At 70.2% G+C, this 55,381-nt stretch carries 54 protein-coding genes and 1 riboswitch (2 of these 55 cut by a window edge); of the genes, 28 read left to right on the forward strand and 26 right to left on the reverse strand.

Annotation, left to right across the window (positions count from 1 at the left end; translation table 11 throughout):
• The 4 genes in view from cobW to ASG51_RS13275 are tightly spaced (at most 27 nt apart) and all read right to left on the reverse strand, a layout consistent with a single transcriptional unit that may run on beyond the window.
• Window positions 1–131 carry the 5' portion of a cobalamin biosynthesis protein CobW gene (gene cobW / locus ASG51_RS13260; RefSeq protein ID WP_056214751.1) on the reverse strand. The gene continues 904 nt to the left of window position 1, outside the view, so the window shows 131 of its 1,035 coding nt (coding positions 1–131); its start codon is at window positions 129–131; its stop codon lies off the left edge, out of view.
• Window positions 128–568, reverse strand: coding sequence for a DUF1636 domain-containing protein (locus ASG51_RS13265; protein ID WP_244479857.1), 441 nt, complete (start codon window positions 566–568; stop codon window positions 128–130). Before ASG51_RS13265 ends, cobW begins: the two co-directional genes overlap by 4 nt.
• Window positions 561–1,331: a CbtA family protein gene (locus tag ASG51_RS13270; protein WP_056381277.1), complete on the reverse strand. Its 771-nt coding sequence runs from the start codon at window positions 1,329–1,331 to the stop codon at window positions 561–563. Before ASG51_RS13270 ends, ASG51_RS13265 begins: the two co-directional genes overlap by 8 nt.
• A 27-nt stretch (window positions 1,332–1,358) precedes the next feature.
• Window positions 1,359–1,535 (reverse strand): CbtB-domain containing protein, encoded by a 177-nt coding sequence (locus tag ASG51_RS13275; protein ID WP_055947494.1) that lies wholly within the window; start codon window positions 1,533–1,535, stop codon window positions 1,359–1,361.
• Window positions 1,536–1,572: 37 nt separating this feature from the next.
• A riboswitch (cobalamin riboswitch) is annotated at window positions 1,573–1,766 on the reverse strand.
• Between the two features lie 85 nt (window positions 1,767–1,851).
• Here ASG51_RS13275 and cobU point away from each other — a divergent pair.
• The 5 genes from cobU (at window position 1,852) to ASG51_RS24210 (ending at window position 5,353) form a co-directional block, all read left to right on the forward strand.
• Entirely contained in the window at window positions 1,852–2,385 is a 534-nt protein-coding gene (gene cobU, locus ASG51_RS13280; RefSeq protein ID WP_200941346.1) for a bifunctional adenosylcobinamide kinase/adenosylcobinamide-phosphate guanylyltransferase, read from the forward strand.
• The gene (gene cobO, locus ASG51_RS13285; RefSeq protein ID WP_056275327.1) at window positions 2,382–2,981 is read left to right on the forward strand and encodes a cob(I)yrinic acid a,c-diamide adenosyltransferase; all 600 of its coding nucleotides are present in this window, start codon (window positions 2,382–2,384) and stop codon (window positions 2,979–2,981) included. Before cobU ends, cobO begins: the two co-directional genes overlap by 4 nt.
• On the forward strand, window positions 2,981–3,697 hold the full coding sequence (locus ASG51_RS13290) for a hypothetical protein (protein WP_056381278.1): 717 nt from the start codon (window positions 2,981–2,983) through the stop codon (window positions 3,695–3,697). The genes cobO and ASG51_RS13290 overlap by 1 nt, the downstream gene beginning before the upstream one ends.
• Window positions 3,694–5,148: a cobyric acid synthase gene (locus tag ASG51_RS13295; protein ID WP_200941347.1), complete on the forward strand. Its 1,455-nt coding sequence runs from the start codon at window positions 3,694–3,696 to the stop codon at window positions 5,146–5,148. Before ASG51_RS13290 ends, ASG51_RS13295 begins: the two co-directional genes overlap by 4 nt.
• A 67-nt stretch (window positions 5,149–5,215) precedes the next feature.
• Window positions 5,216–5,353, forward strand: coding sequence for a hypothetical protein (locus tag ASG51_RS24210; RefSeq protein ID WP_156389707.1), 138 nt, complete (start codon window positions 5,216–5,218; stop codon window positions 5,351–5,353).
• On the opposite strand, the gene ASG51_RS13300 is transcribed toward ASG51_RS24210, so the two are convergent.
• Together ASG51_RS13300 and cbiB are read right to left on the reverse strand one after the other, a co-directional pair.
• The gene (locus ASG51_RS13300; RefSeq protein ID WP_056381281.1) at window positions 5,340–6,482 is read right to left on the reverse strand and encodes a DUF3616 domain-containing protein; all 1,143 of its coding nucleotides are present in this window, start codon (window positions 6,480–6,482) and stop codon (window positions 5,340–5,342) included. The two genes, ASG51_RS24210 and ASG51_RS13300, sit on opposite strands and share 14 nt — an antisense overlap.
• Window positions 6,479–7,480 (reverse strand): adenosylcobinamide-phosphate synthase CbiB, encoded by a 1,002-nt coding sequence (cbiB, locus tag ASG51_RS13305; RefSeq protein ID WP_056381583.1) that lies wholly within the window; start codon window positions 7,478–7,480, stop codon window positions 6,479–6,481. The genes ASG51_RS13300 and cbiB overlap by 4 nt, the downstream gene beginning before the upstream one ends.
• Window positions 7,481–7,492: 12 nt before the next feature.
• Here cbiB and cobD point away from each other — a divergent pair, with 12 nt between their 5' ends.
• Window positions 7,493–8,497 (forward strand): threonine-phosphate decarboxylase CobD, encoded by a 1,005-nt coding sequence (gene cobD / locus ASG51_RS13310; protein WP_056381282.1) that lies wholly within the window; start codon window positions 7,493–7,495, stop codon window positions 8,495–8,497.
• A 7-nt stretch (window positions 8,498–8,504) separates the two neighbouring features.
• Here cobD and ASG51_RS13315 read toward each other — a convergent pair whose 3' ends face one another.
• Window positions 8,505–9,695, reverse strand: coding sequence for an MFS transporter (locus ASG51_RS13315; protein WP_056381284.1), 1,191 nt, complete (start codon window positions 9,693–9,695; stop codon window positions 8,505–8,507).
• A 494-nt stretch (window positions 9,696–10,189) separates the two neighbouring features.
• Here ASG51_RS13315 and ASG51_RS13320 point away from each other — a divergent pair, with 494 nt between their 5' ends.
• From ASG51_RS13320 to ASG51_RS13330, 3 genes are all read left to right on the forward strand, one after another.
• The gene (locus ASG51_RS13320) at window positions 10,190–10,390 is read left to right on the forward strand and encodes a hypothetical protein (RefSeq protein ID WP_056214779.1); all 201 of its coding nucleotides are present in this window, start codon (window positions 10,190–10,192) and stop codon (window positions 10,388–10,390) included.
• A 152-nt stretch (window positions 10,391–10,542) separates the two neighbouring features.
• Window positions 10,543–11,949 (forward strand): malonyl-CoA decarboxylase, encoded by a 1,407-nt coding sequence (locus ASG51_RS13325; RefSeq protein ID WP_056352535.1) that lies wholly within the window; start codon window positions 10,543–10,545, stop codon window positions 11,947–11,949.
• A gap of 136 nt (window positions 11,950–12,085) precedes the next feature.
• Window positions 12,086–13,615, forward strand: coding sequence for a malonyl-CoA synthase (locus tag ASG51_RS13330; protein ID WP_244480146.1), 1,530 nt, complete (start codon window positions 12,086–12,088; stop codon window positions 13,613–13,615).
• Between the two features lie 53 nt (window positions 13,616–13,668).
• On the opposite strand, the gene ASG51_RS13335 is transcribed toward ASG51_RS13330, so the two are convergent.
• On the reverse strand, window positions 13,669–15,366 hold the full coding sequence (locus ASG51_RS13335; protein ID WP_056381290.1) for a methyl-accepting chemotaxis protein: 1,698 nt from the start codon (window positions 15,364–15,366) through the stop codon (window positions 13,669–13,671).
• A gap of 465 nt (window positions 15,367–15,831) precedes the next feature.
• Between ASG51_RS13335 and ASG51_RS13340 the strand changes: the two genes are divergently transcribed.
• The 9 genes from ASG51_RS13340 (at window position 15,832) to ASG51_RS13380 (ending at window position 28,035) form a co-directional block, all read left to right on the forward strand.
• Window positions 15,832–16,986 (forward strand): YihY/virulence factor BrkB family protein, encoded by a 1,155-nt coding sequence (locus ASG51_RS13340; protein ID WP_056381292.1) that lies wholly within the window; start codon window positions 15,832–15,834, stop codon window positions 16,984–16,986.
• A gap of 119 nt (window positions 16,987–17,105) precedes the next feature.
• Window positions 17,106–17,516 (forward strand): peptide-methionine (R)-S-oxide reductase MsrB, encoded by a 411-nt coding sequence (msrB, locus tag ASG51_RS13345; RefSeq protein ID WP_056214794.1) that lies wholly within the window; start codon window positions 17,106–17,108, stop codon window positions 17,514–17,516.
• Between the two features lie 324 nt (window positions 17,517–17,840).
• Window positions 17,841–18,764: a hypothetical protein gene (locus ASG51_RS13350; protein WP_056352871.1), complete on the forward strand. Its 924-nt coding sequence runs from the start codon at window positions 17,841–17,843 to the stop codon at window positions 18,762–18,764.
• A 368-nt stretch (window positions 18,765–19,132) separates the two neighbouring features.
• Complete coding sequence (locus ASG51_RS13355) at window positions 19,133–20,536, forward strand: dicarboxylate/amino acid:cation symporter (protein WP_056381294.1); 1,404 nt, start codon at window positions 19,133–19,135, stop codon at window positions 20,534–20,536.
• Between the two features lie 24 nt (window positions 20,537–20,560).
• Complete coding sequence (locus tag ASG51_RS13360) at window positions 20,561–21,460, forward strand: ROK family protein (protein ID WP_056381295.1); 900 nt, start codon at window positions 20,561–20,563, stop codon at window positions 21,458–21,460.
• A gap of 75 nt (window positions 21,461–21,535) precedes the next feature.
• On the forward strand, window positions 21,536–22,561 hold the full coding sequence (locus tag ASG51_RS13365) for a metalloregulator ArsR/SmtB family transcription factor (protein ID WP_056381297.1): 1,026 nt from the start codon (window positions 21,536–21,538) through the stop codon (window positions 22,559–22,561).
• 76 nt (window positions 22,562–22,637) lie between these two features.
• The gene (gene metF / locus ASG51_RS13370) at window positions 22,638–23,555 is read left to right on the forward strand and encodes a methylenetetrahydrofolate reductase [NAD(P)H] (protein WP_056214808.1); all 918 of its coding nucleotides are present in this window, start codon (window positions 22,638–22,640) and stop codon (window positions 23,553–23,555) included.
• 137 nt (window positions 23,556–23,692) lie between these two features.
• Window positions 23,693–27,445: a methionine synthase gene (metH, locus tag ASG51_RS13375; protein WP_056381300.1), complete on the forward strand. Its 3,753-nt coding sequence runs from the start codon at window positions 23,693–23,695 to the stop codon at window positions 27,443–27,445.
• A gap of 143 nt (window positions 27,446–27,588) precedes the next feature.
• Window positions 27,589–28,035: a hypothetical protein gene (locus ASG51_RS13380; RefSeq protein ID WP_056275367.1), complete on the forward strand. Its 447-nt coding sequence runs from the start codon at window positions 27,589–27,591 to the stop codon at window positions 28,033–28,035.
• On the opposite strand, the gene ASG51_RS13385 is transcribed toward ASG51_RS13380, so the two are convergent.
• Complete coding sequence (locus ASG51_RS13385) at window positions 28,032–28,247, reverse strand: hypothetical protein (protein WP_056381302.1); 216 nt, start codon at window positions 28,245–28,247, stop codon at window positions 28,032–28,034. The two genes, ASG51_RS13380 and ASG51_RS13385, sit on opposite strands and share 4 nt — an antisense overlap.
• A gap of 218 nt (window positions 28,248–28,465) precedes the next feature.
• Here ASG51_RS13385 and fae point away from each other — a divergent pair, with 218 nt between their 5' ends.
• A complete protein-coding gene (gene fae, locus ASG51_RS13390; protein WP_056214816.1) occupies window positions 28,466–29,005 on the forward strand; it encodes a formaldehyde-activating enzyme in 540 nt (179 codons plus the stop codon).
• A 63-nt stretch (window positions 29,006–29,068) separates the two neighbouring features.
• On the opposite strand, the gene ASG51_RS13395 is transcribed toward fae, so the two are convergent.
• The 3 genes from ASG51_RS13395 to ASG51_RS13405 form a co-directional block, all read right to left on the reverse strand.
• On the reverse strand, window positions 29,069–29,524 hold the full coding sequence (locus ASG51_RS13395) for a hypothetical protein (protein ID WP_056275370.1): 456 nt from the start codon (window positions 29,522–29,524) through the stop codon (window positions 29,069–29,071).
• 29 nt (window positions 29,525–29,553) lie between these two features.
• Window positions 29,554–30,540, reverse strand: a complete 987-nt coding sequence (locus tag ASG51_RS13400) for a histidine kinase dimerization/phosphoacceptor domain -containing protein (protein WP_056214823.1) — start codon at window positions 30,538–30,540, stop codon at window positions 29,554–29,556.
• Between the two features lie 136 nt (window positions 30,541–30,676).
• A complete protein-coding gene (locus ASG51_RS13405) occupies window positions 30,677–34,000 on the reverse strand; it encodes an error-prone DNA polymerase (protein ID WP_056381304.1) in 3,324 nt (1,107 codons plus the stop codon).
• Between the two features lie 160 nt (window positions 34,001–34,160).
• Between ASG51_RS13405 and ASG51_RS13410 the strand changes: the two genes are divergently transcribed.
• Complete coding sequence (locus ASG51_RS13410; protein WP_056381306.1) at window positions 34,161–35,117, forward strand: D-2-hydroxyacid dehydrogenase family protein; 957 nt, start codon at window positions 34,161–34,163, stop codon at window positions 35,115–35,117.
• 18 nt (window positions 35,118–35,135) lie between these two features.
• Here the strand turns inward: ASG51_RS13410 and nudC are convergent, their stop codons facing one another.
• The 7 genes from nudC to ASG51_RS13445 all read right to left on the reverse strand — a co-directional run bounded on the left by nudC (window position 35,136) and on the right by ASG51_RS13445 (window position 40,241).
• Window positions 35,136–36,041 (reverse strand): NAD(+) diphosphatase, encoded by a 906-nt coding sequence (nudC, locus tag ASG51_RS13415; RefSeq protein ID WP_056381308.1) that lies wholly within the window; start codon window positions 36,039–36,041, stop codon window positions 35,136–35,138.
• A gap of 4 nt (window positions 36,042–36,045) precedes the next feature.
• Window positions 36,046–36,462: an HIT domain-containing protein gene (locus ASG51_RS13420; RefSeq protein WP_056352557.1), complete on the reverse strand. Its 417-nt coding sequence runs from the start codon at window positions 36,460–36,462 to the stop codon at window positions 36,046–36,048.
• Between the two features lie 46 nt (window positions 36,463–36,508).
• Window positions 36,509–37,288, reverse strand: coding sequence for a molybdopterin-dependent oxidoreductase (locus tag ASG51_RS13425; protein WP_056381310.1), 780 nt, complete (start codon window positions 37,286–37,288; stop codon window positions 36,509–36,511).
• On the reverse strand, window positions 37,288–37,926 hold the full coding sequence (locus ASG51_RS13430) for a cytochrome b/b6 domain-containing protein (RefSeq protein ID WP_244479858.1): 639 nt from the start codon (window positions 37,924–37,926) through the stop codon (window positions 37,288–37,290). The genes ASG51_RS13425 and ASG51_RS13430 overlap by 1 nt, the downstream gene beginning before the upstream one ends.
• Before the next feature lie 68 nt (window positions 37,927–37,994).
• Window positions 37,995–38,594: a hypothetical protein gene (locus ASG51_RS13435; RefSeq protein ID WP_056214846.1), complete on the reverse strand. Its 600-nt coding sequence runs from the start codon at window positions 38,592–38,594 to the stop codon at window positions 37,995–37,997.
• Between the two features lie 96 nt (window positions 38,595–38,690).
• Window positions 38,691–39,290, reverse strand: a complete 600-nt coding sequence (locus ASG51_RS13440) for a hypothetical protein (protein WP_056381311.1) — start codon at window positions 39,288–39,290, stop codon at window positions 38,691–38,693.
• A 93-nt stretch (window positions 39,291–39,383) separates the two neighbouring features.
• Complete coding sequence (locus ASG51_RS13445; protein WP_056214854.1) at window positions 39,384–40,241, reverse strand: universal stress protein; 858 nt, start codon at window positions 40,239–40,241, stop codon at window positions 39,384–39,386.
• 328 nt (window positions 40,242–40,569) lie between these two features.
• On the opposite strand from ASG51_RS13445, the gene ASG51_RS13450 reads away from it, so the two are divergent.
• Entirely contained in the window at window positions 40,570–41,277 is a 708-nt protein-coding gene (locus ASG51_RS13450; protein ID WP_056381313.1) for a DUF4142 domain-containing protein, read from the forward strand.
• A 103-nt stretch (window positions 41,278–41,380) separates the two neighbouring features.
• On the opposite strand, the gene ASG51_RS13455 is transcribed toward ASG51_RS13450, so the two are convergent.
• The 3 genes from ASG51_RS13455 to ASG51_RS25080 are packed head-to-tail and all read right to left on the reverse strand — an operon-like array spanning window position 41,381 to window position 43,432.
• Window positions 41,381–42,052: a carbonic anhydrase gene (locus tag ASG51_RS13455; RefSeq protein ID WP_056214861.1), complete on the reverse strand. Its 672-nt coding sequence runs from the start codon at window positions 42,050–42,052 to the stop codon at window positions 41,381–41,383.
• A gap of 60 nt (window positions 42,053–42,112) precedes the next feature.
• The gene (locus tag ASG51_RS25075; protein WP_244480147.1) at window positions 42,113–42,628 is read right to left on the reverse strand and encodes an NUDIX domain-containing protein; all 516 of its coding nucleotides are present in this window, start codon (window positions 42,626–42,628) and stop codon (window positions 42,113–42,115) included.
• Between the two features lie 21 nt (window positions 42,629–42,649).
• On the reverse strand, window positions 42,650–43,432 hold the full coding sequence (locus tag ASG51_RS25080; protein ID WP_056381317.1) for a DUF429 domain-containing protein: 783 nt from the start codon (window positions 43,430–43,432) through the stop codon (window positions 42,650–42,652).
• Between the two features lie 102 nt (window positions 43,433–43,534).
• Here ASG51_RS25080 and ASG51_RS13470 point away from each other — a divergent pair, with 102 nt between their 5' ends.
• Entirely contained in the window at window positions 43,535–43,933 is a 399-nt protein-coding gene (locus ASG51_RS13470; protein WP_056214871.1) for a DUF3775 domain-containing protein, read from the forward strand.
• 45 nt (window positions 43,934–43,978) lie between these two features.
• On the opposite strand, the gene ASG51_RS13475 is transcribed toward ASG51_RS13470, so the two are convergent.
• On the reverse strand, window positions 43,979–44,365 hold the full coding sequence (locus ASG51_RS13475) for a hypothetical protein (RefSeq protein ID WP_056214874.1): 387 nt from the start codon (window positions 44,363–44,365) through the stop codon (window positions 43,979–43,981).
• A 129-nt stretch (window positions 44,366–44,494) separates the two neighbouring features.
• Here ASG51_RS13475 and ASG51_RS24215 point away from each other — a divergent pair, with 129 nt between their 5' ends.
• From ASG51_RS24215 to ASG51_RS13485, 3 genes are all read left to right on the forward strand, one after another.
• Window positions 44,495–44,701, forward strand: a complete 207-nt coding sequence (locus tag ASG51_RS24215) for a hypothetical protein (RefSeq protein ID WP_156389709.1) — start codon at window positions 44,495–44,497, stop codon at window positions 44,699–44,701.
• Window positions 44,702–44,783: 82 nt separating this feature from the next.
• Entirely contained in the window at window positions 44,784–45,443 is a 660-nt protein-coding gene (locus tag ASG51_RS13480) for a transglutaminase-like cysteine peptidase (protein ID WP_056214877.1), read from the forward strand.
• Window positions 45,444–45,537: 94 nt separating this feature from the next.
• Window positions 45,538–45,876 carry a hypothetical protein gene (locus ASG51_RS13485; protein WP_056381319.1) on the forward strand — a complete coding sequence of 113 codons (339 nt, stop codon included), beginning with the start codon at window positions 45,538–45,540 and terminating at the stop codon, window positions 45,874–45,876.
• Between the two features lie 41 nt (window positions 45,877–45,917).
• Here ASG51_RS13485 and ASG51_RS13490 read toward each other — a convergent pair whose 3' ends face one another.
• The 3 genes from ASG51_RS13490 to ASG51_RS13500 form a co-directional block, all read right to left on the reverse strand.
• Window positions 45,918–47,051 (reverse strand): ABC transporter permease, encoded by a 1,134-nt coding sequence (locus tag ASG51_RS13490; RefSeq protein ID WP_056381322.1) that lies wholly within the window; start codon window positions 47,049–47,051, stop codon window positions 45,918–45,920.
• Window positions 47,052–47,076: 25 nt separating this feature from the next.
• On the reverse strand, window positions 47,077–47,517 hold the full coding sequence (locus ASG51_RS13495) for a DUF4112 domain-containing protein (protein ID WP_056214886.1): 441 nt from the start codon (window positions 47,515–47,517) through the stop codon (window positions 47,077–47,079).
• 111 nt (window positions 47,518–47,628) lie between these two features.
• Window positions 47,629–48,783, reverse strand: a complete 1,155-nt coding sequence (locus ASG51_RS13500) for an aminotransferase (protein ID WP_056381324.1) — start codon at window positions 48,781–48,783, stop codon at window positions 47,629–47,631.
• Window positions 48,784–49,536: 753 nt separating this feature from the next.
• On the opposite strand from ASG51_RS13500, the gene ASG51_RS13505 reads away from it, so the two are divergent.
• The 3 genes in view from ASG51_RS13505 to ASG51_RS13515 are tightly spaced (at most 4 nt apart) and all read left to right on the forward strand, a layout consistent with a single transcriptional unit that may run on beyond the window.
• Window positions 49,537–51,033 carry an MdtA/MuxA family multidrug efflux RND transporter periplasmic adaptor subunit gene (locus tag ASG51_RS13505; protein ID WP_056381325.1) on the forward strand — a complete coding sequence of 499 codons (1,497 nt, stop codon included), beginning with the start codon at window positions 49,537–49,539 and terminating at the stop codon, window positions 51,031–51,033.
• A gap of 4 nt (window positions 51,034–51,037) precedes the next feature.
• Entirely contained in the window at window positions 51,038–54,163 is a 3,126-nt protein-coding gene (locus ASG51_RS13510) for an MdtB/MuxB family multidrug efflux RND transporter permease subunit (RefSeq protein ID WP_056381327.1), read from the forward strand.
• A protein-coding gene (locus ASG51_RS13515; protein ID WP_056381329.1) for an efflux RND transporter permease subunit crosses the window boundary here: on the forward strand, window positions 54,160–55,381 show its 5' end (the start). 2,084 nt of this gene lie beyond the right edge of the window; the window shows 1,222 of its 3,306 coding nt (coding positions 1–1,222); its start codon is at window positions 54,160–54,162; its stop codon lies off the right edge, out of view. The genes ASG51_RS13510 and ASG51_RS13515 overlap by 4 nt, the downstream gene beginning before the upstream one ends.

Raw genomic sequence — 55,381 nt, forward strand, 5'->3', positions numbered from 1 at the left:
CCGAACTCGTTGACGATGATGGCGAGGCGCCGGCCGTTCGCGTTCTCCACGAGGTGGCGCACCAGGGTGGTCTTGCCGGCCCCGAGGAAGCCCGTGACGATGGTGCAGGGGATCTTGGCGACGAGGGTCATTCGGCGGCGTCCGGAAGGGGGGGCGCCGCGACGGGCGGCGGGAATGGGGGAAGGCGGGCGACGACGCCCTTGCGGAATTCCTGCGGCCGGGCCTTCCACGGCACGATGCCGTCCGGCGTCTCGGCATAGAGCGCCACGCCGTCCAGGATGGTGCCGGCCGACGCGACCGGGTCGAGATCGCCGTAGACGTAGGTCCAGCGGCCTTGCGAGGCCACCGCCACCGTGCAGGGGCGCTTGCAAACCGAGAGGCATTCGACGCTCTCGACCGTGATGCCCGGGTGGCCGCCGGCGCTCACGGCGTCCTGAAGCGCGGCGAGCAGGCGGGCGCCCGCCCGCGGCTCCGAGGCGTCGCCGGCCGTCCGGCAGGTGGCGCAGACGTAGAGGGTGACGGCGGCGTGGTCCGTGTCAGGCCGCGGGTCGGGCATGTGGTCAGGCATGGGTCGGCCGCGCGTGGGTCGGCCGGGTCTTGCCGAACAGCCCCCAGGCCCAGCCATAGGCCAACCCGATCACCGCCCAGAACACGAAGGCGATGCCCAGCGAGCGCGCCGCGAACTGCGCGGCGTAGGAGGCCGGCAGGTTCGAGGCGGCGTGGCTCGCCTCCGGCGCACCCGCGAGATGGGGCGCGACGAGGAGCACAATGCCGCCCGCGATGGTGATCGGCGCCCGCCGGATCGCGATAAGGTAGAGCCCCATGGCGGTGGCCGTGGCGGTCATCACCCACCAGAACTGGCGGTCGGCCAGCGGCGCGGCCTCCATTCCGGGGAGTTCCGGCGCGAGGCCGAGGGCGGGGGCCAGCGCCACCGCGAGGAAGCCGCCGATGGCGAAGCGCAGGCCGGTCTCGGGGTTGGGCTCGCGGTTGCAGGCCAGGAGCACGGCACCGAGCAGGAACGCGTAGCCGACGCCGCCCACCAGGGTGGCGAGCGCGGTGAAGGCCATGCGCGGCAGGCCGGGGCCAGGCTGCCAGTCGGGCGCGACCTCGCCGCCCGCCACCGAGGGATCCTTGGTGCCGTGATCGTGACCGCCATGGACGCGGACGATCAGCGAGGCGGGGGTCGGCCGAACGGGGGCGGCGGAGGCCTGCGTCTCGTAGCGCTCGGCCGCGATGATGAGCGGCGAGGTGAGTGCGAGCTGCAGGCCCGTCGCGACGACGGCCGCGAGGAGGCCGGCGACCAGGGCCGCCGACACGAGCCGGATGATCATGGGATTGTCTGCCTTAAGCGGAGACGCTCAGTGGCAGGGGAAGTTCTGGCTGTGGCGGAAGTCGTGCGCCGCGTTGTGCAGCGCCATCGCGGGGGCGAAGCCTGCCATGAATACGAGGCCGAGGCCAAGGAAGGCGGCCACGAGCACGGCGCCGAGGCGCTCGTTGGTGCGGGTGCCGGTCAGGACGAGGGTGTTGGTCGACATCGGGTTCATCTCCTGGCCGCCCCGCCGGCGGCCGTCAAGCATCGAGCGGGAGGACGGCAGGTCTCCTGGCTCGCGGGTCGCTGGTCCTGCCGCCTTCCCGGATCGCTCCAGTGGCTGATGGCAGTTCCGTCTCCGCTCACAGTTGCGGGGGCAGCTGCGGTTTCGAGGTCGCCCCCTCACCGCATTCCCTTTTCACCCCGTCGCCGGGGCACCGTCCGATCCACGCTTCTACGCGGTTGCCGATCCGCTGACAACGCGGCCCGGATCGGATTCCCGCCTTTGACCCGGGACCTCGATTTCGGGCACAGCAGGCCGCATGCCGCATCCTCCACCCAGACTGACCCTCGTGCTCGGCGGCGCGCGCTCCGGCAAGAGCGCCCATGCCGAGGGGCTGATCGAGGCGCAGCCTCGGCCCTGGCTCTACCTCGCCACCGCCCAGGCCTGGGACGACGAGATGCGCGAGCGCATCGCGCTCCACCGCGCCCGCCGCCCGGACGGCTGGATCACGCAGGACGTGCCGCTCGCCCTGCCCGAGGCGGTCGCCGCCGCGACCGGGCCGGTGCTGGTCGATTGCCTCACCCTCTGGCTCACCAACCTGATCCTGGCGGAGGCCGACGTGGACGCCGCCACCGCCGCGCTGCTCGCGGCCTGCGCGGCGGCCCCCGGCCCGGTGGTCCTGGTGGGCAACGAGGTCGGCCTCGGGATCGTGCCGGACAACGCGCTGGCCCGCCGTTTCCGCGATGCGGCGGGGCGCCTGCACCAGCGCCTCGCGGCCCAGGCGGACCGCGTCGTCCTCACGGTGGCGGGCCTGCCCCTGATCGTGAAACCCCAACCCGGAGCCACCCCATGACCGACGCCGACCGCCATCGCGAAAAGATGGAGAAGCGCAAGGCCGTCCAGGATGCCGAGGTGGCGGAGAAGACGATCGAGAAGGGGCTCCTCATCGTCAACACCGGGCCCGGGAAGGGCAAGACCACGGCGGCCCTCGGGCTGATGCTGCGGGCGCTGGGCCACGGCTGGCGCGTCGGCGTGGTGCAGTTCATCAAGGGTGCCTGGGACACCGGCGAGAAGCACGCCCTCACGGCCTTCGGCGACCGGATCGACTGGCACACCCTCGGCGAGGGCTTCACCTGGGAAACCCAGGACAAGGCCCGCGACATCGCCGCCGCCGAGCACGCCTGGGCCAAGGCCCTCGACCTCATGGCCGATCCGACGATCCGCCTCGTGGTGCTGGACGAGCTCAACATCGCCCTGCGCTACGACTACCTGGACCTCGAGGCCGTGGTGGCGGCCTTCCGGGCGCGCCGACCGGACCTCCACGTCGTGGTCACCGGCCGCAACGCCAAGCCGGCCCTGATCGAGGCCGCCGACCTCGTCACCGAGATGGCGGTCGTGAAGCATCACTTCGCCGCCGGGGTGAAGGCGCAGGTGGGCATCGAATTCTGATGCGCTTCGTCCTCGGCCCGGTCGGGCTCCTTGTCCTGTCGGGCATCCATCCGGCCTGCGCTGAAACCGCGCCGGCCTGGCCGGCCAGCTATCTCGGCCGCGTCGAGGCCCTGGCGGTGGTGGAGGGCCTGAACGCCCGGCTGCTCGCCAGCCGCTCCGCCACCGCGACCCTCGAAGGCTGGTGCGCCGAGCACGGCATGGCCGCGACGCCGCGGCTCGCGGCGAATCGGCAGCGCGGCGCGGACAAGCCCGCCTCGGAGGAGACGCGCCGGCGCCTGAATGCCGTCCCCGACACCGTCCTCCGCTACCGTCAGGTGCGGCTCGCCTGCGGCGACCACGTCCTGTCGGAGGCGGACAACTGGTACGTGCCCGAGCGCCTGACCCCGGAGATGAACCGCCTGCTCGAGACCACCGACACGCCGTTCGGCCGGGCGGTCCAGGCCCTCGGCACGACGCGGCAGACCATCGGGGCGGAACTCCTGTGGCAGCCCCTGCCGCAAGGGTGGGAGCAGGCGCCGCCCCCGGCGTCGACCTGCGGCGACCTCGCGATTCCCGACCATCTGTTCCGGCACCGGGCCGTGCTGTTCACGGCGGAGCGCGTGCCGTTCTCGGAGGTGGTCGAGACCTACGGGGCCGCCATCCTGGCCTTTCGTCGCGCCGCGCGGCCCGCCGATCCGGCCTGCGCCGCATCCCCGTCGGACGGGCCGCAGCCATGACCCGCGCCCTCATGATCCAGGGCACCGGCTCGGATGTCGGCAAGTCGCTGATCGTGGCCGGGCTGTGCCGGGTCTTCTCGCGGCGCGGGCTCGCCGTGCGGCCCTTCAAGCCGCAGAACATGTCGAACAATGCCGCCGTCACCGCCGATGGCGGCGAGATCGGGCGGGCCCAGGCGTTGCAGGCGCGGGCGGCGGGGGTGGCGCTCTCGGTGCACATGAACCCGGTGCTGCTGAAGCCCCAGAGCGAGACCGGCAGCCAGGTCGTGGTCCAGGGCCGCATGGTCGGCACCGCCAGGGCGCGGGACTATCAGGCCTGGAAGCCGCGTCTCCTCGCCTCCGTGCTGGAGAGCTTCTCGTACCTGAAGGCGCAAGCCGACCTCGTGGTGGTGGAGGGGGCGGGCTCGGCGTCCGAGGTCAACCTGCGGGCCGGCGACATCGCGAATATGGGATTCGCCCGCGCCACCGGCACGCCGGTGATCCTGCTCGGCGACATCGACCGGGGCGGCGTCATCGCCAGCCTCGTGGGCACCAAGGCGGTGATCGACCCGGAGGACGCCGCGATGATCCGGGGCTTCCTCGTCAACCGCTTCCGCGGCGATCCCAGCCTGTTCGCCGACGGCATGGCCACCATCGCGCAGGCGACCGGCTGGCCGAGCTTCGGGCTGATCCCGCACTTTCCCGACGCGGCGCGCCTGCCGGCGGAGGACGCCCTCGGCCTCGCGGGCTCGGACACCGGATCGGCCCGGCGCAGGGTCGTTGCCGTGCCGGTGCTGCCGCGCATCGCCAATTTCGACGACCTCGACCCGCTTCGGGCCGAGCCCGACGTGGCGGTGGTGCTGGTGCGCCCGGGCGAGCCGATCCCGGTGGCCGACCTCGTGCTCCTGCCGGGCTCGAAGACCACCATCGACGACCTCGACGCCTTTCGCTCGGAGGGCTGGGACATCGACCTGCGCGCCCATGTCCGGCGCGGCGGGCGGGTGCTCGGGCTGTGCGGCGGCTACCAGATGCTCGGCCGGCGCATCGACGACCCGCACGGCATCGAGGGTGCGCCCCGCTCCGTGCCGGGTCTCGGGCTCCTCGACGTCGAGACCGTGATGACGCCGGTGAAGCATCTGGCCGCCGTGACCGGCACGAGCCAGCCGGACGGCGTGCCGTTCTCGGGCTACGAGATGCATGTGGGCGACACCACCGGGCCGGACACCGCGCGTCCGGCGATCCGGCTCGCGGACGGGCGCCTCGACGGCGCGGTCTCGGCCGACGGCCGCGTCACCGGCACCTACGTGCACGGCCTGTTCGCCGACGACCGCCAGCGGGGCGCCTGGCTCGGCCGCCTGGGGGCGGCCCCGAGCGGGCTGGCCTACGAGGCCGGCATCGAGGCGGTACTCGACCGGCTCGCGGATCATTGCGAGGCGCATGTCGCCTGCGACGCGCTGCTCGCCCTGGCCTCGTAGCGTCCCGACGGTTTTAGGCTTGGCGCCGGAACGCCTGCCTCACGACGGGTGCGGCGAGGAAGCCTCCATGATCCCGTCCCCGCCCCGGATCGACCCCTGCCTCGGCCTCGGCGCGAGCCTGATGTTCGTCGTGCTCTCGGCGCTCCGCCGCGACGCCGCGCGCCGGGGCGCGGCGGAAGCCGGCCCGAGCCTCAGGGGGGCGTAGGCGCGCCCCTCTCCGGGATCGGCACCGCGTAGGCGTGCGGCGCCCCGTTCCGAAGGCTGTCGAACAGGACGAGGACCCGGCCCGATCCGAGCGGGACCACGGCCTCGGCCTTGCCGTCGATGACCTTGCCCTTCTCGTTCTCGCCGCGGACCGGCGCGAGGGTGGCGACGGGGGTCAGGGCGCCGGAGGGCAGGTCGACGAGGGACAGCCGAAAGGGAACGGGCAGGCCGTTGCGGGACGAGCCCGTGAGCACCAGCATCCGTCCGTCGGGCAGGATCGTGAGGTCGCGGACGCCCGCATCGGGTCCGGCCTCCAGGGGGATCGTGCCGATTTCGGCCGACAGGGCGGCGTTTCCATCCGCGAACAGCGCCTCGACCGGTACGGAGACGAGGAAGGCCTTGCCCGCGAGGCTCGGTGCCCGCAGGCCCGCGTAGAGGCGCCCGCCCACGACCGCGAGCCCTTCGACGTTCAGGCCGTTCGGCTGCGGCGTGCCCTCCGGCGGCAAGGCATTCCAATCGAATTCCAGGTCGCGCAGCACGGAGTCGCGCACGGGCGCGGAGGCCATCAGGGCGTCGAACAGGCGGTAGGTGCTCACCGTCTCCGCGGCGGCGGTGCCGTCGGCGTTCGGCCGCAGGCGCGTGAGGATCATCGACGACAGTTTGTACCTGCGCTTGCCCCGGGTGCAGCCGTGCGACCCGGTGACGTAGAAGAAGGGCTCGGCATAGGCCACGGCCTCGCCGTCGAGCTGATCGAACCTGCCCGGACCGCCGCTGCATCGGGACTGCGCGGGGGGCGTGCCCCGGATGGCCGGCGAGGGCGCCGTGCCGAGGTCGTAGGCGGTGGCGCCGGGCGTCAGCGTGGTCCCGGCGAGGCGGGCGAACTGCGCGCCGCGGTTCTCGTCGTTGACCACGACGCAGAGGCGGCTGCCGTCCGCGTCGGTCGGGCGGCAGGCCATGCCGCTGAGGTCGTAGGCCCCGTCGCCCTTCGTCTCGCCGTCGAAATCGCGGGTGACGGTGTAGGGCGTCGGCAGGCCCTCGGCGGTGCGGCCGGGGGTCGGAGCGGCGAGGCCGAGGGCGGCCAGCGCCAGGGCTCCCCGTCGCCCGAGGCGTGTCGTCTTCGACCGGATCATGCGAGGGCGACCTTGAGGAGGACCAGGAGGAGGAGGGCGAGCCCGAACAGGAATCCGCACGCCGTGCGGTAGAGCGCAAGCGCCCGTTCCACGTCGGCCGGGGTCGCCTCCGTGCGCCCGTCGCCCATCCAGCCATCCGCGACGCGGGTGGTGCCGTAGGTTCGGGGGCCGGCGAGCGCCAAGCCGAGAGCCCCCGCCATGGCGGCCTCCGGCCAGCCGGCATTGGGCGAGCGGTGGCGGCCGGCATCCCGCCGCACCGCCCGCCAGGCTTGGCCGGGCGAAGCGCCGGCATGGACGGCCGCGGCCGCGACGAGGAGCAGGGCGGTCAGCCGCGAGGCCGGAAGGTTCACAAGATCGTCGAGGCGGGCGGCGGCCCAGCCATAGGCCTCGTGGCGCGGGGTGCGGTGGCCGATCATGCTGTCGGCGGTGTTGATCGCCTTGTAGAGCGCGCCGCCGGGCAGGCCGCCGACCCCGATCCAGAAGGCCGGCGCCACGATGCCGTCGGAGAAGTTCTCGGAGAGGCTCTCGATGGCCGCCCGGCAGATGCCGGCCTCGTCCAGGGTCTCGGGATCGCGCCCGACGATCATCGACACCGCGCGGCGTCCGCCCGCGAGGCCCTCGCACCGCAGATCGGCCGCCACGCGGGCGACGTGGCTGTGCAGACTGCGCTGGGCCGGCAGGCTCGCCGCCAGCAGGGCGAGGACGAGGAGCGCGGGCAGGAGGCCGGCGGCGCCGGCCAGGGCGGTGAGGGCCAGGGCGAGGCTGCCGACGACCCCCAGAAGCACGAGGAGCCCGGCCACGCCCGCGAGCCGGCGGCGAACCGGCGCCCCCCGGTTCCAGTGGCGGTCGAGGGTCGCGATCAGCGCGCCGATCCAGGTGACAGGATGGCCGAGCGCCCTGTAGAGCCGGTCCGGATAGCCGGCTGTCGCCTCGACGGCGAGGGCGAGCACCAGGACGATGAGCGTATCGGGCGGATGGGTGAGGGCGGTCCAGGACATGCGGTCTCGGTGATGGCGCGCGGCCCGGGGATGGGTGACGGAATCGCCCATGGCGGCGATCTCGATGCCGCTCGACGCCTCTTCCCGCAAGCGCTCGAGCCCTGGCTGGATCTCTCCACGGGGATCAATCCGGTGCCCTATCCGTGTCCGGCCCTCGACGCCAGCGCCTTCCGGCGCCTGCCTTCGGCCGCCGACCTCGGCGCCCTGCGCGCGGCCGCCGCCGACGCCTACGGGGTGGCCGATCCGGACCGGATCGTCGCCGCGCCCGGAACCCAGATCCTGATCGAGACCCTGCCGCGCCTCGTGACACGCGCCCGCGTTGCCGTGGTGGGGCCCACCTATGCCGAGCACGCCGCCGCCTGGGCCCGGGCCGGCCACGCCGTCGTGACCGTACCGGGGCTCGGGGCGGCCCGGGACACGGACGTGGTCGTCGTCGTGAACCCCAACAATCCGGACGGACGGACCTGGGAGGCCGGAACGCTGCGGGCGCTCGCCAACGACCTGGCGGGCCGCGGGGGCCTGCTCGTCGTCGACGAGGCCTTCGCCGACCTGGAGCCGATCGAGACCCTGGGGGCCTCCCTCGGCCCGGGCCTCGTGGTCCTGCGCTCTTTCGGAAAGACCTACGGTCTCGCCGGCATCCGGCTCGGCTTCGCCCTCGGCGAACCGGGCCTCGCCGCCGCCCTCGCGGAGGCGCTCGGGCCCTGGGCGGTCTCGGGCCCGGCGCTGGCCATCGGGCGCGCCGCCCTGTCCGACGCGCCCTGGCGGCGGGAGGCCGCCACCGCCCGGGCCGCGGATGCCGCGCGCCTCGATCGGATGATCCTGCGGGCCGGCGGGACGCCCATCGGCGGCACTTGCCTGTTCCGCACCGCCGACTTTCCCGACGCGCCCGGCCTGTTCGACCGCCTCGGCGCGGCCGGGATCTATGTCCGGCGCTTCGCCGGGACCCCCGCGCGCCTGCGCTTCGGCTTGCCGCCGGACAAGGCGGCCTGGTGCCGGCTGTCGCGGATCCTCCGGTAAGGGACGATCAGGCGCCCCTCGGCTCCAGCACGTTCACGAGGAAGCCCGCGCCCGCCAGGAGGATGCCGACGGCGCAGACGCCGGACCAGCCGGCCATGAGGAAGGCCTGGGAACCGGCGAAGGCCCCGAACGCCCCGAACACGAACATCACCGTGAACAGCACGGTGTTGATCCGCCCGCGGGCGCTCGGAACGAGGGCGTAGACCCGGGTCTGGTTGGCGATGAGGGCGGCGTTGAGGCCGATGTCGATCAGGAGGACCCCGAGGCCCACCGCGATCAGGGACCAGGCGCCGCCCGCCCACAGCACCGCGAAGGCCGCGACCACGAAGAGGGCGCCGGCCACCACCATCGGGCGCGGGCCGCGCCGGTCCGTGAAGCGGCCCGAGAGCGGGGCCACGAAGGCGCCCGCGACGCCGATGACGCCGAACATCCCCGCCCCGGCCGCCGTCAGGTTGAAGGGCGGCGCCTCGACCAGCAGGGCCAGGGTCGCCCAGAAGGCGTTGAAGCTGGCGAAGAGCAGCCCCTGCGACAGGCTCGACCGGCGCAGCACCGGCTGGCTGCGCACGAGGTGGAGGATCGACAGCATCAGGGCGCGGTAGCGCAGGGGCCGGGTCTGCGGAATCTTCGGCAGCGTGGCGGCGGCGATGCCGGTCATCCCCAGCGCCACGACCGCCGCGGCGAAGAACACCGCCCGCCAGCCGTACTGCGCGCCCACGAGGCCGCTGGCCGTGCGCGCCAGCAGGATGCCGGTGAGGAGGCCGGTCATCACCTGGCCCACCACGCTGCCGCGGGTGGCGTCCGGCGCCAGCTCGGCGGCGAAGGGCACCGCCTGCTGCGCCGCCGAGGCGAGGATGCCGATGACGAGGCTGGACAGGGCCAGGCAGGCGAGGTTCGGGCTCAGCGCCGCGGCCAGGAGCGCCACGGCGAGGCCGAGGGTCTGGCCGATGATCAGGCGCCGGCGGGACAGGCTGTCCCCCAGCGGCACCAGGCCGAGGATGCCGAGCCCATAGCCGACGAGGGAGGCGGTCGGGACCCAGAGGGCGGCACGCTCGCCGAACTCCCCGACGAGGAGCCCGAGGAGGGGCTGGTTGTAGTAGATGTTGGCGACGGCCCCGCCCGCGATCAGGGTCAGCCCGAGCCGGGCCCGCGGCGTGAACCCGTGGCGTCCGCCCGTATCGGCCTGCGCTCCGCCGCTCATGCGGGGCGGCCCCCGGCGACTCCGCGCGCGGACAGGCAGGGGGGCGGACAGGCTTGGAGGGTCATGCGCGGGATCTCGGGGGGCGGCGGAGCCGGGGCCGCGATGGGATCCGGGCGCCGACGGGGGCATCCGCTGCCCGGTTAGGCCTGCGCACTGGCTTCGGCAACCCGGAACGGTCGGACGAGGGATGGGAATCGGTCTTCGTCGCCCCTGATCGTCCGGCCCGACCTGGACCCTACTCTTTCGCGCACGGAGGCTTTGTCTTGCCGCCACCCGCTCGGCCACGTCGTCGCGGGGTATGTGCGCGGAATTTCAGTCGTCCCATATACCGAATGTTATGGGCGACCTGTGTTGCGGCTTTCATTCCTGCACCCTGCACTTGGAATTCTGCGCAACTTGCGCTCTGATTGAAATCGGACCCGGTGAGTCGCGGCGTTCGCGGAGGTCAAGTCGGCGCTCCTGCAAGGCCGCGCTCATCGTCCAGGGAGTTTCGAATGGCGACCTACCGCGTCAACTTTGCCAAGCAGATCCTGGGTGTGCCGTTCACGGTCGGCTCGGTGGACATCACCCGCGCCCGGGATCCGATGCGCGCGCTGCGCGCCGCCGAACTGCGCTTCGCCCGGCAGCACGGGGTCGTGGATTGGCGCGAGCGGGCGGACCAGGCGGAGATCGCCCCGGCTTCCGGTCAGGATTAGGGCCGCGCCCCCGCCCTGCGCGTCTTTACGGCCACGGTCTCTGGTCCTGCGCGTGGAGCCGCCCTAAGGTAGCGGCCAAGCCGGGACCCCACGATGCGTGGGGCCGCCGGTGCGCCCAGGTCGGGCGCCAGTGAGGGGGCAGGCGGCGTGCCATGGCGGCGATCTCTTTCTTCGGCGATCTGCTCCAGACCATCAGCGACCGGGGCCGGGATCTCATCGGCATCGGGCGGGGTGACCTGGCGGCCCGTGCCACCGCCCAGGAACTGGTCAAGCTCTGCGAGGATCTGATCTCCCGGCGCGGCGAGGCCTCCGGGGTGGCCCTGGCCCGGCTGATCCTCGAACGCTACGCCACCCTGGCCCGGCCCGAGCGTACCGGTTTCCTGCGCCTCGTCGCCACCGAGTTCGCCGCCGACCATGCCGCCGTGGACGAGGCGATCGCGGCCTACCGGGCCGATCCGACCCGGGCGGCCCTGGGCGCTCTCCACGATGCGGCCGAGCCGCGGAGCCAGGAACTCATCCGCCGCCTGAACCTCGCCAAGGACGGGACCCGCGCCCTGGTGCGGATGCGCGAGGACCTGTTCGGGCTGCGCCGCGAGCTCCGTCAGGAGGAGGCCGACCCCGACCTCATCGACGCCGCCGACAGCCTCGACAGCGATTTCGAGCACCTGTTCGCCTCGTGGTTCAACCGCGGCTTCCTGGTCCTGCGCCACATCGACTGGACGACCCCGGCCCACATCCTCGAGAAGATCATCCGCTACGAGGCGGTGCACGAGATCACCGGGTGGGACGACCTGCGCCGACGGATCGAACCGACGGATCGGCGCTGCTTCGCGTTCTTCCATCCCGCCCTGGTCGACGAGCCGCTGATCTTCGTCGAGGTCGCGCTCACCGCCGGCATCGCCCCCGCCATCGCGCCGATCCTGGCCCATGAGCGCGAGCCCCTGCCGCTGAAGGCCGCCACCACGGCGATCTTCTACTCGATCTCGAACTGCCAGAAGGGGCTGGCCGGCGTCACCTTCGGCAACTTCCTGATCAAGCAGGTGGTCGAGGACCTCGCCCGGGAGATCCCGAGCCTGAAGACCTTCGTCACCCTCTCACCGGTCCCGGGCTTCTCCGCCTGGCTCGACCGCGAGCGCCGCTCCGACGCGCCGCAGGGGCTGACCCGCGACGACGTCGAGGCCCTGCGCATCATCGACGAACCGGACTGGCAGACCGACAAGGCCAAGTGCGAGGCCGTGCGCAAGGCGATGATCCCGGCGGCGGCCGCCTATTTCCTGCGCGCCAAGAACGAGCGCGGGCGGCCCCTCGACCCCGTCGCCCGGTTCCATCTCGGCAATGGCGCCCGGCTGGAGCGGCTGAACTTCCTCGGTGACGTCTCCCCCAAGGGGCTCGCCCAATCGCGCGGCCTGATGGTCAACTACCTCTACGATCTCTCGGCCATCGAGAAGAACCACGAGACCTACGCCAATCTCGGCACCGTCGCCGCCTCCAGCGCGGTGAGCCGCGAGCTCCGGAGCAACCTGCCGCCGATGCGGGCGGTGGCCCTGGCCGAGGCCTGAGCCCTCCACCCACGCCGCCCTCGGGCGACATCGCATTTCCCGCCACCTCGATGGAGCGAAGCGAAGATCGTAGGAAACCGACGATCGACAGCGTATCCGTCCCTGCCATCTTCGCCCCGTCATGTCCGAAACGCCGATGACCAATCACCTCTTCGATCTCGTCCGCCAGAGAATGCCGGCCGATCCTGCCGCCAAGCTGTTCCTGGAGACCGGCGAGGGCGCCCGCTACTCCTACGCGGACCTCATCGTGCGCTCGGGCGCCTACGCCGCGGCCCTGGCGGCCGCGGGGGTGAAGCCCGGGGACCGGGTGGCGGTGCAGGCGGAGAAGAGCCCGGAATTCCTGTTCCTGTATCTTGGCGCGGTTCGGGCCGGGGCGGTGTTCCTGCCCCTGAACACCGCCTACACCCCCACCGAGATCGCCTACTTCCTGGGCGACGCCGAGCCGGCCCTGTTCGTCTGCGATCCGGCCAAGCACGAGGCCCTCGCGCCCGTGGCGCGGGATGCCGGCGTGCCGGTGGTGCACACCCTCGACGCGCGGGGCCACGGCACCCTGGCCGAGGCCGCCGATGCCGAGACGGAAGCCTTCTCCGACGTGGCGCGCGGCCCGGACGACCTCGCGGCCATCCTGTACACCTCGGGCACCACGGGGCGCTCCAAGGGCGCCATGCTGAGCCACGAGAACCTCGCCTCGAACGCCCGCACCCTCGTCCAGGCCTGGCGCTTCACGGCGGAGGACGTGCTGCTCCACGCGCTGCCGGTATTCCACACCCACGGCCTGTTCGTCGCCACCAACACGGTGCTGGCCAGCGGCGGAACGATGCTGTTCCTGGGGCGGTTCGATCCGACCCAGGTCCTCGCCCTTCTCCCGCGCGCCACCGCCATGATGGGCGTGCCGACCTTCTACACCCGCCTGCTGAAGGAGGCCGGCCTGACGCCGGACGCCACCGCCGGAATCCGTCTGTTCGTGTCGGGGTCGGCGCCGCTGCTGGCCGAGACGCACCGCGACTGGCAGGCCCGCACGGGCCACGCCATCCTCGAGCGCTACGGCATGACCGAGACCAACATGAACACCTCGAACCCCTACGCGGGCGCGCGGGTGGCGGGCACCGTCGGCCCGGCCCTGCCGGGCGTGGCCGTGCGGGTGGTCGACCCGGAGACCGGGGCGGTCCTGGCGGCCGATGCCGTCGGCATGATCGAGGTCAAGGGTCCGAACGTCTTCCAGGGCTACTGGCGGATGCCGGAGAAGACGGCGGCCGAGTTCAAGGCCGACGGCTTCTTCATCACCGGCGACCTCGGCAAGATCGACCCGGACGGCTACGTCCACATCGTCGGGCGCGGCAAGGACCTCATCATCACGGGGGGCTACAACGTCTACCCGAAGGAGATCGAGAACGAGATCGACGCCCTCCCGGGCGTGGTCGAGTCCGCGGTGATCGGCCTGCCCCATGCCGATTTCGGCGAGGGCGTCACGGCGGTGGTGGTCGGCCGGGCCGACGTGCCAGACGAGGCCGCGATCCTGCGCACGCTCGAAGGCCGGCTCGCCCGCTACAAGTGCCCCAAGCGCGTCCTCTTCGTCGAGGAATTGCCGCGCAACACCATGGGCAAGGTCCAGAAGAACCTGCTGCGGGACGCCCATGCGGGCCTCTACGCGCCCGGCGGCGCCTGAGGCGGCACCGCCGGCGGGCCCCAGCGCGGGACGGCCTTCGCTGGGTCCGTCCGCTACGCCGCCCGGACGGTGCTGAGGAAGTTCTGGACCTCGGCGCTGAGGTGCTCCGACTGACGCGACAATTCCCCGGCGGCCCCGAGCACCTGGGCGGCGGCGGCGCCGGTCTCCTCGGCCGCCTGGGCGACGCCCGTGATGGTGCTGGTGACGTCCGTGGTCCCCACCGAGGCCTGGGCCACGTTGCGGACGATCTCCTGCGTCGCAGCGCTCTGCTGTTCCACCGCCGCCGCGATCGTCGTCGCCACCGTGTTGATGTCGCGGATGCGCGTCGTGATCGAGCCGATCGCCGTGACCGCGTGGCCCGTGGCACCCTGAATATGCCCGATCTGGCTTCCGATTTCGTCGGTGGCCCGGGCGGTCTGGTTGGCGAGTTCCTTCACTTCCGCCGCCACCACGGCGAAGCCGCGTCCCGCCTCCCCGGCGCGGGCCGCCTCGATGGTGGCGTTGAGGGCCAGCAGATTGGTCTGGCCGGCGATCGTCGAGATCAGGCTCACCACGTCGCCGATCCGGGACACGGCGGCGCTCAGCTCCTGGACCAGGGCCGAGGTGGTGTCGGCCTCGGTCACGGCCGACTGCGCCATCTGGGAGGAGTTCGAGACCTGGCGGCCGATCTCCTGCACAGAGTTGCCGAGTTCCTCGGCGGCCGCCGCCACGGTGCTCACGTTGACGGAGGCTTCCTCGGCGGCCGTCGCCACGGTGATGGATTGCGATGCGGTCTCGCGGGCGGTGGTGGTCAGGGTCCCCGCCGTCGCCTGCAGTTCGGTCGACGACGCGGAGACCATGCCGATGATGCCGCCCACGGCACCCTCGAAGCTGTCCGCGAGTTCGATCATCGTTGCGCGGCGTGCGGCCACTGCGGCCTCGTCGGCAATGCGGCGGATCTGCGCTTCCTCGGCACTCTTCCGGGCGACCATCGCCTTGATGCCGTCCACCGCCTTGCCGACGGCGCCGATCTCGTCGCCGCGCCGGGCCTCCGGAATGTCTGCATCGATCTCGCCCTGGGCCATGCGGTTCAGGATCACCACCAGACGGCCCAGCGGCCGGGTGATTCCGAAGACCACGATGGTGCCGCACAGGAGGGCAGCCAGAACGAGACCGATGGCGGTGACGGTGATCAGCCGTTCGATCGCGATCGACATGTCCGCTTCGAGCGCCTGCTTGCCGGCCTTCATCTCCTCGGCGACCCGCTGCGCACGCTGCTCCACCAGCCTGTTCAGATTGAGCCGGGCGGGTTGCGCATCGTGCTGGACGATCTGGGCTGCGACCGCATTCTCATTCCGGAGCCCGTGCTCGATGGACCGCGCCAGGACCGCGAAATAGGCCTCAGCCAAGCTTCGCAGATCCTTGCCGATCTTGCGGCGTTCCGGCGTTTCGGCCAGTGCGATCAGCGTATCGATGACTTCAAGCGCCCCGGCCGTGGCCGACGCATACTGCGCCTTGTATTGCGCCATCGGGACTTCTTCGGTTTCCAGGATGATGTTCCGGGTCAACAGGGCCGCTTCCGCGATCTTCAGCTGCGCCTTGAGGTAAGCTTCCTGCCGCGCGCTGAGAACTTCGATCACTTGCCGCGACTGGTCGGCGATGTTGTTCAGCGACGCGCGGGCGTAGAGGACGAGCCCGATGCTGAGGGCGCCCAGGGCGAACAGGGGAAGGGCGATCTTTGCCAGGACGCTGGCTTGATTGACGAAACGCACGTGCTTGGCTCCGCGGGTTGAAAAGCCATCGAATATGAGAGCTTCCGTGATGCGGGAGACTGGTATTGTTTGGTTAAAATACCCTTTATGAGCTTCTAATATTTGACGAAAATAATAGATATGCGCGGTATAGCAATCATTGATCTAGAAATGTTCTATTTCAAGGTTTTGTTCGATTGGTTGTGCGAGATCTGAGGCGTGCCTGCGTCCGGTCGAGATGTCTTTAAGGTTCAAGGCGGTGTGCTGACGCGGTCGGGGAAGCGCACCGCTTGTTTCGGTCATGTCCGCCGTCGCTTTATCTGCGCCGAGATTGGGCCGTGAGACGATCAACTTGCGAAATCGGGCGCGATGCGGAAGCCCGAGGAGGCGTGGCCGGAGCCGGAACGGTCAAGCCTGCGTCACGTTGATCCCGGGCGCCGAGACGACGCGGCGCCGAAGCACCGTCCATCCCGTTCCGGTCCTGCCATGCCATCTCCCTTCCGCCGCAGTCCCGTACCCGATGGTGAGGCGGCGAATTCCATCCTGTGGACGCTGCTGCTCGGGACTGCGCTGATCGCGCTCGCCGCCGCACCCCGGCGCACGACCCGGACGCGTCCCGCCGCCGAGCCCGCCCAGCCCTCCACGGAGCCGGGCGCCCGCTCCCACGAGGGGGCGGCGGCGGCCTACGTCGCGGCGACGCAGGTCGCGCGCGGGCGCGCCGCGGGCTCGCCCACCGAGATCACCGCCTCGGGCTGGAAGGACATCCTCTACCGGGTCTATCTCGAGTTCAATCAGGACCGGGTCCTGTCGGTGGCGGCGGGCGTGACCTTCTACTCGCTGCTCTCGCTGTTCCCCGCCATCGCCGCGCTCGTCTCCTGCTACGGCCTCGTGGCGGATGTCGGCTCGATCAACGAGCATCTCGCGAGCATGCAGGGCGTGCTGCCCTCCGGCGCCATCGAGATCATCGGCGACCAGGTCAAGCGCATCGCCGCCAAGGGCAACGGCACCCTCGGCCTGACCTTCTTCACCAGCCTTCTGCTCTCCCTCTGGAGCGCCAATGCCGCCATGAAGGCGATGTTCGACGCCCTGAACGTGGTCTACGAGGAGGAGGAGAAGCGCTCCTTCATCATGCTGAACCTGCGCTCGCTCACCTTCACCATCGGGGCGCTGGTCTTCACCATCCTGGCCCTCACGGGCATCGTCGTGTTGCCGGTGGTGTTCACGTTCGTGGGCCTGAGCGACACCGCCTGGCTCGTCGCCCTGCTGCGTTGGCCCGCGCTCCTGGTCGTCCTCCTCGGAGGCCTGTCCCTGCTCTATCGCTACGGTCCGAGCCGCCAGCGGCCGCGCTGGCGCTGGGTCGGGGTCGGCGGCGCGGTGGCGGGCCTGCTGTGGCTCCTCGCGTCGATCCTGTTCTCCTGGTACGTCTCCAGCTTCGGCAACTACAACGAGACCTACGGCTCCCTCGGCGCCGCGATCGGCTTCATGACCTGGATCTGGATCTCCACGACGATCGTCCTCCTGGGTGGCGAGATCAACGCCGAGATGGAGCACCAGACCGCGCGCGACACCACCACCGGCCCCGAGCGGCCCATGGGCGCCCGCCGGGCGCGCATGGCCGACACCCTCGGCGCCGTCGCCTGAGGGCGGCCTCCCCACGGGGGCGTCGGGGGCCTATCTAAGTGGCATCGTCCCCGCCTCTGAGGAGCACAGGCCCGATGTCTTCGCCTCCCACGTCCTCTTCCCCCACGTCCTCTTCCTCCATGTCTTCGGCCACCGCGGACGAGATCCAGACCCGCAGCGAGGCCGAATGGCGCGAGATCCTCACGCCGGACCAGTATCGCGTGCTGCGCGAGCACGGCACCGAGCGGGCCGGGACCAGCTGCCTCAACGCCGAGAAGCGTCCGGGCGTGTTCCACTGCGCCGGCTGCGACGCCCCGCTCTTCGTCACCGGTACCAAGTTCGAGAGCGGGACCGGCTGGCCGAGCTTCTTCGATCCCCTCGACGACGCGGTGGAGACGACCGTCGACCGCAGCCACTGGATGACCCGCACCGAGGTGCATTGTGCCCACTGCAAGGGCCATCTCGGCCACGTCTTCGATGACGGTCCGCCGCCCACCGGACTGCGCTACTGCATGAACGGCCTCTCCCTGCGCTTCGAGCCGGAGGCCTGACGGGCATCGGCACGAGGGACGGATCGGGTTTCGATGGGGACGGATCGACGGATGAGGGGGAGCGACGGCGGGGATGGTCTTGATTTCGCCGTCGTTTTGCTTAGTCCGGAACGAGAATTATTAACCGATCTGCCCCGGCTACGCGGGGAATGAACGCAGATCATATCCTATGTCATTGTTCCACGTGGAGGGCCGCCGGGCTCGGCGCGGGGAACCACCTGAAAGCCGGTCTGTCCACCTCGCGTCGCGGGAGGTCGGCGGCCCTGACGTCAGTGTCCGCCCGGACCTCTATCGCCGGGTCGACCGACATCGCGGAGAATGTCGATGAGCCTCGTACGCCGGTTTCTCGTGGCCCCCGCCCTGGTCCGCCTCATCCGCAAGGAGCGCGGAGGCTCCCGGATCACAGAGGGCTACTTCGCCCCCCAGGCCGGCCGCGTCTCGTACGTCCGGGTCGACGGGCAGGCCTGCCACCTCGTCCTGGTGACCACCGCACCGGACGGAACGTCCAGCGAAGAGCGCACCGATGTGCCGCGCGCGCACGGCGATGCGCTGATGGATGTCTGCTCGGGCAAGGCCGCCTATGACCGCACGGCGCTCGCCCTCGGCGGCGGCCGCGAGGCGCTGATCGACCGCTACGTGGCGCCCGGCGAGTTCGACCTCGTGAGCGTGTCCTTCGACGGCGCCGACGAGGGCCAGGGTTTCCCGGTGCCGGCCTGGTTCGGTCCCGAGGTCACCGGCGATCCGAGCTACGACCGGCACGCGGTGGCCCTTCAGGGCGTGCCGCATCCCGGCGAGATCGGCCTGTCCAATGCCGCCCTCGACGCCGTTCTCGACCTGATCGAGCCGCGCTTCGGCTTCGGGCGCTACGGCGCCCCGAAGACCAATGCCGGTGACGGCGACGGGATGATGAAGGCGCTGCGCCGGGTCGCGGGCGGAAGCGCGGCGGCGGCACCGGTCGCCGCCGAGGCCGCACCCGCGCCCGCTCCTCCGGCCGAGGAGCCTGCTCCGGTCGAGGCGCAGGCGGCCGCGGTCCCCGAGGCGGGGGATGCGCACGCACAGCCGGAGCCCGCGAGCGAGCCTGCCGCCGAGGGCGCGCCCGCCATCGACTCCCGCATCGACGACGTGATCGAGAGCCTGTCGCAGGCGCTCGGCAACCCGCAGCCGAAGGGCGCCGCGCGCGGCGAGGACGACATCGCCGCCGAGTTCGAGCGCTGGACCGTTCGTCCCCGTCGCACGCAGCAGACCTGAGCGACCGTCGCCGGACAGGGCGGTTCGCCCCGCACTCCGGGTGATCCGGGCCGGAACGGGCGCCGGCGCGGTGCGATGGGCGCGAGCGGCCGGCGACGCGTGGGGCGAGGCCTGTCCCACCCGGCCGGCCCTCGCGCGAGCGCCGGCAGGCACCCGTGCCGAAGATCCGCATCCGCGCCGAGAGCCGAAACTGGCGATCTCCCGGCGCCAGTCTGCCTGCCCGCCGCCGGGACTTTTTCCCGCGAAGGGCATGTAAGCGCTCGTGGTTTGTCATTGCAGCCCACCGCCCGCGATTGAGCGACGCGAATAAACTGGCTAGCGTCGGGATTAACAATCGGTGGGTTGCGCAGAGCGCAGCGGGAGGGATCATGGCCCAGGCGACGACGTACGGAACGGCACCGGCCGCGGTCCCACGTCCGGTCAAGGAGCCCTGGTACAAGGTGCTCTACATCCAGGTGCTGATCGCGATCGCCCTCGGCGTGCTCCTCGGCTGGCTGCAGCCCGAATGGGGCAAGTCGGTCAAGTGGCTCGGGGATGCCTTCATCGCCCTGATCAAGATGATGATCGCGCCGATCATCTTCTGTACCATCGTGCACGGCATCGCCTCGATCGGCGACCTGAAGAAGGTCGGCCGCGTCGGGTTGAAGGCGCTCGTCTACTTCGAGGTGGTCTCCACCATCGCGCTGCTCATCGGCGTTCTCGTGGGCGAGGTCGTCAGGCCGGGTGCCGGCTTCAATGCCGACGTCACCAAGCTCGATGCCAAGGCCGTGGAGAAATACGCCAAGATGGCCGCCGACGATTCGGTGACCGGCCACGTCATGGCGCTGATCCCGAAGAGCTTCTTCGACGCCTTCGCCACCGGCGACCTGCTGCAGGTGCTGCTGATTTCGATCCTCACCGGCGTCGTCGTCACCGGGATGGGCCAGCGCGGCGAGGCCATCACCCACGCCATCGACACGGCCGGGCAGATTTTCTTCCGCATCATCGGCCTGGTGGTGAAGCTCGCCCCCATCGGGGCCTTCGGCGCCATGGCCTTTACCATCGGCCAGTACGGCATCGGCAAGGTGATCGACCTCGCCTGGCTCGTCGGCACCTTCTACGTCACCGCCTTCTTGTTCGTGATCCTGGTGCTCGGCGGCATCGCCCGGGTCGCCGGATTCTCGATCTTCAAGTTCCTCGCCTACATCAAGGACGAGCTCCTGATCGTCCTCGGCACGTCGTCTTCCGAGACCGTGCTGCCGCACATGATGACGAAGATGCGCCGCCTCGGCGCGTCGGACTCGGTGGTGGGCCTCGTGATCCCGACGGGCTACTCGTTCAACCTCGACGGCACCAACATCTACATGACCCTGGCCTCGCTGTTCCTGGCCCAGGCCGTGGGGGCCGACCTGTCCTTCGGCCAGTACGCCACGATCATCCTGGTGGCGATGCTGACCTCCAAGGGCGCGTCCGGCGTCACCGGCGCGGGCTTCATCACCCTGGCGGCCACGCTCAGCGCCATCCCCAACAACCCCGTGCCGGTGGCGGCCATGACCCTGATCCTCGGCGTCGACAAGTTCATGTCGGAGTGCCGCGCCATTACGAACCTCATCGGCAACGGCGTCGCCACCGTGGTGGTCAGCCGCTGGGAGGGCGAGCTCGACACGGAGAAGCTGCGCCAGGTCATGGCGCACCCGGTTTCCATCGGCACCGACATCTCCGACCACGCACCCGAGATGGAGTCGAGCGCCACCGCCGCGGCGGCGTCCCCGATCCCGGCCGCGGCGCGCTGACGGGACCCGGTCCTGTCCGAACCTCTGCGCATCGGCATCGATCTCGGCGGCACCAAGATCGCCGGGATCGCCCTCGCGTCCGATGGCACGACGCGGGCCGAGCAGCGGATCGCCACGCCGCGAGACGATTACGCCGCGACGCTGACGGCCATCGCGGGACTGGTCTGCGACCTGGAGGCGCGAGCGGGAGCCCCCGGCACGGTCGGCATCGGCATGCCCGGCGCGATCTCGCCGCGGACCGGACTCGTCAAGAACGCGAACTCGGTCTGGCTGAACGGCCGGCCCTTCGCGCAGGATCTCGAGCGAGGTCTCGCCCGCCCGGTGCGTCTCGAGAACGATGCCAACTGCCTCGCGGTCTCCGAGGCCGTGGACGGCGCCGGCGCCGGCCTGCCCGTCGTCTGGGCCATCATCCTGGGGACCGGCGTCGGCTCCGGGATGGCCCTTCGGGGCCGTGCCCTCTCGGGACGTGACCGGATCGCCGGCGAGTGGGGCCACAACCCGCTGCCATCCCCCCGCGACGACGAGCGTCCCGGCCCCGCCTGCTATTGCGGCCGGCACGGATGCCTCGAGACCTGGGTCTCCGGTCCGGCGCTGGCCGCCGACCACGCCCGCCGCACCGGTACGGCGACCCGGGGCGAGGGCGTGATCGCGGCCCTGCGGGCGGGCGACGCGGAGGCCCGGGCGACCGTCGACCGCTACCTGGATCGCCTCGGGCGCGGCATCGCCCACGGGGTCAACCTGATCGACCCGGACGTCATCGTCATCGGCGGCGGCCTCTCGCGGGTGCCGGAGATCCTCGCGGGCCTCCCCGAACGCGTGGCGCCGCACGTCTTCTCGGATGCGTTCGACACGCCGATCCGCCCGAGCCGGCACGGCGACGCCTCCGGTGTCCGCGGGGCGGCCTGGCTCTGGAACGGGCCCTGAACGACCGCGCGATCGATCCCAATGGGGTGCCCGAGGCGCTTGTCAGGGCTTTCGTTTTCACATAAAGATATCTTTATGTCTAACGCGGGACCTTCCTCGGCCACGGCCATACCGTTTCCGGACGCCCTCGCCATCCTGCGGGCGGCGGCCGAGGAGACGCGCCTGCGCATCCTCGCACTTCTGGCCGCCGGAGAGCTCTCGGTTTCCGATTTGACCGACATTCTGGGCCAGTCGCAGCCGCGCATCTCGCGCCATCTCAAGCTGCTCGTGGAGGCGGGTCTGGTGGAGCGGCACCGCGAGGGGGCCTGGGCCTTCTTCCGCCTTGTGGAGGATCGGGCCTCCCTGGTCGAGCCGCTGGTGGCCGGGCTCGATGCCGCCCGGGCGCCGCTCTCGGAGGATTTCGCCCGCCTGGAGGCCGTGCGCACCCAGCGGGCCGAGGCCGCCCAGGCCTTCTTCGCCCGTCTCGCCCCCAAATGGGACCATCTGCGCTCGCTGCACGTGCCGGAGGCCATCGTCGAGGCCGCGGTCCTGGACGTGCTCGGCGACCGGCCGATCCAGAACCTCGTCGATCTCGGCACCGGCACCGGGCGCATGCTCGGGCTCCTGGCGGGCCGCGCCGCCCGGGCGGTCGGGCTCGATTCCAACCACGCGATGCTCTCGGTGGCGCGGGCGAACCTGGAACGCCTCGGCCTGTCGCGGGTCGACCTGCGCCAGGGCGACATTCACGCGCCGCCCTTCGGGCGCGGCGGGTTCGACCTCGTCGTCGTCCATCAGGTGCTGCACTACCTCGACGATCCGACCCGGGCCCTGCGCGAGGCCGCGCGTCTCGTCGCCCCCGGCGGGCGCCTGCTGGTGGTGGACTTCGCCCCCCACGACCTCGAGTTCCTGCGCGAGGCCCAGGCCCATCGCCGTCTCGGCTTCGCGCCCGAGCAGGTGACGGGCTGGCTCAACGATGCGGGCCTGCCCACCGTCACCACCCGGGACCTCGCCCCCACCGGCGAGGTCGAGGACCAGTTGACCGTGACCCTCTGGCTGGCCACCGATGCGGCCGAGAGGGCGGCCCCCGCGCCCGAGATGATCCCGGAGCGGGCCGTCGCCTGAGGGCGACGGCCCGTTTCCACCTGCACCCGAACCTGATCGACGACCGTCTGAACCGATCGACAGAGAGGACGACCCGATGCCTTCCGCCTCCCACCATCGCGCCAGCCGCGACAGCTATCGTCCGATCCGTGTCTCCATCGAGTTCTTCCCCCCGAAGACCGAGGAGATGGAGAAGATCCTCTGGTCCTCGATCGAGCGCCTCGCGCCGCTGCAGCCGAAATTCGTCTCGGTGACCTACGGTGCGGGCGGCTCCACCCGCGAGCGCACCCACAACACCGTCGCGCGGATGGTCAAGGAGACGAGCCTCCAGCCGGCCGCCCACCTCACCTGCGTCGACGCCACCCGCGAGGAGATCGACGCCGTCGTGCAATCCTACTGGGATGCCGGCGTACGCCACATCGTGGCCCTGCGCGGCGACCCGCAGGACGGGATCGGAACGGCCTACCGGCCGCATCCGGGCGGCTACGCCCAGACCTCCGATCTCGTCGCCGGCATCAAGCGCATCGGCGACTTCAAGGTCTCGGTCTCGGCCTATCCGGAGAAGCACCCGGAGGCCTCCTCCCTCGACGCCGACATCGACGCCCTGAAGGCCAAGGTCGATGCCGGCGCCGACCAGGCGATCACGCAGTTCTTCTTCGAGAACGACATCTACCTGCGCTACGTCGACAAGGTGCGCGCCGCCGGCATCGACATCCCGATCATCCCCGGCATCCTGCCGGTGCAGAACTTCAAGCAGGCGGCGAACTTCGCCCGCCGGACCGGCGCCTCGGTGCCGTACTGGCTCGCGGCCCGGTTCGAGGGGCTGGACAACGACGTCGAGACCCGGCGCCTCGTGGCGGCGGCGGTGGCGGCCGAGCAGGTGCTCGACCTCGTCGACCACGGCGTCAACGACTTTCACTTCTACTCGATGAACCGGTCCGACCTCGTCTACGCCATCTGTCACGTGCTCGGCCTGCGGGCGCAGGCACCCAAGGTCGCCGCCAAGGCGGCATAAGCAAACGTCATCCCGGGGCGCCGAAGGCGAGTCCGGGATCCGACACGCCGACCCTGTCGAACTTCACTGTCCGGACCCGTCGCGGTTCCGGGTTCCGGGTGCCGCGCCGCGGTCCCGGAACGACGCGTGAGAAACCCATGACCGACCTGCGCCCCGTCGACGGAAAAGAGATCGAAGCCGCCCTGCGCCAGCGCGCGGGCGAGAAAATCCTCGTCCTCGACGGGGCGATGGGAACTGTGATCCAGCGCCTGGGCTACGGCGAGGCGGACTTCCGCGGTGACCGCTTCGGCGACCATGCGCACGACCAGAAGGGCAACAACGACCTCCTGATCCTGACCCAGCCCGACGCGATCCGGCAGATCCACCTCGATTACTTCCTGGCCGGGGCCGACGTCTGCGAGACCAACACCTTCTCGGGCACCACGATCGCCCAGGCCGATTACGGCATGGAATCGATCATCCACGAGCTGAACGCGCAAGGCGCGCGCCTTGCCCGCGAGGCCGCCCAGCTCGCCGAGCGCCAAGACGGCCGCCGCCGCTTCGTGGCCGGCGCCATCGGCCCGACCAACCGCACCCTGTCGATCTCGCCGGACGTCAACAATCCCGGCTACCGGGCCGTGACCTTCGACCAGGTCAAACAGGCCTACGAGGAGCAGGTGCGCGGCCTGATGGATGGCGGCGCCGAGCTCATCCTGATCGAGACCATCTTCGACACGCTGAACGCCAAAGCGGCGGTCGCCGCCGCCTGGGCGGTGTTCGAGGAACGGGGCATGGTTCTGCCGATCATGATCTCGGGTACGATCACCGACCTCTCCGGCCGCACCCTCTCGGGCCAGACCCCGGAGGCATTCTGGAACGCGCTCCGCCACGCCGGCCCGCTCACCATCGGGCTGAACTGCGCGCTGGGCGCCAAGGAGATGCGCGGACACATCTCGGAGCTGTCGCGCATCGCCGACACCCTGGTCTGCGCCTACCCGAATGCCGGCCTGCCCAACGAGTTCGGCCTCTACGACGAGAGCCCCGAGGCCATGGGCAAGCTGGTGGGCGAGTTCGCCACCGCCGGCCTCGTCAACATGGTCGGCGGCTGCTGCGGCACCACGCCGGACCACATCCGCGCCATCGCGCGGGCCGTAGAGGGCGTGAAGCCCCGCGCCATTCCCGAAGTGCCGCGCCTGATGCGCCTGTCGGGCCTGGAGCCGTTCACGCTGACGAAGGAGATCCCCTTCGTGAACGTCGGCGAGCGCACCAACGTCACCGGCTCGGCCAAGTTCAGGAAGCTCATCACCGCCGGCGACTACGCCGCCGCTCTCGACGTCGCCCGCGACCAGGTGGCGGCGGGCGCCAGCATCATCGACGTCAACATGGACGAGGGTCTGCTGGACTCCGAGAAGGCGATGGTGGAGTTTCTCAACCTCGTCGCCGCCGAGCCCGACATCGCCCGCGTGCCGGTGATGATCGATTCCTCGAAGTTCCACGTCATCGAGGCCGGGCTCAAGTGCGTCCAGGGCAAGGCGATCGTGAACTCGATCTCCATGAAGGAGGGCGTCGAGAAGTTCGTCCACGACGCCCGGGTGTGCCGCTCCTACGGCGCGGCGATCGTGGTGATGGCCTTCGACGAGCAGGGCCAGGCCGACACGCTGGAGCGCAAGGTCGAGATCTGCACCAAGGCCTACAGGGTCCTGACCGAAGAGGTCGGCTTCCCGCCGGAAGACATCATCTTCGACCCGAACGTGTTCGCCGTCGCCACCGGCATCGAGGAGCACAACGGCTACGGCGTCGCCTTCATCGAGGCGACCAAGACCATCCGCGAGACCCTACCCCACGCCCACATCTCGGGCGGCATCTCGAACCTCAGCTTCGCCTTCCGCGGCAACGAGCCGGTGCGCGAGGCCATGCACGCGGTGTTCCTTTACCATGCGATCCAGGTCGGCATGGACATGGGCATCGTGAATGCCGGCCAGCTCGCGATCTACGACGAGCTGCCGCCCGAGCTGCGCGAACTCTGCGAGGACGTCGTCCTCAACCGGCGCGACGACGCCACCGATCGCCTGCTGGAGGCGGCCGAACGCTTCAAGTCCGGCGGCGGCGTCCAGGCCAAGACCGCCGACCTGTCCTGGCGCGAGGCGCCTGTCGAGAAGCGCATTGAGCACGCGCTCGTCAACGGGATCACCGAATACATCGTCGCCGACACGGAGGAGGCCCGCCTCGGGGTGGAGCGTCCGCTCCACGTCATCGAGGGCCCGCTCATGGCCGGCATGAACGTGGTGGGCGACCTGTTCGGCTCGGGCAAGATGTTCCTGCCGCAGGTGGTGAAGTCGGCCCGCGTGATGAAGCAGGCGGTCGCCTATCTCGAGCCCTTCATGGAGGCGGAGAAGCTCGCCAACGGCGGCGACGGCAAGCGCCAGGCCGCTGGCAAGATCCTGATGGCGACCGTGAAGGGCGATGTCCACGACATCGGCAAGAACATCGTCGGCGTCGTGCTCGCCTGCAACAACTACGAGATCATCGACCTCGGCGTGATGGTGCCGGCGGCCAAGATCCTCGACGTCGCCAAGCGCGAGAACGTCGACATCGTCGGCCTGTCCGGCCTCATCACCCCGTCGCTGGACGAGATGGTGCACGTCGCGGCCGAGATGGAGCGCGAGGGCTTCGACGTGCCGCTCCTCATCGGCGGCGCCACCACGAGCCGCGTCCACACGGCGGTGAAGATCCATCCCTCCTACAACCGCGGCCAGACCGTCTACGTCACCGATGCGAGCCGCGCCGTCGGCGTGGTCTCCAGCCTGCTCTCGAAGGAGACGCGGGATTCGACCATCGCCAACATCCGCGCCGAGTACCGCAAGGTCTCGGACGCCCATGCCCGCTCGGAGCTCGACAAGCAGCGCCTACCGCTGGCGAAAGCCCGCGCCAACCCGTTCCGGATCGACTGGTCGGGCTACCAGCCGAAGAAGCCGAGCTTCACCGGCGTGCGGGTCTACAGCTCCTACGAGGTCGCGGACCTCGTGCCCTACATCGACTGGACGCCGTTCCTGCAGACCTACGAGTTCAAGGGCCGCTACCCGGCGATCTTCGAGGATCCCAACCAGGGGCCGGCCGCCAAGGCCCTGTTCGACGACGCCCAGGAGATGCTGGCCCAGATCGTCTCCGAGCGCTGGTTCAACCCAAAGGCGATCATCGGCTTCTGGCCGGCGAACAGCCTGGGCGACGACATCACGCTGTTCACCGGCGAGAGCCGCTCGGAGACCCTCGCGACCTTCTTCGGCCTGCGCCAGCAGCTGACGAAGCGCGACGGGCGCGCCAACACCTGCCTGTCCGACTTCGTCGCGCCGGCCGAGACGGGGATCGCCGACTATGTCGGCGGCTTCGTCGTCACGGCGGGCCTGGAGGAGGTGCGCATCGCCGAGCGCTTCGAGCGGGCCAACGACGATTATCGCTCGATCCTGGTCAAGGCGCTCGCCGACCGCATCGCCGAGGCGTTGGCCGAGCGCATGCACGAGCGGGTCCGCCGCGAGTTCTGGGGCTACGCCGCCGACGAGACCTTCACGCCGGCAGACCTCGTGCGCGAGGAATATGCCGGTATCCGTCCCGCGCCCGGCTATCCCTCGCAGCCCGACCACACCGAGAAGGTCACGCTGTTCGATCTCCTCAAGGCGGAATCGCGCATCGGCGTGAAGCTCACCGAGTCCTACGCCATGTGGCCGGGCTCCTCGGTCTCGGGCCTCTACATCGCCCATCCGGAAGCGCATTACTTCGGCGTCGCCAAGGTGGAGCGCGACCAGGTCGAGGACTATGCCGTCCGCAAGGACATGGATGTGCGCGAGGTCGAGCGCTGGCTCGGCCCCATCCTGAACTACGATCCGGCCCGCTACCTCGCGGCCGCCGCCGAGTAGGATGCGCGATCCCGTCCCGGAAGCCGGGGCGGGATCGAATCACACCGGGATGTGGCCGGCGGAGGCTTGACCGTGGGCGCGCCTGCGCTTCAATGCCGATCCGGACCGACCATGGCCCGAGACCAGCGAAGGGCGTCTGAATCGTGTACCGGCTCACCGGCTCCCTCGTCGCCACCGTCGCGCTCGGGCTGATCGCCTCGGGCTGCACCGGCTTCGCCTACATCTCCAAGACCTATGTCAGCCTGACGCCCCAGGTCGTCACCATCGGCTGCAAGGACCCCTACGAGGTCTACGACCAGCGCCGGGTCCGCAAGATGCTGATCGTCTCCAACGCCCTGCGCGAGACCACCGGCTGCGGCATCGACGATGCGTTCGCCGGCGGCGATCCGGCCCTGACCCGGGTCAAGCGCTTCCGCGAAGCGGCGCGCACCTACCTGAACGAGACGGGGCGCGAGGATTGCCGGGTCCGCGGCGAGACCGTGTTCACCGACCTGCAGACCGAGTTCACCTACACCTGTGCGGCGCCGATCGAGTCCCGCGACGCCAAGGTGCAGACCCTGCCGGGCCGCAGCAACCGCGTCGGTCTCTAGCGTTCGCCGGAGCCCGAGGTGCGGGGAAACGTCCGCTCCATCGCGTCGCCCGATGCCGCCAGCAGCGCCCGCGCCAGGGTTCGGGCCTCCTCGCGGTCGAGGGCGAGGATCGCCGTGACCGGGGCGCCGTTCGTACCGGGCAAGCCGATCTCGACCCGGACCCCGTCAGGCGCGGCCGCCACCGCGATGCTCCAGTCCCGTTCTCCGCTCATGGGCTTTGCGCCTCTCCCGTGCCCTCGACCCTCCCGGTCGCCGGCGGTCCTGCATAGCCGATCTTGCATAACCGATCCTGCATGACTGATCCGATGGCGTGAGGCCAGGGGCCGGAAGATCCGCCCCGCGATTGACGCCGTGCCGCCCTCTGGTGTTTGTGCGCCCCGACCCATCCCGGCCCCCGGGGCACGGCGATCATTCAGGGAAGGAAGACCCCATGTCCGAGATCTGGTTCCGTACCGGCGAGGCGACCGTGCTCGCGGCGGAAGGGCAGTACACCGACGCGATGCCGGAGGTGCTGATCGGTTCCACCCGCGGCCCGGTGGGCCAGGCCTTCGCCGGCATGATGGGCCAGGTCCAGGGCCACACCCGGATGTTCGTGGTGCGCGATCTCAACCAACTCGTACGCCCGGCCACGATGATGACCACGAAGGTCACGATTCATACCGCCGAGTATGCCGAATTGCTTGGCGGTGTCGTCCAGGCCGCCACGGGGGATGCCATCATCGACTGCGTGATCGAGGGCGTCCTGCCCAAGGACGGGCTCGACGAGCTTTGCATGATCATCATGATCTGGCTGGACGAGCGCTGCGGATCCGACCCGGACGTCGACCGCAAGGATCTCTACCGGACGAATTACGAGGCGACGAAGCTCGCGATCAGCCGCGCCATGAAGGGCGAGCCGACCATCGACGAGCTCATCGCCAACCGGAAGACGGTGAAGCACTACGCCCTGGAAGACGTGATCGAGTACTGATCCTTTCGGAGCTGCGACGGGGCGCGGATCCAGGGTGATCCGCGCATCCGGAGAAGGAGCCTCCTAACCCGGCGGGATCCGTCCCACCGAGCACAGGGTGCGGATCGAGCCGCTGGCGTCGGTGTAGCAGCTCGCCGACCAGCCGTTCTGCTGGATGAAGGATTTGCGCCGCTCCTTCAGGGCGGTGGCGTGCGCCGTGGCGATGGCGGCCTGGACCGCACCGGCACCCTCGCCGACCACGATCTCGGCCGCCAGGGCGAGATCGGCGAAGTAGGCGGCCGAGGGCGTCGGGTCGGAGGAGGCGGCCTGCACGATGGGCTCCGCCCGGCAGGTCAGGTCGAGCTTCAGGCCGCCGGGGACCCGCAGGTCGATGCTGGGGCCGGTGCGCCGGCCGACCTTTCCACCCATGGCGCTGGCGATCCGGGCGGCGAGGTCGTCGCACGCGTCGGCCCATGCGAGGCCGGGTCCGAGCAGGCTCGCGCCGAGGAGGAGGGGGAGGAGGGCGCTGCGCAATCGCATGGTCGGGCTGTCCGGGGAGGTGAGGCCCCTCAGGGCGTGAAGGCCAGGCGGACCACCGTGCCGCCCTCGTTGCTGTAGGTGAGCTGGCCGCCGAGCTGTCCGGCGAGGCCCTGTGCGATGCGGAAGCCGAGGCTGCGCGTGGCGTCCGGGTCGAAATCCGCGGGCATGCCGCGCCCGTCATCGGCGATGACGAGCTGCAGGCGCTCCGCATCGAGCTGCTCGAGTTGGATCGTGATGGTGCCCCGCCGCCCGTCCGGGAAGGCGTGCTTCAGGGCGTTGGTCACCACCTCGACCACGAGGAGCGACAGGGTGGTGAGCTGGGTGAGATCGAACCGCAGGGGCGGCGTGTCGACGAGGCAGACGATGTTCTGGGCGCCCGTGGCGTCGAGGAGATCGGTGCAGAGTTCCTTGAGGTACTGCCCCACCGGGCGCTCGATGCTGCTCGGGTCGTACAGGCGCCGATGGATCCGCGAGATCGTCTCCAGCCGCACCCGGGCCTCGTCGAGGGCGGTGAGCGCCGCCTTCGGATCGTTGCCGACCTTGCGCTTCTGCAGGGTCAGCAGGGCGGCCACGAACTGCATGTTGTTGGCGACCCGGTGCTGCAGCTCCTGGAACATCGTGCGCTGCTGCTCGTAGAGCCCCGCAGAGACCTGCCGTTCGGTGCGCAGCCGCTCGCCCGCCCGGTGCATGACGTGGATCAGCGCGATGTCGACCGCGACGATGAACACGTAGAAGCACAGGGCCAGGGCGGTCGGCCCGTCGATGAGGAAGGTGCTGGCGGGCGGGATGAAGAAGTACCAGGCAGCGAAGCCGCTCAGGGCCGCGCAGGTGATGCCGGGCCGCAGGCCGAAGAAGAAGGTCGTGAGGATCACGGCCGGGAAGAACGTCAGGTAGGGAAAGCCCGGCGGCAGGATGTCGTCGAGGGCGAAGCGCAGGCCGAGGGCGAGGGCCGAAGCGGTCAGGGCGGCCCCCTCGCCCAGCCACGCGCGCGCGCGCAGGCGCTCGGTCGCATGCACGACCTGCCAGCCTTTCCACCAGGGGGCGTGTGTCGATGAGTGGGGCAGCGTCGTGGGTCTCGTCGAGGTTTGGAACAGCTCTAGTCTTGGGCAGGCCGAGTGGCCAGCGGGTTCGGCCCGTAGTCGCGATTCGGCCTCAATGAAAATCGCGGCTGCGGTAAATTCGTCGATCCTCCGGGGCGCCGAAATCGGTGGTCTCGGGCGGTAGCCGCAGGCCGCCGGCGCGCAGGTCGCGCAAGGCGGACGAGAGGTCGCGGAACTGTTCGGCCAGGAGGTGCACCACGAGGCCCTGGCGCTGCACCCGGCCGCGCACCGCCAGGAAGCGGGCGCCCATGGCGGTCGCGCGGTTGGCTTCGAACACGTCGCGCCAGACGATGACGTTGGCGATCCCGGTCTCGTCCTCCAGGGTCAGGAACACCGTCCCGCGCGCCGTGCCCGGCCGCTGCCGGGTGAGGACGAGCCCCGCCACGGTGACGCGGGCATTGTTCGCCACGCGGGACCCGTCGTGGTGGTCGCGAGCCGGGATCGCGCCGATCCGGGCGAGCCGCGTCCGGAAGAACGCCACCGGGTGGCCCTTCAGGGAGAGGCCGGTGGCGGCGTAGTCCTCCGCCACGTGCTCCGAGGCCGCCAGGGCGGGCAGGGCCACGGCGGGTTCGGCCCGGAACAGCCCGTCATCGGCATGGAAGGCGAAGAGCGGCATCGGCGTGTCGAGGAGATGCGCCCGCCGGTCGCCGTCGGTCCGCAGGGCCGCCTTGCGGGCGGAGGTGCCCTCCAGGGTCCGCACCGCCCAGAGGGCGGCCCGCCGGTCGAGATCGAGGGAGCGGAACGCATCCGCCTCCGCCAGCCGCTCCAGGGCATTGCGGGGCAGGGCGAGGGCCGCCTGCAGGCCCTCGATGCTGGCATAGCCGTTGCCCCGCAGAGCCACGAGGCGGTGCATGGCGGCCTGCGGCACCCCGCTCACCTGGCGCAGGCCGAGGCGCACGGCGAAGCGCCGCGGGACGCCGGGGGGCGGGGGCTCCAGGGCCGGTTCGAGGGTGCAGTCCCAATCGCTCGCATTGACGTCGACGCCGCGCACCTCGACCCCGTGGGCGCGAGCGTCGCGCACGAGCTGCGCCGGCTGGTAGAAGCCCATCGGCTGGGAGTTGAGGATCGCGGCGAGGAAGACGTCGGGATGCCGGCACTTCATCCAGGCTGAGGCGTAGACCAGCAGGGCGAAGCTCGCCGCATGGCTCTCGGGGAAGCCGTAGGTGGAGAAGCCCTCGATCTGCTTGAAGCAGCGTTCGGTGAAGTCGCGCGGGTAGCCGCGCGTCACCATGCCCTCGACGAACTTGGTGCGGAAGTTCACGATCTGGCCGTTGTGCCGGAAGGTGGCCATGGCCCGGCGCAGGCCGTCGGCCTCGTGCGGCTCGAAGCCGGCGGCGGTGATGGCGATCTGCATCGCGTGCTCCTGGAACAGGGGCACGCCATAGGTCCGCTTGAGCACACTCTCGAGTTCGTTCGCCGGCCCGTGATCGGGATGGGGTGAGGGGTATTCGACCGGTTCGATCCCCTGGCGGCGGCGCAGGTACGGGTGGACCATGTCGCCCTGGATCGGCCCCGGCCGGACGATCGCCACCTGCACCACGAGGTCGTAGAATTCCCGCGGCTTCAGGCGCGGGAGCATCGACATCTGCGCCCGGCTCTCGACCTGGAACACGCCCACCGAATCGGCCCTGGCCAGCATCGCGTAGGTGGCTTCGTCCGCGCGCGGCAGGTCGGCCAGCGTCGGATAGTCGTGCCCGTAATCGCGTGCCAGGAAATCCACGCCCCGGCGCAGGCAGCTCAGCATGCCGAGCGCCAGCACGTCGACCTTCATCAGGCCGAGGACGTCGATGTCGTCCTTGTCCCATTCGATGAAGGTGCGGTCCGCCATGGCGGCGTTGCCCACCGGCACGGTCTCGTCGAGGCGTCCGCGCGTCAGTACGAAGCCGCCCACATGCTGCGACAGGTGGCGCGGGAAGCCGATCAGCGCGTGGGCGAGTTCCAGCGCCTGCCGAATCCGCGGATTGTCCGGGTCGAGCCCGGCCTGCCGGATATGCGCGTCGGGCAGGTCCTTGCCCCAGGAGCCCCAGACCGTGTCGGCCATCACGCCGGTGATGTCGGGGGGCAGCCCGAGGACCTTGCCGACCTCCCGGATGGCACTGCGCGGGCGGTAGTGGATCACCGTGGCGCAGATCGCGGCCCTGTCGCGGCCGTAGCGGTCGTAGAGGTACTGGATCACCTCCTCGCGGCGTTCGTGCTCGAAGTCGACGTCGATGTCGGGGGGCTCGGCCCGGTTCTCCGAGATGAAGCGGGCGAACAGCAGCCGGATCTCGGTGGGGTCGACCGCCGTGATGCCGAGGCAGTAGCAGACCACGGAATTGGCCGCCGAGCCGCGCCCCTGGCACAGAATGCCCCGCTTGCGCGCGAACTCGACGATGTCGAACAGGGTGAGGAAGTAGCGCGCATAGTTCATCTTCTCGATGAGCCGCAGCTCATCCTGGATCGTGTTCACGATTTGTTCGGGAATGCCATCGGGATAGCGCCATTGGGCGCGCTTCATCACCTGGTCGGTCAGATAGCCCTGTGCGCTGAAACCCGGCGGCACCGGCTCGTCGGGGTATTCGTAGGTCAGTTCGTCGAGGGAGAAGCTGCAGGTCTCCGCGATCTCGATCGTGCGGGCCAGGGCCTCGGGATGATCGGCGAAGAGGCGCGCCATCTCGGCCGCCGGCCGCAGGTGGCGCTCCGCATTGGCCTCCAGGCGATAGCCCGCAGCCGCCAGGGTGCAGCCCTCGCGGATGCAGGCGACGATGTCCTGCAGGGGACGCCGGTCCGGGTGGTGGTAGAGCGCGTCCGAGACCGCCACCAGGGGGGCGCCCAGGCGTTCGCCCCAGGCGGCCAGGCGCCCGAGGCGGCGACGCTCGTCGCCGCGCCGGCGGTGGCTCCCCGCCAGGGTGACCCGGCCGGGGGCCTCGGCGGCGAGCTGGCGGACATGGCCGAGGAAGGGGTCGTCGTCGCCCAGCCGCTCCGGCGGAACCGCGATGAGCATCTGGCCTTCGCTGGCAGCCAGGAGCTCCGAAAAATCGAACCGGCACTGGCCCTTCTCGGAGCGGCGGTTGCCGAGGGTGAGGAGCCGGCACAGGCGGCCATAGGCGGCCCGGTCCATCGGGTAGGCCACGACCTCGAAGCCCTCCTCGGTCACGAGGCGCACGCCGGGCAGGAAGCGGATGCCGGGCTCGCCGGCAGCGGCACGCCGTTTCGCCTCGGCATGGCCCCGCACCACGCCCGCCAGGGTGTTGCGGTCGGCGATGCCGATGGCGTGGAGCCCGAGTTCGGCGGCCTGCCCCACCATCTCGCCGGGATGCGAGGCCCCGCGCAGGAAGGAGAAGTTCGTGGTGACGGCGAGCTCGGCATAGGCGGGCGGTTCGGATATCGACCCCATCTTCCTCCCGGCTCCGCTGCACCCGTCTGCAGTCGAGAACGAATCGTGATCGTTTCGGATCCCGGGGTGCCGGTTTCGCGTCGCGGAGTCAAAGTCTCGAGGGCGGCTGGCCAAGCTGTTCGCTGTGCGTTAGCCCGGTCCTCCCCTGACAGGATGTCCCATGCTCACTTGTGCGATCCTCGACGATTACCAGGGCGTCGGCCCCACCATGGCCGACTGGTCTGGGCTGTCGGACCGCCTCACCCTGCGCGACCTGCGGACCACCTTCGCGTCGCGGGAGGCGCTGGTCGAGGCGATCCGGGACTGCGAAATCGTCGTGATGATGCGCGAGCGCACGCCGTTCCCGGCCGACCTCTTCGCGCAGCTGCCGAAGCTGAAGCTCCTCCTCACCAGCGGCATGCGCAACGCCTCGATCGATCTGGCCGCCGCGCGGGCGCACGGCGTCACGGTCTGCGGCACCGCCAGCCACCCCGAGCCGCCGGTGGAGCTGACCTGGGCGCTGATCCTCGGGCTCGCCCGCCACCTCGTGCCGGAGGTGCAGGCCCTGCGGACGGGCGGACCCTGGCAGTCGAGCGTCGGCAGCGACCTGGCCGGCCGCCGTCTCGGCCTCGTCGGTCTCGGCAAGACGGGTGCCCGGGTCGCCCGGATCGGCCAGGCCTTCGGCATGGAGGTCAGCGCCTGGAGTCCCCATCTCACGGCCGAGCGGGCCGCGGCCGAGGGCGTCGCCCTCGCGCCCTCGCTGGCGGCGCTGCTGGCGGCGAGCGACGTGGTCTCGATCCACCTCGTCCTCGGCGCGCGCACCCGCGGCCTCGTCGACGACGCGGCCCTGCGCCGGATGCGGCCCGAGGCGTTCCTGATCAACACCTCCCGCGCCGCGATCGTGGACGAGGCCGCCCTCCTGGCCGCCCTCACCGAGAACCGGATCGCCGGTGCCGGCCTCGACGTCTTCGAGACTGAACCGCTGCCGCCGGATTCGCCCTGGCGCACCCTGCCCAACGTGCTGGCGACGCCGCATCTCGGCTACGTGACCGAGCGGAACTACCGCACCTATTTCCCCGAGATCGTGGAGGACATCCGTGCTTTCCTCGATGGGGCGCCGATCCGCGTCCTGGGATGAGCCGGCCGGGGCGGGGCCTCAGGCCCGCCCGTCCACGAAGGCCCGCATCAAGAGGTTGGCGATCGCCAGGGGGGGCGGCGTGGTCAGGCCGTCGGGATGGCGGCCCTCGAGCATCGCCGCGACGGTGTGCCGCGAGAACCATTGCGCGTCGGCGAGTTCCTCCGGATCGAGGGTGATGGTCGCGTCGAGGCTCTCGGCCACGCAGCCGATCATCAGCGAGGACGGGAATGGCCAGGGCTGCGAGGCGTGGTAGCGCACCGCGCCGATGGTCAGGCCGACCTCCTCGAAGGTCTCGCGCCGCACGGCGTCCTCGACGGTCTCGCCGGGCTCCAGGAAGCCGGCGAGGCAGGAATACATGCCCTCATGGAAACGCGGCGAGCGCCCGAGCAGGCAGGCATCGCCCCGGGTGATCAGCATGATCACCACGGGGTCGGTGCGGGGAAAGTGATGCGTCCCGCAGGCCGTGCATTCGCGGCGGTAGCCGCCGGCCGCGAGGGTCGTCGGCGCTCCGCACTGGGCGCAGAAGCCGTGACGCGCATGCCAGCCGAGCAGCGACTTCGCCGTGGCGAGGAGCCCGAGTTCATGGGGCGCGATCCGGCCCTCGCCGGCGAGGCTGCGCAGGTCGTTGGTCCGGAATCCCGGATCGGCCTCGAGGCCCTCGGCCAGCTCCGCCGGAACGGCGGCGGCGAAGACCGGGTCGCCATCCAGGCGGCCGAGATAGAGCGTCAGGCTGCGCGGGCCTGTCCGGGCGGCCACCTCCGGCGTCAGGAGTGCCGTGTCGCCGGCCAGTACGACGCGGTCGCCGGCCAGGACGACGATCCGCGCGCCGGGCGCGTCGAGGTCGGGGATCGCGGACGCGCTCTCGGCGGAGTGGCGCACGAGGCGGCTGTGGACGTAGCCGAGCTGGCCCGAGGCATCGACCATCGCCTCAGGCCGCCGCGAACAGGGCGCCGATGCGCTCGATCATCTGGGCGCGGGCATGGTGCGGGTAGGGGGTCGCGGTGCCGATGCCCCAAATGGGCTTCGGCCAGGCCGGATCGGAGTGGAAGCGCCCGATCACGTGGACATGGAGCTGGGCCACCACGTTGCCGAGGGCCGCGACATTGACCTTGTCGGGCTTGGCCAGCGCCAGCATCACCCCGGTGGCGATCCGCATCTCATCCATCAGGCTTCGGGCATCCTCCGGCGCGAGGTCCGTGATCTCGCTGGCGCCGGCCCGGCGCGGCACCAGGATCAGCCAGGGGAAGCGGGCATCGTCCATGAGGAGGACGCTGCAGAGGGTGAGGTCGCCCACGTGCACGGTGTCGGCGGCGAGCTGCGGGTCGAGGGCGAAGTCGGGTTCCATGTCGCTGCGATGTAGCGCGCAACCGTGGCCGATGCGAGGGCCGGCTTCAGATCCCGCTGAACCAATTGTAGCCCTGGTCCTCCCAGTAGCCGCCTGGATAATCGTTGGTCACGAAGATCGCTGCGATGTGCTTCGGGCTCTTGAAGCCGAGCTTCGTCGGCACCCGGACGCGGAGCGGATAGCCGTACTCGGGCGCGAGAGGCTGGCCGGCGAAATCGAGGGCCAGGATCGTCTGGGGATGCAGGGCGCTCGGCATGTCGAGGCTGCCGTAATAGCGGTCGGCACATTTGAAGCCGACATACTTGGCGGTCAGGTCGGCGCCGCTCCGTTCCAGGAAGGTCCGCAGCGGCACGCCGCTCCACTGCCCGATCTGGCTCCAGCCCTCGATGCAGATGTGCCGGGTGATCTGGCTCTCCTGCGGCAGGGCGCGCAGCTTCTCCAGCGTCCATGGCGTCTTGTCGGCGACCCGGCCGGAGACCTCGAGCGTCCAAGTCGACTCGTCGATCTCCGGGATGTTGTCCGGCGGGTAGAAGGCGTTGAAGCGGAACGGCGTATCGATCATCGAGGCCGGGTAGGTGGGGGCCAGGGTCGTGGGGTCGAACAGCCATTGCTGGACCCGGTCGTTGGCCCGCGACATCGCCCAGAGCACCCGGTCGGCCAGGGTGCCGTTGCTCCCCGTGGAGAGATCGCAGCCGGACAGGAGCGTCAGGGCGCCGACCGAGAGGCCGCCCCGCAGGAGCATGCGTCGTTCCAGGCTGGCGAGGTCCGGGGCGATGTCCCTGCGCAGGGCCTTCAGGCGGGCGGCGGTTTCGGGATCGCGGGACATCAGGCGGAGGTCTCCTCGGTGATGCGGGCACGCCCGGTGATCATCGCCAGCAGCGTGCTCGGCACGATGACCACGAGGGCGAGGTGCAGGAGGATGAAGCCGGCGAGACCCGCCATGGCGCCGAAATGGACCCGCCGCGCCCATTCATACCCACCGAACAGGTTGGCCAGGGTCTGCCACTGCACGGGCTTCCACAGGGCGCAGCCGGAGGCGACGAGGAGGAGGCCGAGCACGATGGCGATCAGGTAGGCGAGGCGCTGGACGGCGTTGTAGCGCCCGATCCGGTGGCTCAGCCGCAGTCGCAAGGCCGCGCGGGCGTCGCGCCAGATCGCGCCCGGGCTCAGGGGCAGGAAGCTGGTGGCGAAGTGCCGGGCCAGGAGTCCGTAGGCGAGGTAGGCGAGGCCGTTGAGGGCGAAGAGCCACATCGCGGCGAAGTGCCAGGCGAGGGCGCCGCCGAGCCAGCCGCCGAGAGTGGCCCATTTGGGAAATACGAAGGGAAAGAGCGGCGAGGCGTTGTAGATCGCCCAGCCGCTGAACAGCATGCAGAACACCGCGACGGCGTTGATCCAGTGGGTGATCCGCACCACGAGCGGGTGAATCACCACGAGGCGCGACGGTGTTTCGGGGACGATCGCCAACGGGACCTCGAGATTTAGGGATGGAAATCCCGGCCCCATCCGCGATCGCGGAGGGGCCGGGGAGGGGATCACATCGACGGGACGGTGCCGTTGCGGCCAACGATCAGGACGGCGGCGTTGAGCTTGCCGTCCGCGCCCGCCTTGGTGAAGGCCACCACCTTGGCGCCCGGAACCACGATGCTCTTCTCGCCCGGATCGACCAGGGTCACGGGCACGTCCTGCGGCACCACGACCTTCTTCTCGCCGCCCTGATACTTGACCAGCAGGGTCCGGCCCTCGGTGCCGGACAGGCTGCCGATGGCACCGTTGGTCATGGTGGAGTTGGAGCCGAGATCCCACGGATAGTGGCCGTCGGCGGTGCCGCGCAGGGAGGAGGCGAACACCGTCACTTGCAGGGCTTTCTGGGTGCCGTCGGGCTGGGGGATCGCGGCGGTGCCGATGTAGCTCTCGGACTTGATGTCGGAGAGCTGGCCCGTGCTGGCGGCCAGGATCTTGGTGTCGTCCCCGAAGACCACGGTCTTGGTCTCGCCCATGCGGGGCTTGATCGTGACGGTCGAACCATCGACCGACTCGATGGTGCCGCGGTAGCGCACCACGTCGGCGGCACGCGCCGGTGCGGCGGCGAGCGCGAGGCCGACGGTGAGGCCGGTGAGCAGCGTCTTCATCATGGCGTTCTCCCTAAGGTGTTGGAGGGCGGGCGCGGGGCGCCCGCCCCACCCGGTGTTCCGGGCGTCTTCAGGCGATGGGGCTGGCTGCGCCTCCGCTCACATCGGCGGGACGGTGCCGTTCTCGCCCACGATCATCCGGTCGGCCACCGCGACGCCGCCGGCATCCGCTTTGGTGAAGGCGACCACGCGGGCGCCCGGCTTGATCTTGCTGGCATCCCCGGGGGCGAGGGCCACGACCGGCACGCCCTCAGGCACCGTGATGGTCTTCTCGCCGCCCTTGTAGGTCACCCGGATCGTTCGGTCGGTGGTCCCCGAGAGGGCCCCCACCGCGCCGTTGGTCATGGTGTTTTCCTTCTCGAGATCCCACGGATAGTGGCCGTCGCCGGTCCCGCGCATGCTCGGCGCGAACACCGCGACCTCGAGAGCCTTCAGGGTTCCGTCCGGCTGCGGCGTGGCCGCGGTCCCGATGTAGCTGTCGGGCTGGATGTCGCTGATCTTGGCGCTGTTGGCGGTGGCGACCCGGACGGAGTCGCCCAGCTTCACCTGCACCGGGGCGCCGAGGCGCGGCTTGATGGTGACGCTGGTGCCGTCCACCGCCTCGATCGTGCCTCGGATGCGGACGACGGGGGAGTCGGCCATGGCCGGCAGGCCGAGAGAGAGGCCGGACAGGGCGAGGACAAGGGTCAGCGACTTCATGCAAGGATTCCTGGCAACCGGTTCGAACCGGCCGCCGGAACGGTGCTCCCGATCTTCTGCGTGCGCAAGTCAATTGCGCGCGATGCGGATCGATCAGTGGGCCATCAGCATCGGGATCGCCGCATGGGCGAGGAGGTGGCTTGTCGGGCCGCCGAAGATCATCTGGCGCAGGCGGCTCTGGGTGTAGGCGCCCTTGATCAGGAGGTCGCACCCGAAGGTTTCGGCCTCGGCGAGGTAGACCTCTCCCGGGGTCCGCCGGCCGGCCGAATGGGCCCGGAAGTCGGCGCCGATGCCCTCGCAGGCCAGGGCGCGGGCCAGTTCCTCGGCGGTCGGGCCCGGCACCGTCCCACCCTCGACGCTGATGACGCGGATCCGTTTGGCTTGCCGCAGGAACGGCATTGCGAAGGCCACGGCGCGGGCGGTCTCGGTGGAGCCGTTCCAGGCGATCAGGATCGCCTCGCCCAGGGTGGCCGGGGCGATCGGCGGCGCCAACAGGATCGGACGGCCGCTCTCGAACAGGGCGGTCTCGAAGGTGGTCATACGCGGGGCGCCGTCCTCCGTGCCGGGCCGGCCCACCACCGTGGCGGTGAACAGGCGCGCGTACTGGCCCAGGAAGCCGTCGCCGGCCGGCACGTCGGCCCGCCAGCGGTAGCGCGGACCGGCGGCCAGGGCCTCCGGGTTGCACGGGCCCTCGGCCGCGAGCGGCAGGCCGGCCCGGGTCATGAAGTCGATGAACTGCCGCCCGGCGCGCTCAGCCTCGACCTTGTCGGCCTCCTCGTCACGGAGCCAGGTCATGCCGCCGACCATGTCGACGGGAACGTACTCGGCTAGGGCCGGCCGCAGGGAGACGCCCTCGATGAGGCTGCCGAACCGGCGGGCGGTGAGGATCGCGGTCTCGAAGACCGAGGGCAGGGCGTCGTGGGACGCGACGGGAACGAGCAGGGTCTTCATCGGGAGCCTTCCTCGCAGCGGCACGATGGGCCCAAGCTAGTGCGAAACGCGGTCCCGGAAAACAGGATGGCCGAGGCCGCCTGAAGTTTTCCCGAGGCCTCTGCGTCGCCAAACCAAGAGGCACGGCGCACCGACTAATCGATCGATAAGCTTGGCCATTTCAAAGGTCAGTCGCTTTCGGAAAAAGCTCAGAAAAGACTTTGTCCAAGTTGGGAACCCCTTCGGAACTTCCTCGTTGGCCCCCCAATCGTGACAGGCGGGCTTCGCGTCGGGAAGAAATAGCCTTGGCGCGTTCGAGCTGCACTGTCTCGCCGGATTTGAGGAACACATGATCAAGAAAACTCTCGCTCTCACCGCCCTGATAACCGCCCTGTCCGCTCCCGCCTTCGCGCAGAGCATGGGCGATTTCCGTATGGACGCCATGCAGGCCAACGCCTTCGAGATTCAGTCGAGCCAGATTGCGATCAACAAGAGCCGCAACCCGCAGGTGCTGCGCTTCGCCCGCGATGCAATCCGTGACCACCGCGCCGCCAACGTCGCGCTGGCCGGTGGCGAGAACAACTACGCCGCGGTGCGCGGCAACGAGGGTCTCGGCGGCCTGATCACCGCCCCGCTTGCGGTCGCGGGTGGTGCGGTCGGTGCGGCCACGGGCGCCGCCGCCGGCGCAGTGGGCGGCACCCTGAGCGGCGGTCCCATCGGGGGCGTCGAGGGGATCGGTTCGGGCGCGGCCCGCGGCGCGGCGACGGGCAGCCAAGCCCTGCGCGGCGACGTGGACACCACGGCCGGCACCACCATCATCCAGCCGAACCCGCAGCAGCAGGCCATGCTCGCCGAGCTGTCGCAGACGCCCCCCGGTCCGCGCTTCGACCGTCTCTACGGCCGCATGCAGGTCCAGTCGCACGAAATGACCATCGGCATGTTCCGCTCCTACGCCGCTTCGGGCCCGAACCCGGCCCTGCGCGCCCATGCGGAGCAGGCCCTGCCGGTCCTGCAGGCCCATTACCAGATGGCGCAGAGCCTTCCGGGCGCCCGCTGAACCGTACCAGTGCCACGTCGGGCTTCATCGCCCGGCGTGGTGCGACGATCGAGAAGGACGCCAAGCCTCGGGGCCTGGCGTCCTTTTTCGTTCCAGGGCGGGCTTACGCCTCGGCGCAGCCGATCATCGAAGCCGGGCTCAGGCTGCGTCCCGCCTGGTCGATGGCGGGTTTGAACGCGCCGGTCTCGGGGTCGCGCAGGAGCAATTCACCGCGCGCGATGCCGAAGTGGGCCCCGTGCAGGGTCAGCTGCCCGCCTTCCACACGTTTGCGCACGAACGGGAATGTCATCAGGTTCTCGAGGCTCTGCGCGACCATCGCGTATTCGAGGCGGGTCAGGTAGTCCGGGGCCTCCGTGTCGCCGGCCTTGCTGGCGGCGGGCTCGACCAGGGAGACCCACTTGCCGATGAAGTCACCCTTCGAGAGGGGCTTGGCGGGGTTGGCGTAGGCCTTGATGCCGCCGCAGGTGGCGTGCCCCAGCACCACGATATGCTTGACCTCCAGGCCCTCCACCGCGAACTCGATCGCCGCCGAAGTGCCGTGATAATCGCCGCCGGTCTCGTGCGGGGGGACGATGTTGGCGACGTTGCGGATCACGAAGAGTTCACCCGGTCCAGTATCGAAGATCACCTCCGGCGAGACGCGGCTGTCGCAGCAGCTGATCATCAGGACCTCGGGGCTCTGGCCCTCGGCGAGCTTGGCGTAGCGCTTGGCCTCGTCGGTCAGGCGTCCGTCGATGAAGGAGCGGTAGCCGGCCTTCAGCGTCTCTGGAAACATGGGTTGATCCTCGCTCATGGGTGTCGTGGAAGGCGCGCCAACGCGTGGCGCGCCGGATGGCTACGGTTGCTCCCGCCAGTTTAGGACGACTGGCGCCGCCGGTATCGTCCCGGCAACGATGTCGCGGGCGACCTCGACCAGCCCCCTCGGCTCGATGCGCTCGGAGGTGGACGCGAGTTCGGCCAGCGTCCACCAGCGGGTGCCGAGGACGGGGTTGTCCTCGGTCTCGGCCAGGCGGCTCGTGTCCACGGTCGCGTTGGGCAGGCGGACGACGAAGTAGCGCTCGCGGGCGTAGCGGGAGGTCCGGAACAGGTGGAAGGGGCCGTCGCAGGACGCGACCTGCGGCCCGATTTCGGCATCCGCCACGCCGATTTCCTCAGACAGTTCGCGCCGGCAGGCCTCCACATGCGTCTCGCCGGCCTCCAGCCCGCCCCCGGGCATGAACCAGAAGGTGCGGTCTTCCGGCTTGCTCGGATCGATCGGGCGCACGGACTCGTAGGCGATGAGCAACAGACGGTGATCGGGATCGAACGCCAGCGCCCGGGCGATGTCGCGAACGGTCAGATCCTGCCTCATGTCCATTCCCGCCGCCCCGCTTCAGCTCCCCGATCTAGCAGGGATTTCGCTGGCGGCCAGGGGGTGGCCCGGCGGATCGGCCGGCATCCAGATCGCGACGGGAAGGCCCTCGCCGTCCCGGTCGGGCGGATCGGGCAGGGGGCGGGCACGGCCCTCGGCGAGATCGCGGGCGACCACGAGGGCGGCCAGCGCATCGAGGTGGTCGTCGGCACCGACCCCGGATGGCCGTCCCGCGATCAGGCCCTCGGGCAGGCCGGCGCGTCCGAGCAGGGCGCGGCGTTCGAAAAGGCCCGCCTGGCGTGCCGGGCCCTTCTTGCCCGCCGCCAGGGGACGTCCGCCGTTGAGGCAGCGGAACACGATCTCGGGATGGACCTCGTGAAGGCGCGCCATGAGATCCGGGCGGGCGCGCAGCAGCCCATCGACCGCCCGGATGGCAGGCAGGATGTTCCAGCACTGGATCGAGGGCGCGAAGGGCGGTGTGCTGTGCGCCCGCGACAGCGCCTTCGCGTCCTCGTAGGTCGCCGCATAGACCGCTGCGCGGGCCGGCACCGGAAACACGCTGGCCCGTCCGGCACCCAGGACGGCGCGTGCTGCCCGATCGGCACTTCGACCACCGCCGGTCACGTGTGCCTCCAGACCGATGGGACAGTCGATCCCCACGCGGATCGGCGCCTCGGGACCGTCGAGGAGGTCGACCGGCCGAGCGACGCGTACGGCGCGGAAGCGGGCGGGGTCGTCGAGGTCGAGAAGGACTCCGGCCCAGGCCCCACGGCAACCGTCGAGACCCCCGATCCAGCGCGTCATCGGTGTCGGCCGGACGCGGTCGGCGCGAACCGGATTGGGCTTGGCCCGTTGTCGCTGCTCAGGACCGCCGCTGCCGGCGGCCGCCGAAGCGGGAATGCGTTCATGGACATCGCCGTCGACAAGGTCACCGAGATCATCCTGCGCGTGCGCGCCGTCGATGTGAAGGAAGGGGCGACCGACCCCGATTCCGGCTCCAACCCCACCGATGACGGGGCCACCGACGTGCTCGTCTCGGGCACGGACGACGCCACTGAGGAAGAATTGCGGTCGATGATCGGCGCCCTCAACGACGACGAGCGCGCCGACCTCCTGGCGCTCCTCTATATCGGGCGCGGCGACATGGAGCCCGAGGAATGGTCCGAGGCGGTACGCTTCGCCCGCGAGCGCGAGGCTGTCGGCGAAGGGGCCGCCCACGAGATCCTCGGCATCCCCAATGCGGGCGACCTTCTCGAAGAGGGCCTGTCCAACCTCGGCATCACGCCGGACCTGCCCCAGGCCTAAGGCCAACAGGAACCCGAGGCGGGCGGTGCGCCCCGGGGCATGGCGTCAGCGGCAGGGCAGGGCGAGGGCGGTGTCGGCGACGAAGCCGGCCGTGTCGCGCAGGCCCTGCGGCTGACGCGAATCCGCTGACACCGCCTCGGCCTCCGCGTGCAGGCGGTCGTTGCAGGCACAGGTGGCAATCTGCCCACGTGGTGGCGAGCAGATGTCATGATGCATGCAGGCTAGGTCGAGGGCATCGATGGGCGGGCGCGGGCTGCGATTGCCCGGTCCGCAGTAATTGCCATGGATCAGGAACGTCCCGCTCTCCGGGTTCACGTAGGGCATCTCCTGCGCCCGAGCGGCGGGGATCATCACGGCCGCCAGGGCTGCGGCGAGCGCCAGCCGCGCCGTGGCCAGCCGGGCGGTCCGGAAGGGTCGATCTGCCTCAATCATCGAAGTCTCGTCGTCTCGGTCTGATGCGCCCTCGCGGGTGGAAATGGGGCCTCCTCATCCGGTGACAAGCGTCCCTCCGCCCGACCCCGGGACAGTTGAGGCGTGCGAGACCAGCCGAGACTCCGTCGCATGCAGATCGACCCGAGATTGTTCGGCGTCCGGAAAAACAATCCTCGACCGCAACACGGACACGCGATGAAATTCAGTCCGGCAATGCTGCGCGGCCGTACGGGGACGGCGTCGTTCCCGCCGCCGATCTCGGGCGTGTCGCGGTGGATCGACGCGTCGACCGAACGCCATGACGGCGAACCGAAGCGCCGCCATCCACACCGTTAACCTTTTCTTAACCCGCCGATTGTGGTGCAACGCCGGCCGTGGGACATTCGTTAACAGAAGCTTAACGGGGCCAAGGGCGGTCATGCGGTACGGGTTTTCCCAGCGGTTCTCGGCTCTGACGACCCGCTTCGCCGCCTTCGGCGCCGCGACGCTGTTCGCGGGCCTCGCCGCCCTGTCGGGGGCGGAGGCGCAGACCTTGGCAGCCCTGCCCACCGTCCCGAGCGCCATCAGCGCCGGCGCTCAGACCCGCCCGATCGCCGCCTGGGTCGATTTCTGCGCCGCCTACGCGACGGAGTGTGCGGTGAACGGCGCCGAGCCGGCTCAGATCACCCTGACGCCAACGATCTGGAACACCATCGTCTCGGTCAACCGCCGGGTAAACAAGTCCCTCGTCGCCGTCACCGACATGGACCACCTGCGCGTCGCGGACCGCTGGGACCTCGCCGAGGACGGCTCGGGCGATTGCGAGGATTTCCAGCTCCTCAAGCGCAAGCTCCTGGCCGAGGCCGGGCTGCCGCGCCGGGCGATGCGGATGACGGTCGTGATCGACGAGAAGGGCGAGGGACACGCCGTTCTGACCCTGATCACGGATCGCGGCGACCTCATCCTCGACAACAAGACCAGCACGATCCTGCCCTGGCGTCAGACCGGCTACACCTTCATCAAGCGCGAGAGCCAGGATGCCGTCGCCTGGGTGTCCCTGGGCCGGGCCGCCTCGCCCGTCACCACCGCCAACCGCTGACGCTGTCCCCGTGTGGGATCGTGGACAATCCGATCCTTTAAGGGGCGGTTAAGCGTGGCGGCGCGAGGGTGATCCCGCTCCGGGATACCCCGCCATGACGTTCCACCATCACCTCCGCACCGCCGCTGCGCCCGCTTTGCTGATGCTGCTCGTCGCGTCCGCGGCGGCGCAGGAGGCCCCGAGCGTGGCCGAGCGCCACGCCTCCTGGCGCGCCTGCCTCAATCGCAACTTCGCCCTCGAGGTCGTCCTCTCCCGCCGGGTCATCGCCGCCGACGCGGCCCTGCGCACCTGCCGGCCCAGCGAACAGGCCTACCTCACCGCCCTCGCGGCCTCCCCCCTCGTCGATGGCGACGACGTCGCCCGGGTCCGGCCGGCCCTGCTCCTCCGTGCCAGGGGCTGGCTGCTCGACGGCGGTCGCCAGCGCCCGCTCTGAAGAGCTCCCCCAAGGCTCCCCGCCGCGGCGGCAAACGGCTGTCAGGCGAAGGATTTTCGCGGGTCGAAGGCATCGCGCACGGCCTCGCCGGCGAAGACCAGCAGGCTCAGCATCACCGCCACCACGAAGAAGCCGCTCAGTCCGAGCCAGGGGGCCTGGATGTTGTCCTTACCCTGGGCCAGCAATTCGCCCAGCGAGGCCGAGCCGGGGGGCAGGCCGAAGCCGAGGAAGTCGAGGGAGGTCAGCGTCCCGATCGATCCGTTGAGGATGAAGGGCAGGAAGGTCAGCGTCGCCACCATCGCGTTGGGCAGGAGGTGGCGGCTCATGATGCGGATGTTCGAGAGGCCCAGCGCCCGGGCGGCGCGCACGTACTCGAAGTTGCGGGCCCGCAGGAACTCCGCGCGCACGACCCCGACGAGCGACACCCACGAGAACAGCAGCAGGATGCCCAGCAGCACGAAGAAGCCCGGCTCGATGAAGGCCGAGATGATGATGATCAGGTAGAGGGTCGGGATGCCGCTCCAGACCTCGATGAAGCGCTGCAGGGCGAGGTCGACCCAGCCACCGAAATAGCCCTGCACCGCCCCGGCGATCACCCCGATCACCGAGGAGATCAGGGCGAGGATCAGCCCGAACAGCACCGAGATGCGGAAGCCGTAGACGATGCGCGCCAGCACGTCGCGGGTGGTGTTGTCGGTCCCGAGCCAGTGCGTCTCGAGTTCGGAGCAGGACTTGCCGACGTTCTGGCACTGGGCCTCCGTCAGCATCCAGGTCGGGGGCGAGGGGGAGGGGGTCGGCAGGCCATCGATGATCGTGTCGTAGGAATAGGGGATCGGCGGCCAGATCGCCCAGCCGTTGTCGGCGATCTCCTTGCGCGTCTCCGCCGAGCGGTAGTTGGGCCGGGCATAGAAGCCGCCGAACTTCTCGTCCGGGTAGTCGATGACCACCGGGAACAGGATCTCGCCCTTGTACGAGACCACCAGCGGCCGGTCGTTGGCGATGAACTCGGCGAACAGGCTCGTGACGAACAGGGCCGTGAAGATCAGGAACGACCAGTAGCCCAGTCGATTGCGCCGGAAATTGGCGAGCCGCCGCCGATTCAAGGGCGAGAGGCCCCGCCCCGGCGGGGGCAGGGCGACTGCCCGGGCGCTGTCGGGACGCGCGACCTTGTTCATCGGGCGCCCCCCCGTGCGTCGGATCTCAGCCGTCGATGTGCGTCGCCGTGCCTTCGATCTCGTTCGGGCGCAATCCGCCATGCCGCTCGAGGTGACGCCGCAGCAGGCGCACGTTGCGGCGGTTGGCCTTGAACGCCGCATCGAACAGGTCGCCCGCCAGGGGCACGGCACCGAGCGCCCCGTCGGCCGCGATGTTCAAGGCCATCCGGGCGATGAGCCAGCGCGGCGCCCCGAGTCGGCGCGCCTCCACCACGATGTAGGAGGCAAGCAGCATGCCGGCGACGTCGCCCACCACCGGGACGAGACCCACCAGGGCGTCGAGGCCCACCCGCCGGTTGATGCCGGGGATCACGAAGGCCGAATCCATGAGGTGTGCGAACGCCTCCAGGCGCAGCAGCGTTGCCTCGCGGTCGTCCGCCTTGGGTCGGAAGCGGGTCGTGGCACCGGCGGTCTGGGTGAAGTCCATGGTCGGGCTCCGGGGCAAGTCCAGCCTGGGGGAAGGGCGCGGCGTGGTCATGCGTCGGGATGTGGCCCCGGTCCCGTGCGCCCGCAAGCGCCGCCCCTGCGAACCCGCCCATCAGGCCGCCTGCCGCGCGACGGTGGAGAGCCGGTCGAGGGCCCGGTCGAGGACGTCGTCGGCCTTGGCGAAACACAGCCGCACGAGGTGGCGCACGGACGCATCCGGATAGAAGGCGCTGATCGGAATCGCGGCGACGCCGTGCCGGCGCACCAGGTCGTCGCAGAATGCGACGTCGTCGTCGCAGCCGAGGGGCGCGAGGTCGACGGTGAGGAAGTAGGTGCCGTGGGAAGGCAGCACCCGGAAGCCGCGCTCGGCGAGGCCCGCCGACAGGCGGTCGCGGGAGGCGGCGAAGCGCGCGCGCATGCCGGTGAAGTAGGCGTCGTCCTTGGCGAGCCCGTAGGCCACCGCCTCCTGCAGGGCGGGCGGCGTCGTGAAGGTGAGGAACTGGTGGGCGTTGGCCACCACCCGCAGCAGGGCCGGCGCCGCCATCACGAAGCCGACCTTCCAGCCGGTCAGGCCGAAGATCTTGCCGGCCGAGCCGATCTTCACGGTCCGGTCGCGCATGCCCGGGAGCGCCATCAGCGGGCAATGTCGTGCGCCGTCGAAGACGATATGCTCCCAGACCTCGTCGCAGACCGCCACCACGTCGTGCCGAGTGCAGAAGGAGGCGAGGAGCGCCAGATCCTCCCGTCCGAAGACCGTGGCGCTGGGATTGAGCGGATTGTTCACGACGACGAGCTTCGTCCGATCCGAGAATGCGTCCGCCAGGGCGTCCGCGTCGAGGCGGAACTGCGGGGGCTGGAGCGGCACGATGCGCGCGACGCCGCCGGCCCGGCGCACCAGCGGCAGGTAGGCGTCGTAGAGGGGGGCGAACAGCACGACCTCGTCACCCGGCGCGATCAGGGCGAACAGGGCGGCGGCGATGGCCTCGGTGGCCCCCGACGTAACCATCACCTCCGCCATCGGCTCGAGATCCAGCCCCTGGTGGTGCGCGTAATGCGCCGCGATCGCCCGGCGCAAGTTGGGCAAGCCCATCATCGGCGGGTATTGATTGTCGCCGTGCAGCACGGCCTCGGCGGCCCTGCGCCGGACATCCTCCGGTCCCGGATCGTCCGGGAAGCCCTGACCCAGATTGATCGCGCCGAGGTCGCGGGCGAGGCCCGACATCACCGTGAAGATGGTCGTCGGCAGATCGGCGAGGACGGGATTCATGGAGAGCGGGGGTTCGGGGAAGGGGAAGGGCGCGGCGAGCCGTGGCGTAGCACGCCCCTTCGCCCCGGTGAAATGTGCGTCCTCGCACGCGGCCCGAACCACCTCCGGGCGGGTGGCCTGACGATTGTTGACTTTCATCAGCCATCACGTAACTCTCGACTCACGGCTGGAGCGGTGATTGCCAGCGCGGGACTTCGCCCCCTCGTTCCGTACACGTGTCGTCGCCGCTCCGGTCCTTCCCAAGAAGAGGTCGTCGCTTCCCCCAGCGGCGGCCTTTTCTCGTCTGTCGGAGGGCTGGCCGCGTAACCGGGCGCGTCTCGGCAGGGATTTCCGGGTGCCGGCGCGACAGCAATACGGTGGAAACGCGAAGGCCGCACTGGAGTCGCATTGGTTCCCTAGAGCGTCTCCCATGCCGTGCCGCGACCGCCTTCGAGACCTGGGACCGGCCGGGGTCGAGTTTCGCTTGGAGCAGATCCAGGGTCGGGCGAGACCCGCCGATGCGGGGCGCAGGGTGCGACGTCGCTCGATCCTGTCCCGGGGCGCCCATGGACCTTATGTCCTCCCCATCGGCAGCCCCTGCCGATCCGGCCAAGCATCGACTGGCCGAGCACCGGCTGGCCAAGCGTCGATCGGACATGCGCCGACCGGGCATGGGGACCGGGATTGCGTTGCGCCGGCGGCCGTTGGTCTCGTGAGAGCCTGCCGGTTCTTCCGCTCGCAACGCCGTCCGCAACACGCCATGATCGTCAGGCCATGAACGAAACCTCTCCCATCCGCACCGAGACAGCGCGCGAATACCCCGGGACGCTCCGGGACGACGCGCGCCCGGGCGATGTGCTGCCGCGCGAGTCGCGCACCGCACCACCGGCCCGTCGCAGCCGGGCGGGGCTCTGGTTCGTCCTTCTCCTGATCCTGGCGGGGGGCGGATACGCCGGATACCGCTTCTACCTCGCGCCGAAAATGGAGACCCAGGTCGCCGCCACGTCCGAGCGCGGCAAGGGAGCTGGTGGGCGCGGCGGCCATGGCGAGCCGGCTCAGGCGGTGGGCATCGCCACGGTCGCGGCGGGCGACGTCCCGATCGTGCTGGCCGGCCTCGGCACGGTCACGCCCCTCGCCACCGTCACGGTGCGCTCGCAGATCAGCGGCTACCTCACGGAGATCGGCTTTCGCGAGGGCCAGACCGTGAAGAAAGGCGATTTCCTCGCCCAGATCGATTCGCGCCCCTACGAGGCCCAGCTCGCCCAGTATCAGGGCCAGTTGATGCGCGATCAGGCCCTGCTGCAGAACTCGAAGCTCGATCTCGCCCGTTTTCAGCGGCTCTCCCAGCAGGATTCGATTTCGAAGCAGAACGTCGACACGCAAGGGGCCCTCGTGAAGCAGAACGAGGGCACGGTGGCGGCCGACCAGGCCCTGGTCGACCAGCAGAAGCTCAACATCACCTACACCCGCATCGTCTCGCCGGTGGAAGGCCGCGTCGGCCTGCGGCAGATCGACCAGGGCAACTACATCACGGCGGCCTCGACCAGCATCGTGGTTGTGACCCAACTGCATCCGATCTCGGTGGTCTTCACCCTGCCGGAGGACGACGTCGCGCGGGTGATGCGCCGCGTGCGGTCGGGCGCCAAGCTCATCGTCACGGCCTACGACCGGGGCGACACCAACGTGATCGCCACCGGCGTCCTCGACACGGTGGACAACCAGATCGACACCACCACCGGAACGGTGAAGCTGCGCGCGATCTTCGAGAACCAGGACGACGCCCTGTTTCCGAACCAGTTCGTCAACGCCAAGCTCGTCGTCGATACCGTGCGCGACGCCCCGATCGTCCCCACGGCGGCGATCCTGCGCGGGACGCCGGGCACCTACGTCTACCTGCTGCAGGGCGACGACAAGGTCGTCGTCCGCCCGATCAAGCTCGGCGAGGCGGATGGCCCCCGTACGGTGGTGACCGAGGGACTGAACATCGGCGACCGCGTGGTCGTGGACGGGACCGACCGCCTGCGCGACGGCGCACCGGTGCGCATCACCGAGGAGGCCGGCAAGGCCCGGAGCGCCCCGCACCGCGATCATGCGGCCGATGCGCAGGGCAAGCCGGCCGGTGGTCGGGGCGCGCCGGCGGAGGCTCAGAGCACGCCGGCCGCCGCGCCGGTGACGGAGGGGGCCAAGCCCGACGCCGCCAAGGCGGATGCCGTCGCGCCCGAGAGCCAGAAGCGCGAGCGCCGCCGGCAGCGGCCGGCCGAGGCGCAATGAGCCGATGAATCCGTCCCGCCTCTTCATCCTGCGGCCCGTCGCCACCACGCTGTTCATGCTGGCGATCCTGCTCGTCGGGATGGTGTCGTACCTGAACCTGCCGGTCTCGGCCCTGCCGTCGGTCGACTACCCGACGATCCAGATCCAGACCTTCTATCCGGGCGCCAGCCCCGAGGTGATGACCTCGGCGGTGACGGCGCCGCTGGAGCGGCAGTTCGGACAACTCGCCAACCTCAACCAGATGACGTCGCAGAGCTCGGCCGGCGCCTCCGTCATCACCCTGCAGTTCAGCCTGGATCTCGCCCTCGACATCGCCGAGCAGCAGGTCCAGGCCGCGATCAACGCGGCGGGCAACCTCTTGCCCTCGGACCTGCCGGCCCCGCCGATCTACGCCAAGGTAAACCCGGCCGATGCGCCGATCCTGACCCTGGCTCTGACGTCGAAGACCCTGCCGCTCACCGAAGTGCGCGATCTGGCCGAGACGCGACTGGCCCAGAAGATCTCCCAGGTGGCCGGCGTCGGCCTCGTCAGCACCGGCGGCGGACAGCGCCCCGCCGTGCGCATCCGCTTCAACGCCCGCGCCCTGGCCGCCTACGGCCTCAACATCGACGACCTGCGCACCACGGTCACCAACCTCAACGTCAACACGCCGAAGGGCACCATCGACGGGCCGACGCAGTCCTATTCCATCAACGCCAACGATCAGATCCGCGACCCGAAGGCCTATGACGACGCGATCATCGCCTACAAGAACGGCGCGCCGGTTCGGCTCTCGGACGTGGCCGACGTGGTCAACGGTCCCGAGAACACCAAGCTCGGCGCCTGGATGGACGAGACGCCCGCCGTCATCCTGAACATCCAGCGCCAGCCCGGCGCCAACGTCATCAGCACCGTCGACAAGATCAAGGCGCTGCTGCCCCAGCTCCAGGCGACCCTGCCGGCCGCCATCGGCGTCACCGTGCTCACCGACCGCACCACCACCATCCGCGCCTCGGTGCACGACGTGCAGGTGGAACTGGCGCTGGCCATCGGCCTCGTGGTGCTGGTGATCTTCCTGTTCCTGCGCAGCGTCTCCGCGACCCTGATCCCGAGCCTGTCGGTGCCGCTCTCCCTGATCGGCGCCCTGGCGGTCATGGACCTCTACGGCTTCTCCCTCGACAACCTGTCGCTGATGGCGCTCACCATCGCCACCGGCTTCGTGGTCGACGATGCCATCGTGGTGATCGAGAACATCGCCCGCCACGTGGAGGAGGGCGATTCCCCCCTCGAGGCCGCGCTGAAGGGCAGCCGCGAGATCGGCTTCACCATCATCTCGCTCACCGTCTCGCTGATCGCCGTGCTGATCCCGCTGCTGTTCATGGGGGACGTGGTGGGGCGCCTGTTCCACGAATTCGCGATCACGCTGGCGGCCACCATCATCATCTCGGCGGTGGTCTCGCTCACCCTCGTGCCGATGCTGTGCGCCCGCCTGCTGAAGGCGCACTCGCCCGGTGCCCCGGACCGGCGCGAGGGGATCGTCGCCCGCACCGCGCGCCGGGGCATGGACGGCATCATCGCCGGCTACGGCCGCATGCTGCGGGTGGTGCTTCGCCACCAGACGCTGACCCTGATCGTGACCCTCGGCACGATCGCGCTCACCGCCTACCTGTTCGTGGTGATCCCGAAGGGGTTCTTCCCGGTGCAGGATACCGGCGTCATCCAGGGCGTCACCCAGGCCGACCAGACCGTCTCCTACGCCGCCATGGCCGAGCGCCAGCAGAAGCTCGCCGCCGTCGTGCTCAAGGACCCGGACGTGCAGAGCCTGTCCTCCTTCATCGGGGTCGACGGCCAGAACGTCACCCTGAATTCCGGCCGCTTCCTCATCAACCTTAAGCCGCAGGACCAGCGCATCGCCCGCGCGCCCGAGATCATCGAACGGCTCAAAGCGGCCACCACCGATGTCGCGGGCATCCGCCTCTACCTGCAGTCGGTGCAGGACCTCACCATCGATACGGCGGTGGGCGCGACCCAGTACCAGGTCATCCTGGAGAACCCGAACCTGACCGAGTTCGAGACCTGGGTGCCGCGCTTCGTGCGGGCGCTGCAGGCCTCCCCGCTGCTGATGGACGTGGCGAGCGACCTTCAGGCGAGCGGCCTGGCCGCCTACATCACCATCGACCGTCCGACCGCCGGGCGCTACGGCATCACGCCGGCCACCGTCGACAACGCCCTCTACGACGCCTTCGGTCAGCGCATCATCTCGACGATCTTCACCCAGTCGAACCAGTACCGGGTCATCCTCGAGGCCGACCCGGACCTGCACAAGACCATCGAGAGCCTAGACCACATCTACCTGCCGTCCTCCACGGTCGCCTCCGGCCAGGTTCCGCTCTCGGCCGTGGCCCAGGTGAGCGAGCGGCGGGCGCCGCTGCTGATCAGCCATCTCGGTCAGTTCCCCGCCACCACCGTGTCGTTCAATCTCGCGCCCGGCGTGGCGCTCGGCGATGCGGTGGGGGCGGTGGAGGCGGCACGCCGGTCGATCGACCTGCCGCCGAGCTTCCGCGTGGTGCCGCAGGGCTCGGTCTTCGCCTTCCAGTCGGCGCTCTCGAACCAGCTCTTCCTGGTGCTGGCCGCCATCGTCACCGTCTACATCGTCCTCGGTGTGCTCTACGAAAGCTTCATCCACCCGATCACCATCCTGTCGACGCTGCCCTCGGCCGGCATCGGGGCGCTGATCGGGCTAATGCTGTTCGGGCTCTCCCTCGACATCATCGCGATCATCGGCATCGTGCTGCTCATCGGCATCGTGAAGAAGAACGCGATCATGATGATCGACTTCGCGCTCCAGGCGGAGCGCGAGGAGGGCATGAGCCCGCGCGACGCGATCTACGAGGCCTGCATCCTGCGCTTCCGGCCGATCCTGATGACCACGCTGGCGGCCCTGTTCGCGGCGGTGCCGCTCATCGTCGGCACCGGCGTCGGCTCCGAACTGCGCCAGCCGCTCGGCATCGTCATCGCGGGCGGCCTCATCGTCAGCCAGGTGCTGACCCTGTTCACCACCCCGGTGATCTACCTCGCCTTCGATCGCCTGGAGCGCCGCCTCTCCGGCCGCCGCGCCGGCGGCGCCGACAGCGTCGAGGCGCTGCCGTGAACGTCTCCGAGCCGTTCATCCGGCGGCCCGTCGCCACCACGCTGCTGACCATCGGCGTGCTGCTCGCGGGCATCTTCGCCTTCCTGAAGCTGCCGGTGGCGCCGCTGCCGCAGGTGGATTTCCCCGTCATCCTGGTCCAGGCGCAGATGGCCGGCGCCTCGCCGGAGACCATGGCCACCACGGTGGCGGCGCCCCTGGAGCGCCGCCTCGGCGCCATCGCGGACGTCACCGAGATGACCTCGACGAGTTCGCTCGGCTCGGTCCGCCTCGTGCTGATGTTCGGGCTCAACCGCGACATCGACGGCGCGGCCCGCGACGTCCAGGCCGCGATCAACGCCGCGCGGGCCGATCTGCCGACGGCCCTCCGGTCGAATCCCACCTACCGGAAGTTCAACCCGGCCGACGCGCCGATCCTCATCCTGGGCCTCACCTCGAACACCCTGACGCCGGGCCAGCTCTACGATTCCGCCGCCACGGTGGTGCAGCAGAAGATGTCCCAGCTCCCCGGGGTCGGGAACGTCGACATCGGCGGCTCGTCGCTGCCGGCCGTGCGGGTCGAACTCGATCCCACGGCGCTCTTCAACTACGGCATCGGCCTCGAGGGCATCCGTGCGGCGCTCGCGTCGGCCAACGCCAACTCGCCGAAGGGCGCCATCGAGACCGAGACGCGCCACTACCAGCTCTACGCCAACGACCAGGGCCGGGTGGCGGCCGATTACCGCGACCTCGTGGTGGCCTATCGCAACGGCGCCGCCGTACGCCTGACCGATGTGGGCGCGATCGAGGATTCGGTGGAGGACCGGCGCAACCTCGGCCTCGTCAACGGCAAGCCGGGCGTGATCCTGTTCATCTACAAGCAGCCCGGCTCCAACGTCGTCGACACGATCCGGGGGCTGAAGGCGGCGATTCCGCAGGTGACGGCGGCGCTCCCGGGCGACATCGACCTCATGGTCACGGGAGACCGCAGCGCCACCATCCGGGCCTCCCTGGCCGAAACCGAGGAGACGCTGCTCATCGCCGTCGTGCTCGTCGTCTTCGTGGTGTTCCTGTTCCTGCGCTCGGGACGGGCCACGCTGATCCCGGCCGTCGCGGTGCCGATCTCCATCGTCGGGACCTACTCGGCGATGTACCTGCTCGATTACAGCCTCAACATCCTGTCGCTGATGGCGCTCATCATCGCCACGGGCTTCGTCGTGGACGACGCCATCGTGGTCCTGG

The sequence above is a fragment of the Methylobacterium sp. Leaf465 genome, assembly GCF_001424705.1.
Taxonomy (GTDB): domain Bacteria; phylum Pseudomonadota; class Alphaproteobacteria; order Rhizobiales; family Beijerinckiaceae; genus Methylobacterium.

Coding starts and splice junctions, on each gene's coding strand:
- ASG51_RS13265 (WP_244479857.1), bottom strand. CDS start 568: ATGCCTGACCACATGCCCGACCCGCGGCCTGACACGGACCACGCCGCC.
- ASG51_RS13270 (WP_056381277.1), bottom strand. CDS start 1,331: ATGATCATCCGGCTCGTGTCGGCGGCCCTGGTCGCCGGCCTCCTCGCG.
- ASG51_RS13275 (WP_055947494.1), bottom strand. CDS start 1,535: ATGTCGACCAACACCCTCGTCCTGACCGGCACCCGCACCAACGAGCGC.
- cobU (WP_200941346.1), top strand. CDS start 1,852: ATGCCGCATCCTCCACCCAGACTGACCCTCGTGCTCGGCGGCGCGCGC.
- cobO (WP_056275327.1), top strand. CDS start 2,382: ATGACCGACGCCGACCGCCATCGCGAAAAGATGGAGAAGCGCAAGGCC.
- ASG51_RS13290 (WP_056381278.1), top strand. CDS start 2,981: ATGCGCTTCGTCCTCGGCCCGGTCGGGCTCCTTGTCCTGTCGGGCATC.
- ASG51_RS13295 (WP_200941347.1), top strand. CDS start 3,694: ATGACCCGCGCCCTCATGATCCAGGGCACCGGCTCGGATGTCGGCAAG.
- ASG51_RS24210 (WP_156389707.1), top strand. CDS start 5,216: ATGATCCCGTCCCCGCCCCGGATCGACCCCTGCCTCGGCCTCGGCGCG.
- ASG51_RS13300 (WP_056381281.1), bottom strand. CDS start 6,482: ATGATCCGGTCGAAGACGACACGCCTCGGGCGACGGGGAGCCCTGGCG.
- cbiB (WP_056381583.1), bottom strand. CDS start 7,480: ATGTCCTGGACCGCCCTCACCCATCCGCCCGATACGCTCATCGTCCTG.
- cobD (WP_056381282.1), top strand. CDS start 7,493: ATGGCGCGCGGCCCGGGGATGGGTGACGGAATCGCCCATGGCGGCGAT.
- ASG51_RS13315 (WP_056381284.1), bottom strand. CDS start 9,695: ATGAGCGGCGGAGCGCAGGCCGATACGGGCGGACGCCACGGGTTCACG.
- ASG51_RS13320 (WP_056214779.1), top strand. CDS start 10,190: ATGGCGACCTACCGCGTCAACTTTGCCAAGCAGATCCTGGGTGTGCCG.
- ASG51_RS13325 (WP_056352535.1), top strand. CDS start 10,543: ATGGCGGCGATCTCTTTCTTCGGCGATCTGCTCCAGACCATCAGCGAC.
- ASG51_RS13330 (WP_244480146.1), top strand. CDS start 12,086: ATGACCAATCACCTCTTCGATCTCGTCCGCCAGAGAATGCCGGCCGAT.
- ASG51_RS13340 (WP_056381292.1), top strand. CDS start 15,832: ATGCCATCTCCCTTCCGCCGCAGTCCCGTACCCGATGGTGAGGCGGCG.
- msrB (WP_056214794.1), top strand. CDS start 17,106: ATGTCTTCGGCCACCGCGGACGAGATCCAGACCCGCAGCGAGGCCGAA.
- ASG51_RS13350 (WP_056352871.1), top strand. CDS start 17,841: ATGAGCCTCGTACGCCGGTTTCTCGTGGCCCCCGCCCTGGTCCGCCTC.
- ASG51_RS13355 (WP_056381294.1), top strand. CDS start 19,133: ATGGCCCAGGCGACGACGTACGGAACGGCACCGGCCGCGGTCCCACGT.
- ASG51_RS13365 (WP_056381297.1), top strand. CDS start 21,536: ATGTCTAACGCGGGACCTTCCTCGGCCACGGCCATACCGTTTCCGGAC.
- metF (WP_056214808.1), top strand. CDS start 22,638: ATGCCTTCCGCCTCCCACCATCGCGCCAGCCGCGACAGCTATCGTCCG.
- metH (WP_056381300.1), top strand. CDS start 23,693: ATGACCGACCTGCGCCCCGTCGACGGAAAAGAGATCGAAGCCGCCCTG.
- ASG51_RS13385 (WP_056381302.1), bottom strand. CDS start 28,247: ATGAGCGGAGAACGGGACTGGAGCATCGCGGTGGCGGCCGCGCCTGAC.
- fae (WP_056214816.1), top strand. CDS start 28,466: ATGTCCGAGATCTGGTTCCGTACCGGCGAGGCGACCGTGCTCGCGGCG.
- ASG51_RS13395 (WP_056275370.1), bottom strand. CDS start 29,524: ATGCGATTGCGCAGCGCCCTCCTCCCCCTCCTCCTCGGCGCGAGCCTG.
- ASG51_RS13405 (WP_056381304.1), bottom strand. CDS start 34,000: ATGGGGTCGATATCCGAACCGCCCGCCTATGCCGAGCTCGCCGTCACC.
- ASG51_RS13410 (WP_056381306.1), top strand. CDS start 34,161: ATGCTCACTTGTGCGATCCTCGACGATTACCAGGGCGTCGGCCCCACC.
- nudC (WP_056381308.1), bottom strand. CDS start 36,041: ATGGTCGATGCCTCGGGCCAGCTCGGCTACGTCCACAGCCGCCTCGTG.
- ASG51_RS13420 (WP_056352557.1), bottom strand. CDS start 36,462: ATGGAACCCGACTTCGCCCTCGACCCGCAGCTCGCCGCCGACACCGTG.
- ASG51_RS13425 (WP_056381310.1), bottom strand. CDS start 37,288: ATGTCCCGCGATCCCGAAACCGCCGCCCGCCTGAAGGCCCTGCGCAGG.
- ASG51_RS13435 (WP_056214846.1), bottom strand. CDS start 38,594: ATGATGAAGACGCTGCTCACCGGCCTCACCGTCGGCCTCGCGCTCGCC.
- ASG51_RS13440 (WP_056381311.1), bottom strand. CDS start 39,290: ATGAAGTCGCTGACCCTTGTCCTCGCCCTGTCCGGCCTCTCTCTCGGC.
- ASG51_RS13445 (WP_056214854.1), bottom strand. CDS start 40,241: ATGAAGACCCTGCTCGTTCCCGTCGCGTCCCACGACGCCCTGCCCTCG.
- ASG51_RS13450 (WP_056381313.1), top strand. CDS start 40,570: ATGATCAAGAAAACTCTCGCTCTCACCGCCCTGATAACCGCCCTGTCC.
- ASG51_RS13455 (WP_056214861.1), bottom strand. CDS start 42,052: ATGTTTCCAGAGACGCTGAAGGCCGGCTACCGCTCCTTCATCGACGGA.
- ASG51_RS25075 (WP_244480147.1), bottom strand. CDS start 42,628: ATGAGGCAGGATCTGACCGTTCGCGACATCGCCCGGGCGCTGGCGTTC.
- ASG51_RS25080 (WP_056381317.1), bottom strand. CDS start 43,432: ATGACGCGCTGGATCGGGGGTCTCGACGGTTGCCGTGGGGCCTGGGCC.
- ASG51_RS13470 (WP_056214871.1), top strand. CDS start 43,535: ATGGACATCGCCGTCGACAAGGTCACCGAGATCATCCTGCGCGTGCGC.
- ASG51_RS13475 (WP_056214874.1), bottom strand. CDS start 44,365: ATGATTGAGGCAGATCGACCCTTCCGGACCGCCCGGCTGGCCACGGCG.
- ASG51_RS24215 (WP_156389709.1), top strand. CDS start 44,495: ATGCAGATCGACCCGAGATTGTTCGGCGTCCGGAAAAACAATCCTCGA.
- ASG51_RS13480 (WP_056214877.1), top strand. CDS start 44,784: ATGCGGTACGGGTTTTCCCAGCGGTTCTCGGCTCTGACGACCCGCTTC.
- ASG51_RS13485 (WP_056381319.1), top strand. CDS start 45,538: ATGACGTTCCACCATCACCTCCGCACCGCCGCTGCGCCCGCTTTGCTG.
- ASG51_RS13490 (WP_056381322.1), bottom strand. CDS start 47,051: ATGAACAAGGTCGCGCGTCCCGACAGCGCCCGGGCAGTCGCCCTGCCC.
- ASG51_RS13495 (WP_056214886.1), bottom strand. CDS start 47,517: ATGGACTTCACCCAGACCGCCGGTGCCACGACCCGCTTCCGACCCAAG.
- ASG51_RS13500 (WP_056381324.1), bottom strand. CDS start 48,783: ATGAATCCCGTCCTCGCCGATCTGCCGACGACCATCTTCACGGTGATG.
- ASG51_RS13505 (WP_056381325.1), top strand. CDS start 49,537: ATGAACGAAACCTCTCCCATCCGCACCGAGACAGCGCGCGAATACCCC.
- ASG51_RS13510 (WP_056381327.1), top strand. CDS start 51,038: ATGAATCCGTCCCGCCTCTTCATCCTGCGGCCCGTCGCCACCACGCTG.